Below are 57,323 nucleotides of genomic sequence, written 5' to 3'. Positions count from 1 at the left end.
ACGTCGACGGCCGCTCGGGTCGCGACGGTCGTGCCCGCGGCGTTCATCGTGGTCATGTTCGTATGGCCGCTGGTCACCCTGGCCCGGCGGGCGGTGGCCGATGACGACGGTGCGGGCTTCTGGCAGTTGATCGACCGTACGGCTGGCTGGCATCTGCTGGCGGTCACCCTCGCCCAGGCGGCGGCGTCGGCGGTCCTGACAGTGCTGATCGCGGCGCCGATCGTGTGGCTCGTGGCCACCGTGGACCTGCCGGGCACGGCGATCCTCCGGGTGATCGTGACGGTCCCGTTCGTCCTGCCGACGGTGGTGGTGGGGGTGGCCTTCCGGGCGCTGCTGACCGGGCCGCTCGGCTTCCTCGGCGTCACCGACGGGTGGGCGGCGATCCTGCCCGCCCACATCTTCCTCAACGTGGCGGTCGTCGTCCGTGTCGTCAGCGCCGCCTGGCAGCAGATCGACCCGAGGACCGTCGAGGCCGCGCGAACCCTGGGCGCGACCGCGCCGCGGGCCTTCTGGGACGTGGTGGTTCCGCGGATCGCGCCCGCGCTGGCCTCGGCCGCGGCGCTGGTCTTCCTGTTCTGCTCCACCAGCTTCGGCGTCGTGGTGGTCCTCGGCGGCGGCACCGCCCGGACACTGGAGACGGAGATCTACCAGCAGGCGATCGGGTACTTCCGCATCCCGGAGGCGGTGGCGCTCTCCCTCCTGCAGATCGTGGTGGTCGCCTGCGCGCTGCTGCTGACCCGAGCGGTCGGCGGATCGTCCACCGTCGGCGCCGGTACGGCTCCGGCCGCAGGCCACCGGCGACGGCCCCGCGGGATCCGCCTGCCGGCGGCCCTCCTCGCACTCGCGTGGACCGCCCTGTGGCTTCTGCTGCCCCTGGCGGCGCTGGTGCTCTCGTCGCTGCGCCCCGCGGGTGCCTGGACCCTCGACGGCTACCGCGGCCTAACCGATGGGTCCTACGGCGACTCGGCGTTGTCGGCGATGCGCTACTCCGTCACGAGCGCCGGGGGAGCGACCCTGTTGGCGGTGGTGGGCGGGCTGCTGATCGCGGTCCCGGTGACCCGCGGAGGGGGCCTGCCCGCCCGCTTCACGGCGCTGCTGGCCGTACTGCCGCTCGGTGTGAGCGCGGTGACCCTCGGATTCGGCTATCTGCTGGTGATCGGCACCCTGCCCGTTCAGGTGGTGCAGTCGCCGCTGGTGATCCCCGCCGTGCAGGCGCTGCTGGCGGTGCCGGTGGTGGCGGGGATCATGATTCCCGCGCTCTCCCAGGTGCCCGAACGGCTCCGCGACGCCGCGCGCACGCTCGGAGCACGGCCGTGGCGGGTGCTCCTGTCGGTGGATCTGCGTCTCACGGCGCGGTCGCTGTGCGCCGCGGCCGGTTTCGCCTTCGTGATGGCGATCGGCGAGTTCGGTGCCACCACCTTCCTCGCCCGCGCCGACACCACCACCCTGCCGGTGCTCATCGGATCGCTCATGAGCCGCCCCGGAACCGCGAACCTCGCCACGGCGATGGCCGCATCGGTGCTGCTGGTGGCGGTCAGTGCCGCGGTGATCGCGGCGATAGAGGCCATCGTCGGGACGCGCTCACGCACGGACGGAGAGGGATAGATGCTGACCGTGGAGGGAGCGACCGTCCGGTACGGGCGATTCGAGGCGCTGGCCGGTGTGCAGTGGTCCGTGGGCACCGGAGAGTCCACGGTGACCGCTCTCCTCGGTCGCTCGGGCTGCGGCAAGTCGACGTTGTTGCGCGCGGTGGCCGGCCTCGAACCGCTGGCAGCCGGATCGATCTGCTGGGACGGTGTCGATCTGGCGACGACGGCACCGCATCGCCGCGACTTCGGCGTCGTCTTTCAGGACGGTCAACTGTTCCCCGGCCGTACGGTGGCGCAGAACATCGCCTACGGTCTCGCTCGGCGCCGTGTCCGCGGCCGCGCCGCGGCCGATCGGGTCGCGGAGATGCTGAGGCTGGTGCAACTCGACGGATTCGGCGATCGGCCGGTGTCGGCGCTCTCCGGCGGTCAGGCGCAGCGGGTGGCGCTGGCGCGGGCGCTGGCCCCGCGACCGCGGCTGCTGCTGCTCGACGAGCCGCTGGCCGCGCTCGACTCGCAACTCCGCGAATCCCTCGCCGAAGCGATCGGCGACATCGTGCGCCGCGCGGGCACACCGACGGTCCTCGTGACACACGACCACCGCGAGGCGGCGCTGGTGGCCGACAGCGTGTCGGTGATGCGCGACGGCGACATCGTCCAGACCGACACGGCGTCGCGGCTGTGGCGCCGGCCGGTGGACGAAGAGACCGCACGGTTCCTCGGCGCCCGGGCCAGTGTCCCGGGCACCGTCCGGGACGGTGTTCTGACGACCGCGCTCGGCGACGCGAGGCTGACCGGCAGCGCGGACTTCGGCGAACTGCGAGACGGCCCCTGCACGGTGGCTCTGCGTCCGGAGGCCGTCAGCGTCCGACCGGATCCGGAGGGCGATGCGGTGGTGGAGCACGCGGCGGCGCTGGTCGCCGGATGGCGCGTCCGCATCCGGATGGGCGACGAGGTCTTCGAATGCGTCTGCGATCGGCCGGTGCGCCCGGGAGCGCGGGTACGGCCGACCCTGGAGCCCGGCGCGGTGGCGGTGATCGGACGATGACCGGCGATGTCCTGGTGGTCGCGGGCGCGGTCCTCCACCGATCGCGGGTGCTCCTGGCGCAGCGCGACTATCCGGCCGAGGTGGCCGGTCTCTGGGAGCTGCCGGGCGGCAAGGTGGAATCGGGCGAGACGCCCACGCAGGCGCTCATTCGTGAACTGTGTGAGGAACTCGACGTTCGGGTTTCTGTCGGGGCGCCGCTGGCCGACGTCGTGACACCGCGCGAGGGGCTGAAGTTGGTCGCGCACCGTGCCCGGATCGTCTCCGGGACACCGCGCGCGGTGGAGCATCGCGCCATCGCGTGGGTCGACGCGCACCGGCTGGCGGAGCTGGACCGCAGTGGTCAGATCGTGCCCAATGACATCGGCTGGATCCGGGAACTCACCGCAGAACTGCAGGTCAGGCCGCTCTAGCCTTCTTGAGTGCCTTGTTGGCCTGCTTCTTCGACAGGTGATCGCAGTCGATCTTCTTCATCCGATGGATGACGACCGGGCAACGGAGGCAGCGCGTCGATTTCTTGCAGCACTTCTTCTTCGGCTTGAGCTGCGCCACCTTCGCCGGCGAGGTCTTTCCCATAGCAAGACTTTAGCGCAGCCTAACCATATTCACGCAAGCTCTCGTCGCGACCTCGGCTGAGGTTGCCGTACCCTTAACGGGTTGATCTGGCGCGGCCGAACAGGAGTCGCTCCGCAGATCGAGTGACCGGCTCCGCCATCGGCCGCCGGATACCGCACCTGAACAGATACGAAAGAGACCTTAGTGAGCGCAGTCACCAACTTCCGCAACGTCGCGATCGTGGCGCACGTCGACCACGGCAAGACCACACTGGTCGACGCGATGCTGCGTCAGTCCGGAGTGTTCGGCGAACGTGCCGAACTGGTGGACCGCGTCATGGACTCCGGCGACCTGGAGCGCGAGAAGGGCATCACCATTCTCGCCAAGAACACCGCCGTGCACCGTCGTCAGCCCGACGGCAGCGAGTACGTCATCAACGTCATCGACACCCCCGGTCACGCCGACTTCGGCGGCGAGGTGGAACGCGCGCTCTCGATGGTCGACGGCGTGGTGCTGCTGGTGGACGCCTCCGAGGGGCCGCTGCCGCAGACGCGTTTCGTCCTGCGCAAGGCGCTCGCGGCGTCGCTGCCGGTGATCCTGGTGGTCAACAAGACCGACCGACCCGACGCCCGGATCGGTGAGATCGTCAGCGAATCGCAGGACCTGCTCCTCGACCTCGCCTCCGACCTCGACGACGAGGCCGCTGAGGCCGCGGAGCTGGCGCTGGACCTGCCGGTGCTGTTCGCATCGGGCCGCGCGGGTGTGGCGAGCACCGACATGCCGGAGAACGGCACCGTTCCGGCGGGAGACAACCTCGACCCGCTGTTCGACGTCCTGATCAACAACGTCCCGGCGCCGAAGGGCGACCAGGACGCTCCGCTGCAGGCGCATGTCACCAACCTCGACGCATCGCCGTTCCTCGGTCGTCTCGGCCTGGTCCGCATCCACAACGGCACCCTCCGCAAGGGTCAGCAGGTGGCCTGGATGCGTGAGGTCGACGGCGAGCAGGTCGTCGAGCGCGCCAAGATCACCGAGCTGCTGGTGACTCTCGGCGTCGACCGCGCACCGGCCGAGGAAGCCGTGGCCGGCGACATCGTCGCCGTCGCGGGCATGTCGGAGATCATGATCGGCGACACTCTCGCCGACCCCGAGAACCCGGTCGCACTGCCGCGCATCACCGTCGACGAGCCCGCCATCTCGGCGATCGTCGGCACCAACACCTCGCCGCTCGCCGGCCGTGTCAAGGGTCACAAGCTGACCGCCCGCATGGTCAAGGACCGCCTCGACTCGGAGCTGATCGGCAACGTCTCGCTGCGCGTGCAGGACATCGGCCGCCCCGACGCCTGGGAGGTTCAGGGCCGTGGTGAGCTGGCGCTCGCGATCCTCGTCGAGCAGATGCGCCGTGAGGGCTTCGAATTGACCGTCGGCAAGCCGCAGGTGGTCACCCGCAAGGTCGACGGCAAGACATACGAGCCCTTCGAGCACCTCACGATCGACGTCCCCGAGGAGTACCTCGGCGCGGTTACGCAGCTGCTCGCCGCACGCAAGGGCCGGATGGACCAGATGAACAACCACGGCAGCGGCTGGGTCCGCATGGAGTTCGTGGTCCCGTCTCGCGGTCTGATCGGGTTCCGCACCGACTTCCTGACCGAGACCCGCGGCACCGGCATCGCCAATGCCGTCTTCCACGAGTACGCGCCGTGGGCCGGCGAGATCCGCGCCCGCCACACGGGTTCGTTGGTCTCCGACCGTGCGGGCACCGTGACCCCGTTCGCGATGATTCAGCTCGCCGACCGCGGCACCTTCTTCGTCGATCCCGGCGACGACACCTACGAGGGCCACGTCGTGGGAATCAACCCGCGACTGGAGGATCTCGACATCAACGTCACCCGCGAGAAGAAGCTCACCAACATGCGGCAGTCGTCGGCCGATGTCATGGAGACCCTGGCCAAGCCGATGCAGCTCGACCTCGAAGGCGCCATGGAGTTCTGTGCGGCCGACGAGTGCGTCGAGGTGACGCCCGAGGTGTGCCGGGTGCGTAAGGTCAACCTCGATGCGTCGACCCGCGCGCGTGAGCGTTCGCGTGCCAAGGCGCGCGACGCGAACGCCTGAGGGGCCTGACGCCGGACCGTCGACTGGAGGAGCGAGAGGGAGTGCGGATGAGGACCGTGCGGACGCGCATCACCGCGATCGCAGTGACGGGGCTGATCGGCCTCTCAGCGACCGCGTGCATGGCGGATCCGCCGCCGCCGGTGCGGGAGACGCTGCCGACGCACACTCCGAACGAGTACCCCGACGAACGCACCGTCACGGTCGCGACCGACAGCATCGGTTCGGGTTTCAATCCGCATCTCGGAGCCGACCAGGGAACGGTCACCACGGCGATCGCCGCGATGACCCTCCCGAGTCCGTTCGTTCCGGTGAACACCCAGGACGGCGTCCAGTGGCGGATGAACGACGCACTGCTGACCTCCGCCGAGGTCACCTCGTACGACCCGTTCACCGTCGAGTACAAGATCGTCAACGACGCCCAGTGGTCCGACGGGCTGCCGGTGACGGGCGACGACTTCCACTATCTGTGGGAGCAGATGTCCCGGCAGCCCAACGTGATCGGCCCGGCGGGCTACCGCGCGATCTCGGATGTGCAGACCTCCGGCGGCGGCAAAGTCGTCACCGTGACCTTCAACAACGCCTACCCCGCGTGGCGCGAGCTCTTCGACAATCTGCTGCCGAGCCACACGCTGCGGTCGGACCCGACCGGCTTCCAGGTCGGCATGGACAAGGGAAAGCCGGTCACGGCGGGCCCGTTCCAGATCTATTCGATCGACCGGGCCCGCGACGAGGTCCGGCTGATCCGCAACGACCGCTACTGGCGCAAGCCGCCGGAGGTGGACCAGGTGGTCCTCCGCAAGGCGGGCACGCCGCAGCAGATGGCGCAGACCATCCGCAACGGCGACTCCACTCTCGCGGCGCTGCCGAGCGGAGCGGCGTCGGCGGCCGAGCTGGGCGCCATCCCCGGGGTGGTCAGCAGCCGGCTGCCGACCACGAGGGCGCTCGCGGTGAATGCGAATTCGCGGTCGGAGACCATGCGCTCGCAGCAGGTCCGCAAGGCGGTCCTCGGGATGCTCGACGGACGGCTGATCACCGCCGCGGCGGCAGGGGAGACGGTGGTGACACCGTTCGCGAACACCGTGTACGCGCCGTCCGATCCCGGGTACACCCCGGTGGAGAGGCCACGGCCGACGCAGGATGAGGTCCTCGCCCTGCTCGCATCGGCCGGCTACCGACCGGGCGTGCCCACGCCGCGTCCGGCACCCGCCGATCCGTCGGCGTCGAGCACCGCGTCGCCGACCACCCCGGCTGCTCCCGCACCCGCCGACGTCCCGGGACTGCCCTACGGTGTCTCGCCGATTCAATCGAACGGAACCGACCTCGTGGTGCGGATCGGCGCCACCAACACCGACCAGCGCACGATGTCGGCGGCGGAGACGATGGCCGATCAGCTTCGGTCCCGGGGAGTGCGGGCCAGCGTGATCGGGATGTCGAACACCGAGCTGTACGGGCAGGCGCTCACGTCCGGCCGCGTCGATCTCGTCGTCGGATGGACCGGTGTCGGCGGCAGTCCGGCCACCGAGCTCGCCTCGCAGGTGGCCTGCCAGGCTCCGCCCAAGGGCACCGAGGCCGGTGCGCACACGGTGGAGCCCGAGCACGATCAAGCGGCCGACGAGACGGTGCTGCCGACGGTGCCCTCCGGTGCGCCGAGCAGTACTGCGAAGCCGGAGGCCAACGTTTCCGCCGACGAGAGCTACACCGGGAACATCTCCGGGCTGTGCGATCCGACGTTGATCGCGCTGGCCGACGCCGCGATGAGCTCCGAGGACCCGGCACCTCAGCTTCAGGAGGCCGAGGGGCTGCTCGCCGATCAGGCGGTGTACCTGCCGATCTTCCAGGACACGATGTTCTCCGCCGTCACCGACCGCATCTCGGGCGTCTCGCTGGACGGCCCGATGCAACTCGGTGTCTTCGGCGGAGCCGACGGATGGGTGATTCAGTGACCGAACGGGCTCGTCTGCTGCTGCTGCACGCACATCCAGACGACGAGACCATCATGACCGGGGGAGTGATCGCGACGTATCTGGCGCGCGGCGTCGACGTCCGGGTGCTCACCTTCACCCTCGGCGAGGAGGGCGAGGTGATCGGGTCGCAGTGGGCCCAACTGGTCGCTGACGGCGGCGCCGATCAGCTCGGCGGCTACCGGATCGGCGAGTTGCGAGCAGCACTGGCCGAACTCACCCCGCCCGGCGTCGTGGCGCCCCCACCGCGGTTCCTCGGCGGCGCCGGGCGCTGGCGCGACTCCGGCATGGCCGGGACGCCCTCCGCGGAGCATCCGCGGGCGCTGTTCCAGGCCTCCCTCGACGAGCTCGCCGGCCAGCTGGCCGACGAACTGGTCGCGTTCGCACCGCAGGTGATCGTCACGTACGACGCCGCGGGGACCTACGGGCACCCCGACCACAAGCGGGTGCACGAGGTGTCCGCGGCCGCGATCCCCGTCGCGGAGTCGATGCTGGGACGGCCGTTCAAGGTCTACGAGTCAGTGACGCAGCGGTCGGAGCTGGAACGCGGTCTGGCCGCCGTCAGCGAGGTCCCGGCCGGCTGGCGGATGCCCGAGCCCGGCGAATTGCCGAGCTACCCGGACGATCAGGTGACCGCCGCCGTCGACGTCCGCGAGGTGCTCCCGCGCAAGGTGCGTGCCCTCGCGGCTCATGCGACGCAGGTGAGTGTGGCGCGCTCGCGCACCGAGTACGCGCTCAGCAACAACATCGTGTCGCCGGTGCTGCCGACGGAGCACTTCATCCGCGTCGACGCGGGCCGAGTGGCTGGACGGATCGAGACCGACCTCTTCGAGGGAGTGGCGCTGTGACCATCGGAGATCGCCTGGAACTGGCCGTGCTCACGGTCAGCGGCTTCCTGCTCGGCATCCTCACCGCGGCCTTTCTGCTGATCCGGATCGGCGCCTGGCCCTTCCCGGTCACCGCGCTGATCGCCGGCGTCGCGAATGTGCTGATCCTTCGCCTCGCCGAGTCGTACACCAAGTCGGCGTGGCAGTACGCACCGCTGATCGCGTGGACCTTCGTCACCGCGATGGCGATGCTCCCGGTGTTCGGCAACGGCTCGTTGATCGGCGACTGGCGCCTGCTGCTGCTCCTGGCGTGCGGGCTGGCGGTGCCTGCCTTCTACGCCTCGACGTCGCGGGTCCGGAATCTATCCCAGTCCTGATCCGGCCCAGTGCTGATCCGGCCCAGTCCTGATCCGCTCCGGAGCCGAGCCGGTGCCCCGTTGGACGGCGGCCGCCGGGGTCGTCGAATGCGACGTGGTTAACATCGGAGAAGTGACCATATCTTCCAGCGGATCCACGGGCGCCGGACAGACGCCCCCGGCGTCGGCCATGCGTCGTGCCCTGCGCCGCGCACGTGACGGCTCGGTGCTCAACGTCGATGAGGCCGCGGTCCTGCTGGCGGCCAGGGGCGCCGACCTCGACGCACTCTGCGAGGCGGCCGGCCGCGTGCGGGACGCGGGTCTGGACGCCGACGGCCGCAGCGGCCTGATCAGCTACTCGCGCAAGGTCTTCATCCCGGTGACGCACCTGTGCCGCGATCGCTGCCATTACTGCACCTTCGTCACCGTGCCGGGAAAGCTGGCCCGCGAGGGCCGCGGCGCCTACATGGAGATCGACGAGATCGTCGAGGTGGCGCGCCGCGGCGCCGAGCTCGGCTGCAAAGAGGCGCTGTTCACCCTCGGCGACCGGCCGGAGGATCGATGGCCGGAGGCCGCCGCCTGGCTGGACGAACGCGGTTACGACTCCACTCTCGACTACGTCCGCGCGGCGGCGATCCGGGTGCTCGAGGAGACCGGGCTGCTGCCTCATCTGAATCCCGGCGTGATGAGCTGGGAGGAGATCAACCGGCTCAAGCCGGTGGCGCCGTCGATGGGCATGATGCTCGAGACCACTGCGCGCCGACTGTTCACCGACAAGGGCGAATGCCACTACGGCAGCCCGGACAAGGATCCCGAGGTCCGGCTGCGGGTCCTGACCGACGCGGGCCGCCTCTCGGTCCCGTTCACCACCGGCATCCTGGTCGGGATCGGTGAGAACCTCACCGAGCGCGCCGAGTCGATCTTCGCGATCCGGAAGTCGCACAAGGCATTCGGACACATCCAGGAAGTGATCGTCCAGAACTTCCGCGCCAAGGCCGATACGGCGATGCGCGGGGTACCGGACGCGGAGATGTCGGAGTTCCTGGCCGCCGTGGCCGTCGCCCGTCTCGTTCTCGGGCCGGGAATGCGGATTCAGGCGCCGCCCAACCTGGTGTCGGCCGACGAGTGCCGGGCACTCGTGGCCGCCGGTGTGGACGATTGGGGCGGCGTCTCGCCGCTCACCCCCGATCACGTGAATCCGGAGCGACCGTGGCCGAACTTGGACACCCTCGCCGAGATCACGGCGTCCACCGGATACCGGTTGGTGGAGCGGATCGCCGCGCAACCGAAGTACGTCAAGGCCTCGAACCCCTGGATCGATCCCCGGATCGGACGGCATGTCGCCGCCCTCGCGGATCCGGTCACCGGTCTCGCGGCCGATGTGAAACCGGTCGGGCTGCCGTGGCAGGAGCCGGACGACGACTGGGACTCGTCGGGTCGCATCGACCTCAACTCGGCGATCGACGTCGACGGCCGCAACACCGACACCCGCAGCGACATCGACAACGCGTTCGGCGACTGGGACACCATTCGCGAGCAGGTGCTGGCGCTGGGCGGAGGGACCGGGGCGCCCGAGCGCTTGGCGTCCGACGTGGCGGCGGCGCTGCGCCGGGCCGAGAACGATCCTGCCGGACTGTCGGACGACGACTACCTCGCGCTCGCCGAAGCCGATGGTCCGGGACTCGACGCGCTGGCGGCTCTGGCCGACGCCATCCGCGCGGACGTGGTCGGAGACGACGTCACCTACGTCGTGAACCGGAACATCAACTTCACCAACATCTGCTACACCGGCTGCCGGTTCTGCGCCTTCGCCCAGCGTAAGGGCGACGCGGACGCCTTCACCCTCTCGACCGCAGAAGTGGCCGACCGCGCCTGGGAGGCGCACGTGGAGGGGGCCACCGAGATCTGCATGCAGGGCGGCATCGATCCGGAGCTGCCGGTCAGCGGGTATGCCGACCTGGTGCGCGCGATCAAGGACCGCGTGCCCGGGATGCACGTACACGCGTTCAGTCCCATGGAGATCGTCAACGGCGCCTCGCGCGGCGGCGAGTCGATCCGCGACTGGCTCTCGGCGCTCAAAGAGGCCGGTCTCGGCTCGATCCCCGGCACCGCGGCCGAGATCCTCGACGACGAGGTCCGCTGGGTGCTGACCAAGGGCAAGCTCCCGACCGCATCCTGGATCGAAGTGATCACCACCGCGCACGAACTCGGCATCCCGTCGAGTTCGACGATGATGTACGGCCACGTCGACTCTCCGCGCCACTGGGTCGGCCACCTCAACACCTTGCGCGGTATCCAGGACCGCACCGGCGGATTCACCGAGTTCGTCCCGCTGCCGTTCGTGCACCAGTCGTCGCCGCTGTATCTCGCGGGCGCGTCGCGTCCGGGGCCGACGCGGCGGGAGAACCGTGCGGTCCATGCCCTCGCGCGGCTGATGCTGCACGGCCGGATCGACCACGTGCAGACCAGTTGGGTCAAACTCGGTATCGAGGGGACCCGCGTGATGCTCCGCGGCGGTGCCGACGATCTCGGCGGCACGTTGATGGAGGAGACCATCTCGCGTATGGCGGGCAGCCAGCACGGTTCGGCGAAGACGGTCGCCGAACTCCACGAGATCGTCACCGGGATCGGTCGCCGCCCGCGGCAGCGGACGACGGAGTACGGACAGGTGTCCGCGCCGCTGCTGGGAGTCGGACTGGCCTGAGCCGTCCCCGGCTCGTCAGCGACGCCCGAACAGTCGTGCCAGCAGTCCCGGCTCGTCCGGGTGGCCCGGACAGCGCTGAGATGCGGGCACACCGCGCATGACGTGGTCGACATGGCGGCCGCAGCCCTTCCACGTCGTCTTTCCGCAGGTCTTGCAGGTAGCGCGCTGGCACATGGTGATACTCCTGGGTTCGGTTCGGTTCGGATGTGGTGGGTGTCTCGTGAGGCCGGTCAGGCGCTCTGGCTCGCCCGCAGGGTGAGCAGGCCGCCCGACAGGTTCGCGGACGGCAGGCCCGCGGCGCGCAGCACGCGGTACGCGAGATACGACCGCATGCCGCTGGCACAGAGCACCCTGATCGGCCGTCCGGCAGCGGTCGCACGGATCTCGTCGAGACGCTCTCGGACCTGCGTGTGCGGGATGCACAGTGCGCCCGGAACGGGATTCTCGGACTGCTCGTCGGCTCCGCGGACATCGAGCAGCAGGTGGCCCGGTTCGTCGATCTGGTCGGCGTACCACAGCTCCAGGGAGCCGTTCACGACGTTCTCGGCGATCATTCCCGCGAGGTTCACCGGATCCTTCGCCGAGCCGAAGGGCGGCGCGTACGCGAGGTCGAGGTCGATCAGGTCGGGACCGGTGAGCCGGGTGCGGATGGCGGTCGCGAGCACGTCGATGCGCTTGTCGACGCCGTCGGCACCCACCGCCTGAGCGCCCAGGATGAGGCCGTCGTCGGACCGGATGTGCATCAGCAGGTGAATCTGTTCGGCGCCGGGGAAGTAGCCGGCGTGGCTTCCCGGATGGAGGTGGACCGTGCGGTAGTCGATGCCCGACCGGTCGAGTGCCGCGCGATTGGCCCCTGTCATCGCGGCGGTGAGCCGGCCGACGCGGACGATCGCGGTGCCCACCGGCTGGGGAATCGCACGTGCTCGATCGGGGTCGAGGATGTGGTCGGCGACCAGGCGACCCGCACGGTTGGCGGGGCCGGCGAGGGCGACCGGCCGGCGCAGTCCGGTGACGGCGTCGGTGCTCACCGTCGCGTCGCCCACGGCCCAGATGCGGTCCAGATTGGTCCGGCCGTGCTCGTCGACGATGATCGCGCCGCGGTCGCAGGCCACTCCCGCGGTCTCGAAGACCTCGGTGTCGGGGCGGACGCCGACGGACAGCACCACGATGTCGGCGTCGAGCCGGGATCCGTCCGCGAGGACCACGGTGTCGGCCTCGTCGCCGTGTTCGATCGCGGTGGCGCCGATCCCCGCGTGCACGGTGACGCCCATCGCGCGGAGTTCGTCGTGCACCCCAGCGGCCAGTTCGCTCTCGAGCGGAGGAAGAACGTGTGATGCCAGTTCCACGACGTCCACGCGCAGCCCGCGCATCCGCAGGCCTTCGGCGGCTTCGAGTCCGATGAACCCGGCGCCGAGGACCACGGCGCGGGCGGCCCCGGACTCCACCTCGTCGCGCATCCGCGCGGCGTCGCCGACGGTACGCAGCGTTTGAACACGGGACGAGTCGAGACCCGGCAGCGGGGGCCGCAGGGCTTTCGCGCCGGGGGAGAGGATCAGCGCGTCGTAGTTCCAGACGGTGGTCGTGCCGTTGTGGCGAACCTGCACCGTCCGTTCCCGAGGGTCGAGGCCGATCACCTCGTGCCGGACGTGCACGTCGATGTCCAGGGCACTCTTCAGAGATTCGGGCGTCTGGACCAGGAGGGAGTCCTCGTCCTCGATCTCCCCGCTGACGTAGTACGGGAGGCCGCAGTTGGCGAACGACGGATGATCGCCGCGCTCGAAGACGACGATCTCGGCGTCCTCGTCGCGGCGCCGGGCCCGTGCCGCTGCGCTCATCCCTCCGGCGACGCCGCCGACGATCAGAATTCTCACCGTGCACTCCTTCGTGTCCCTGGTACCCCCTGGGGTATGCGGACGATCATACCCCAGGGGGTATGTAATCGGCGGTGGCGACGGTCACGATGGGGCGGTCCTGCGGCGCAAGGGCGGTGGGGTCGCGCTGCAGGTCGCCGGTTTTCATCAGCGTGCGCAAAATTCTGTGCAGGTGACGCGGATGCGGGTGCCGAGTGCCGGGGTCGACGATCGGAGGTGAAGTGCGACAGTGGATACTCTTAGAGTCGACACGATTCCTCTGCGCTCATCAGCCCTGAGTGCGGGGTGGGAAACGTGCAGTGAAGGAGAAGCGTAGTGACGTACATCATCGCTGAGCCCTGCGTCGATGTCCTCGACCGGGCCTGTGTTGAAGAGTGCCCGGTGGATTGCATCTACGAGGGCGGGCGCATGCTCTACATCCAGCCCGACGAGTGCGTCGACTGCGGTGCGTGTGAGCCCGTCTGCCCGGTGGAGGCCATCTTCTACGAAGACGACGTGCCCGACGAATGGGAGCCGTACGTGAGCGCCAACGTCGACTTCTTCGAAGAACTCGGATCGCCCGGCGGTGCCAGCAAGGTCGGCAAGACCGCGTTCGACCCGGCATTCGTCAAGGCACTGCCGCCGATGGGCGAAGAGGGCTGATCGACCGGTGAGTGCCGCGCCCGGTTCCAGCAGCCTGCCGACCAGTCGTCTGCGGCCGGTGAGTTCCGGTCTGCCCGACTTCCCGTGGGACACCATCGCGGATGCGAAGGCCGCGGCCGCGGCGCACCCGGACGGGATCGTCGATCTGTCCGTCGGCACCCCCGTCGACCCGGTGGATCCGGTGATCCGGGACGCGCTCGCCGCGTCGTCCGAGTTTCCGGGGTATCCCGCGACGGTCGGCACACGTGAGCTCCGCGACGCGGCGGTCGGCGCACTCAGCCGCCGCTTCGGCATCACCGGCCTCGACGAGTCGTCGATCCTGCCGGTGATCGGCACCAAAGAGGTGATCGCGGGGTTCCCGGCCCAGATCGGCGTGCCCGCGGGCGACCTCGTGGTGATTCCGGAGGTCGCGTACCCGACGTACGAGGTGGGTGCGCTCCTGGCCGGTGCGCAGGTGCTGCGCGCGGACACCGTCGACGCGATCGGCGACCGCGAGCCCGCGCTGATCTACCTGAACAGTCCGTCGAATCCCACCGGTCGCGTGCAGAGTGCGGCGGAGCTCAAGGTCATCATCGACTGGGCGCGCGAGCGCGGCGCCGTCGTCGTGTCGGACGAGTGCTACCTCGGTCTCACCTGGGAGGGGTCGGCCCACTCCGTTCTCCACCCCGAGGTCTGCGGCGGCGACCATCGCGGCCTGATCGCCGTGCACTCGCTGTCGAAGGTGTCGAACCTGGCGTCGTATCGGGCCGGTTTCCTGGCGGGCGATCGCGAGTTGATCGCCGAACTCCTCTCGGTGCGCAAGCACGCAGGCATGATCGTCCCGTTCCCGATCCAGGGAGCGACGGTGGCCGCGCTGAACGACGACGTGCACGTCGACGCTCAGCGCGAGCGCTACCGTGTCCGTCGCGACAAGCTGCGAACCGCTCTGCTCGGCGCGGGCTTCTCCATCGACCACTCCGAGGCGGGTCTGTATCTGTGGGCGACGCGCGGCGAGGACTCCCGCACCTCCCAGCGCTGGCTCGCCGAGCGCGGCATCCTCGTGGCACCCGGCGACTTCTACGGTCCCGCCGGAGCCCAGCACGTCCGCATGGCGCTGACCGGCACCGACGAGCGCATCGACGCCGCCGTGGAGCGCCTCTCGTAGGATTCGCCGCGGACTGCATGGATCAGCCGCCTTGCCAGGCCAGTCGGGCATGGGTCGGCAACTTCTCCCACGCTAGTCGAGTAGCCGCGGCGCCCAGCGCCGCGGCGTATCGAGACAACCACCCACGATCACCGCAGACCCTTCGAGAACGCGCTCTCGAATTCCCCGACCCGACATGAACAGCATTGCCGCAGGCGAGCCGACAGTCACTTCTCTCCCCGTCGGCCGCAGTCTCCAGGGACTGAGCTCGCATGCGAATCCCCGATACGCGCAGACTGCTTGCACAACTGTCTGGGCTGTATCGGGGATTCGCACGCGGTGGCCGGGTTCGGATCAGTTGTGCGCGTGCAGCGCCTCGTTGAGTGCGATGCCGTCGCCCTGCTTCGCGGTCACCTCGACCGCACCGGTGGTGCTGTTGCGGCGGAACAGCAGGTTCGACTGTCCGGCCAGATCGCGGGCCTTGACGACGGAACCGTCCGGGCCGGTGACCTTGGTGCCGGCGGTGATGTAGAGGCCCGCCTCGATGACGCAGTCGTCGCCGAGCGGGATCCCGCAGCCGGCATTGGCGCCGAGGAGACAGCGCTTGCCGATGGTGATGATCTCCTTGCCGCCGCCGGACAGCGTGCCCATCGTGGAGGCCCCGCCGCCGATGTCCGAGCCGTCGCCGATGACGACGCCTGCGGAGATGCGGCCCTCGACCATAGAGGTGCCGAGGGTTCCGGCGTTGAAGTTGACGAAGCCCTCGTGCATCACGGTGGTGCCGGGCGAGAGGTGGGCGCCGAGACGGACGCGGTCGGCGTCACCGATGCGCACACCCTTGGGCGTCACGTAATCGACCATGCGGGGGAACTTGTCGATCGAGTACACGGTCACCTGGCCGCGGGCGCGCAGCCGGGCGCGGGTGGCCTCGAAACCGTCGACGGCGCACGGGCCGAAGTTGGTCCACACCACGTTGCTCAGCAGACCGAACTGGCCGTCGAGGCTGGCCCCGTGCGGCTGGATCAAGCAGTGGGAGAGCAGATGCAGTCGCAGGTACACGTCGTGGGCGTCGACGGGAGCGACCGACAGGTCGGCGATGACCGTCCGGACCGCGACGGTGCGGACGCCGCGCGCCTCATCCGTTCCGACCAGCGGGCGCAGGTCGGCGGGCACGTCGTCGCCGGTCAACTCGGTGGATCCGGTGGTTCCGGGGTCCTGGGTCAGTTCGGGGGACGGGTACCACGTGTCGAGGACGACGGCCGATCCGTCGTTGTCCCACACGGTGGCGATTCCGATGGCAGCAGCACCTTGAGTAGTCACGGCCATGAGTCTATCGAGCGTGGCGTCGCCGCCATGCACGCGCAGTAGACGCGACGCCCGACGACGCAACCCCCGTCCCGGACCGGGGTTCTGTCGCCGAAGGTCGCGTCTGCGGTGCTCGGGCGGCGCCCGGCCTACGATGGACAACCGTGAGCACTTCGAGGCTGGACCTGACCGCCGATCCCATCGAACTGACCGCCGCGTTGGTCGACGTCCCCAGTGTGAGCCGCGACGAGTCGGAGATCGCCGACGCAGTGGAGGCCGCCCTCCGCGCACAGACCGACGGCTTCGAGGTGATCCGCCACGGCAACTGCGTCCTCGCGCGGACCGATCGCGGCAAGCCCACGCGGGTGATCCTCGCCGGTCATCTCGACACCGTGCCGATCGTCGACAACGTCCCCTCGCGCCGGACCGTCACCGACGAGGAGGGCGACGTGCTGCACGGCTGCGGCACGGTGGACATGAAGTCGGGCGACGCGGTCTTCCTCCACCTGGCCGCGACCCTCGACGATCCCGCGCACGATCTGACGCTCATCTTCTACGACTGCGAGGAGATCGCGGCGGAGTTCAACGGGCTCGGCGCCATCGAGCGCGAGCTGCCGGAGTGGCTGACGGGCGACGTCGCGATTCTCGGGGAGCCGACCGCCGGGCAGATCGAAGCCGGTTGTCAGGGCACCCTGCGGGTGCGGTTCACCGCCACCGGAATCCGCGCACACTCCGCGCGGGCGTGGATGGGCGACAACGCGATTCACAAACTCGGAGCGATGCTGACCACGCTCGGCGGGTATGAGCCGCGGCGTGTCGACATCGACGGCTGCGAGTATCGGGAAGGACTGTCCGCGGTCGGGATCCACGGGGGTGTCGCGGGCAATGTGATCCCCGACGAGGTGTACGTCGACGTGAACTTCCGCTTCGCGCCCGACCGCACACCGGAGCAGGCCTTCGACCACGTCCGAGAGGTCTTCGCCGCCGACCTCGCAGACGGGACGCTGACCGCGGAGGTCACCGATTCCGCGGCGGGAGCGCTTCCGGGGCTGGCTCATCCGGCGGCCGCCAAGCTGGTTGACGCCGCGGGCGGGCGGTTCCGGGCCAAGTACGGCTGGACCGACGTGTCACGGTTCGCGGCGCTGGGCATCCCCGCCGTGAATCTCGGTCCCGGCGATCCGAGCCTGGCGCACCGGGTGGACGAGCGCGTCCCGGTGGAGCAGATCACCGAGGTCACCGACATTCTGCGCACGTATCTGACGTCCGGCGCGGACTCACCCGAACAGTAGGGCCGCGCCCAGATCGACCACTCCCGCGAACCGCGCCTCTGGGTCGTTGGTGACCGGCCCGAGTTGCTCGAACAGCTCGCTCGAGATGGACCCGAGCAGCAGATTCCACACGGTCAGCGTCCGCGCGAGGACCGCCGGATCGGTGTTCGGCGGAACCGCGGGGTCGTCGGCGAGCCTGCGGAGAGCCCGCACCGACGCCGACTGGACGCGGTCGTCGGTGCCCGCCACCGCAGGGATCGAGCCGAGACCGGCGACGATGCCGGCGAGCGCCCGCAGAGGTCGTTCGCCGGCGGGATTGGTCCGGTGCGCCGGCGCCCGATAGCCCGGCACCGGGGAGCCGTAGAGGAGCGCGTACTCACTCCGATTGCGCAGGGCCCATCCGCGCAGCGCTGTGGCGAATGCTCCGAACCGACTTCGGGGGCTTCGCTTGTCGACGAGGGCGGCGTCGATCTCGTCGGCGAGGTCGGTGTAGGCGTCGACGATGAGCAGGGTCAGCAGGTCGTCGCGGTCCCTGACATACCGATAGAGCGCCGAAGGGGTGATCTCCAGGTCCCGCGCGACGGCGCGCAACGACAGGCCCGCCGCGCCGTGTTCGGCGAGATGGCGGCGGCCCACGATGCGGAGGCCGCTCTCGATCGCCGCGCGGCGACGTGCGCGCCGTCCGTTCTGCTCTTCGTCGTCACTCATGACGTGACATCGTCGCATGCCCACCTCGCCCGGATTAGAGAACAGTGTTCTTGATTCTAGGGCCGGACAGGGTTATCGTGACTGAACGGCCGAGAACAGTGTTCTCGAATTAACTCGATGACGGAGGTTCCGATGTCCCAGCGAGAAACTACTGACCCGGCGGCGTCGGGAGGCCGCCTGCGCTCGGCCTTCAACGCGGCCATCGGTGGTCTGGTGCGGCTCGGGGCGGCCCCGCGGGACTGCTGCGAACTGCTCGTGCCCGGGCGAGTATCGGGGCGGGTGACGGCCCGGCCGGTCAACGTGCTCGACGTCGGGGGTGAGCGCTACCTGGTCGCACCACGCGGTGTCACGCAGTGGGTTCGGAACGTGCGCGCAGGCGGCGCGGCGACACTCCGGCGCGGGCGTCGGCGGGAGGCGGTGCTCCTGTCCGAGGTCGACGACGCACTCAAGCCGCCCTTGCTTCGCGAATACCTGCGGCGGTGGGGATGGCAGGTGAAGGGATTCGTCGACGGGCTCTCGGCCAAGTCCTCCGACGCAGAACTCGCCGCCGCCGCTCCGCGGTTTCCGGTCTTCGAATGCCGACCGGCGCACACTCCGTGAGCGCCGCGTCCTGACCGGGTGACCGTCGGAGGTGGTTGCTAGGGTCGCGACATGACCGACCGACCCGCACCCGATGCGCAGGGCGCCGACGCGCCCGTTCCGACGTGGAGGTCCGACACTCCGGACCCGGCCGACGGGAGCCTCCGAAACGTCGGCGCCGCGCAGGTGCGCGTCGAAGAGGGCGTCGAGGTGGTCCCCTCCGACCGACTGCTGCTGGAATGGATCGATCCGCGCGACCCCCGCCGTGCCGAACAGCGGATGATCCGCGACTCCTGGCGGGTGCAGCGCATCCAATCGGAGTTCGTCGCAGGCTTCGACGCGCTCGAGAACGTGGCCGAGGCGGTCACCGTCTTCGGTTCGGCACGCGTCAAGGAGCGGACACCCGAATACGAGCTGGCGCGCGAGCTCGGCCGCCGGCTGGGGCACGAGGGCTTCGCGGTGATCACCGGAGGCGGTCCCGGCGCGATGGAGGCCACCAACCGCGGGGCGTACGAGGCGGGTGCGCAGTCGATCGGTCTCAACATCGAACTGCCCTTCGAGCAGCACACGAATCCGTGGCTGACGTTGACGATGAACTTCCGCTACTTCTTCGTCCGCAAGACGATGTTCGTCAAGTACGCCCAGGCCTTCGTCTGTCTGCCCGGCGGATTCGGCACGCTCGACGAGCTCTTCGAAGCCCTCACGCTGGTCCAGACCAAGAAGGTGCTGCGGTTCCCGATCGTCCTGATAGGCCGGGAGTTCTGGGGCCCACTGGTGGACTGGCTCCGCGGAACGCTCGAGGCGGGCGGCAAGATCTCGCCGGGTGACGTGGATCTGCTGCATGTGGTCGATACCGCGGCCGAGGCGGTCGAGATCGTCGTGCGGGCGGCGCGGTCATGAGCGCGATCTGCGTGTACTGCGCCTCCGGTCCGGTCGATTCCGCGTATCTGGCTCTCGCCGCCCGTACCGGTGAGGCCATCGCCGCCGCCGGGCACACCCTCGTCTCCGGCGGCGGCAACGTCTCGATGATGGGTGCGCTGGCACGCGGCGCGCGCGAGGCCGGCGGTCGCACCATCGGCATCATTCCGGAGCATCTGATGGCCAAGGAGGTGGCCGACCTCGACGCCGACGAGTTGATCGTCACCGACACCATGCGCGAACGCAAACGCCTGATGGATGAGCTCTCGGACGGATTCATCACCCTGCCGGGCGGAATCGGCACGTTCGAGGAACTCTTCGAGACATGGACGGGAGCCTATCTGGGCGTGCACGACAAACCGATCGTGCTGCTGAACCACGAGGGCTTCTACGACCCGCTCATCGGCTGGCTCGACGATCTGGCGGCTCGCGGTTTCGTCGCCGACCAGGCACTCGGCAAACTGAAAGTATGTGCAACCGTGGGTGACAGTATCGCGTATCTGACCACCCGGTAGGGTTGCGGCGTTCACCTGAAGGGCGAGGAGTGAGGCAGTCGATGAGCACGAGCGTTCCGAACAAGGTCGGTATCACCGATATCGTGCGGGGAGTCGCGAGAATGGTGCCCGACCTGCCGTCGATGGCCACCCACGTGCCGGGCATGGTGGTCCGGCCGCCGACCGCCAAGCGGACCATCGGACAGATCTTCGCCAAGCGCGCCGCGGCTCACCCCGATCGGCCGTTCATCCGCTGGCAGGGCGAGTCGATGACCTACGGCGAAGTGAACCGCCAGGTCAATCGGTACGCCGCCGTGCTGAGCGAGCGAGGCGTCCGAACCGGCGACGTGGTCGGGATCCTAGCGAAGAACAGCCCGACCGACCTGATGGTGATCCTCGCGGCGCTCAAACTCGGCGCCGTCGCCGGAATGCTCAACTACAACCAGCACGGCGAGGTGATCGATCACAGCATGAAGCTGCTCGACGCCGCCGCTCTGATCTACGACCCCGAGTGCGCTGATGCCTTCGCCTCGATCAGCCCCGAGCGGCTGCCCGAGCACGTTCTGGACTTCGCGGCGCTCGACGCGGCGGCCGCCGACAAGCCGGACACCGACCCGGCCGTCACCCGAGACCTGCCGGCGTCCACCACCGCCTTCTACATCTTCACCTCGGGTACCACGGGGTTGCCCAAGGCCAGCGTGATGAGTCACAACCGCTGGCTGGCGAACTACGACGGCATCGGCGGTCTGGCCGTTCGCCTGCGCCCGTCGGACACCATGTACGTCTCGCTGCCGCTCTATCACAACAATGCGCTGTCGGTGTCGCTCGGCGCGGTGCTCGCCGCCGGCGCGTGCATCGCGATCAGCAAGCAGTTCTCGGCGTCGCGGTTCTGGGACGACGTGGTCACGAACCGGGCGACGGCGTTCTGCTACATCGGCGAACTGTGCCGCTACCTGCTCGCGCAGCCGAGCAAACCCACCGACCGCCGGCACTCGGTGCGGGTGATTGTCGGCAACGGCCTGCGGCCGGAGATCTGGGATGAGTTCACCGAGCGCTTCGGAATCGACCGCGTCGTCGAGTTCTACGGAGCCAGCGAGCTCAACCTCGCGTTCGTGAACGCCTTCGACGTCAAGCGGACCGCCGGATTCTGCCCGCTGCCGTTCCGGGTCGTCGAATACAACGACGACGGCACCGCCAAGCGTGACGCGGACGGGCGCCTGCGCAAGGTCCCGAAGGGGGAGCCGGGACTGTTGATCGCCGAGATCAGCGACCGAGTGCCCGTCGACGGCTACACCGATTCCGGCGACACCGAGAAGAAGATCATCCGCGACGCCTTCAAGAAGGGCGATGCCTACTTCAATTCCGGCGATCTGGTGCGTGAACTGGGGTTCGCGCACATCGCGTTCGTCGACCGCCTGGGCGACACCTTCCGGTGGAAGGGCGAGAACGTCGCGACCACCGAGGTGGAGGGTGCCGCCGACGGAGTCGACGCGGTGGCGCAGTCGGTCGCCTACGGCGTGGAGGTGCCTGGATGCGACGGCCGCGCCGGGATGGTGGCGGTCCAATTGCGCGACGGTGCCGAATTGGATCCGAAAGCCTTCGCTGACGAACTCTACGAGGCGCTGCCGGGGTACGCGGTGCCGTTGTTCGTCCGCTTCGTCCCCGAGATCGAGACCACATCCACCTTCAAGAACCGCAAGGTGGAGTTGCGGAAAGAGGCGTACACCGACACCGGTGACGACGAGGTGTGGGTGCTCTGCGGCAAGGCCGACGGCTACGTTCCGTACTACGACGGTTACGCCGCCGACGTCGCGGCTGCGAAGGTCCCGCGCTGAGGCGCGAGCGTCGGGTCCGGCGCGCGAGGCGCGTGAGACGCACCGTAGGCTGACATCGTGAGCACTGCCCGTCCGGCCGCGACCCTCTGCGGCCGGCCCGTCGCCACCGACCGTGCGCTCGTGATGGCGATCGTCAACCGCACTCCCGACTCGTTCTACGACAGGGGCGCGACCTTCGCCGACGATGCCGCCAAAGCGCGGATCGACGAGGTCGTCGCGCAGGGCGCGGACGTGATCGACGTCGGGGGAGTGAAGGCCGGTCCCGGCGAAGAGGTCGACGCGGCCACCGAGGCCGAGCGCGTGGTACCGATGATCGCGTGGATCCGCCGCACCCATCCCGACATCCTCATCAGCGTCGACACCTGGCGTGCCGAGGTGGCCGAACGGGCCTGTGAGGCCGGTGCCGACCTGATCAACGACACGTGGGCGGGCGTCGATCCGGCGCTGGCCGCGGTGGCCGCCCGGGCCGGTGCGGGACTGGTGTGTTCGCACACCGGCGGTGCGCGCGTGCGCACCCGACCGCACCGAGTGGCCTACCGGGACGTGGTGGCCGACGTCGTCGCCGAGGTCACCTCGGCGGCCGAGCGCGCCCGGCGGGCCGGGGTGCGAGAAGACGGCATCGTGATCGACCCCACGCACGATTTCGGCAAGAACACTCACCACGGTCTCGCGCTGCTGCGGAACCTGGACCGACTCATCGACACCGGATGGCCGGTGCTGATGGCGTTGAGCAACAAGGACTTCATCGGCGAGACGCTCGACGCCGAACTCGGCGATCGAGTGGCGGGAACCCTGGCCGCCACCGCACTCGCGGCGGCCCAGGGCGCGCGGATGTTCCGAGTCCACGAAGTGGCCGACACTCGCCGCGTGGTCGACATGGTGGCCTCGATCGCCGGCACTCGGCCACCGGCCCGGACGGTGCGAGGACTGGCGTGAACCCGGGACACGAGAGTGCGCCGTGGGTCGACCGCGGCGAGGGCGAGGCGCGCTGGTCGCACACGCACACCTGGGACCATCCGGAGTGGGACGTCGACGAGTTGGTGGCCGCGAAGAACGGCCGGACGGTCTCGGTGGTGCTGCCGGCGCTGAACGAGGAGGAGACGGTCGGCGGAGTCATCGCCTCCATCGCGCCCCTGCTGGACTCGCTGGTGGATGAACTGATAGTGCTCGACTCCGGCAGCACCGATCGGACGGCCGAACTCGCCGGTGCGGCGGGCGCGCGAGTGGTGAGCCGCGAGGAGGCGATCCCGGGCGTGCCCCCGGTAGCCGGCAAGGGCGAGGCGCTCTGGCGCTCGATCGCCGTCGCCACCGGCGACATCATCGCCTTCGTCGACTCAGATCTCATCGATCCGGACCCGATGTTCGTGCCCAAGATGATCGGGCCGCTTCTGGCCGACCCGGAGATCCACCTCGTCAAGGGCTATTACCGGCGTCCGCTGCGCACCGGTGACACCCAGGAACCGGGGGGCGGCGGCCGGGTCACCGAACTGCTGGCCCGACCGCTGCTGACCGCGCTCAAACCCGAGCTCGGGGAGGTGTGCCAGCCGCTCGGCGGCGAGTACGCCGGCACCCGGGAGCTTCTGGCCTCGGTTCCGTTCGCCCCGGGCTACGGCGTGGAGATCGGGTTGCTGATCGACACATACGACCGGTACGGGCTGGCGGGCATCGGCCAGGTGAACCTCGGGGTCCGCAGTCACCGCAACCGGCCGCTCCACGAGTTGTCGGTGATGAGTCGACAGATCGTGGCCACACTCCTCGACCGCTGCGGCGTCGCCGACTCCGGAGTCGGTCTCACCCAGTTCGTCCCGGAGCCGGACGGCGGGTTCACCCCGCACACGACGCAGCTTCAACGCGGGGAGCGGCCACCGATCCGAGACCTCGATCTCTCGCTACCCTGAACATCGTGGTGACTATCGGGCTCTATGTGATGGGCGTGGCCGTACTGGTCGCGCTGATCTTCGCCGTGGTGTGGTTCGTCTTCGGCCGAGGCGAGGATCTGCCGCCGGTGGAGAAGGGGACGACGCTCACCCGCCTGCCCCGAGCGGGCATCACCGGCGACGACGTGCGTGCCGTGCTGTTCCAGCAGACCTTCCGTGGTTACAAGGTCTCCGAGGTCGACTGGGCGCTGGAGAAGCTGGCCCGCGAGATCGACGAGCTGCGAGCCGTGGTCCACGACCTGCAGGCCCGCGATGCGGTGGATTCGGCGGCGACCGACACCGGGCCGATACCGGTCGCCGATCCGCCGGACGGTCCGGGCCGCGGACGGTGACCGCACTGCCTCGCCGGACTGCCCGGAGTGCACAGGTGTGCGCCAAGTATCATGAGCGTGACATCGTGAAATCCACGTGAAGGGAGCACGACACATGGCGGCGATGAAGCCACGTATGGGGGACGGTCCGCTTGAGGCGGTCAAGGAAGGGCGTGGGATCGTCGTCCGGATCCCGATCGACGGAGGCGGCCGTCTCGTCGTCGAACTGAACGACGAAGAGGCTTCGGCGCTGGGCGAGGCGCTGCGCGAGGTCACCGCCTGATCGAGGCCCGAGGTCCGCGGTGGGAGACCGCGGCCGAACTCCTGGCCTGTCCGATCTGTTCGGACGGCCTGTTCCCGGCGGGCGCATCGTTGCGATGCGCCGCCGGGCATTCCTTCGACATCGCCCGGCAGGGCTATGTGTCTCTTCTGACCGGCAAGGGCAGTGCCCACCGCTCCGACACCGCCGACATGGTCGCGGCGCGCAGCCGGGTCTTCGAGGCGGGACTGTACGCGCCGATCGTCGCGGCCGTGGCCGAGCGCTGCGCGCACTCGCGAGTGATCGTCGACGCCGGCGGCGGACCGGGACAGTACCTCGAAGCGGGGCTGACCGCCGCCGGCGACCACGCCGTCGGCATCGGCGTCGATCTCTCGAAGTTCTGCGCGCGAAGCGCCGCGCGGCGTCATCCCGCCGCACTCTCGGTGGTGGCCGACCTGTGGGCCGGGCTGCCGCTGCGGGACGGCGTCGCCGACACGGTGCTCTCGGTGTTCGCGCCGCGCAACGCATCCGAGACCGCCCGTGTCCTCGGAAGCGGTGGTCGTTGGGTGGTCGTGACACCCGGCACGGGCCACCTGGCCGAGATCGTGCGGCCCATGCAGATGCTCTCGGTGGGTCAGGACAAGACTCGCCGGCTGGCCGAGGAATTCGGCGACCGCTTCGGTGAGGTCGTCGAGCAGCGGGTCCAGTCGCAGGTGCGCCTGAGCGAATCGGCCCTCACCGACATCGCGGCGATGGGCCCGGCGGCGTTCCACCGGACACCCGAACAACTCGCGGCCGCGGCCGCGGAACTGGCCTCGGGCGGTCCGGTGACCGCCACCCTGGACGTGACCGTCACCGTGGCCCGTCGCCGGTGATCCGGCCCGTGCGCGTCTGTGCCGAACAGCCGATCTGCGAGGCCGGGTGGTCGGGTGAGCGGCGGCCGGATATGTTTGATCGGTGAGATCACAACCGCATGTTCTCGGAATCGTCCTCGCCGGCGGTGAGGGAAAGCGGCTCTATCCGCTGACCGTGGACCGGGCCAAACCCGCCGTCCCGTTCGGCGGCTCCTACCGGCTGATCGACTTCGTGCTGTCGAATCTGGTCAACGGCGGGTACGAACGGATCTGCGTGCTGACGCAGTACAAGTCGCATTCCCTCGACCGGCACATCTCGCAGACCTGGTGGTCGTCGGGATTCCACGGAGAGTTCATCACACCGGTTCCGGCTCAGCAGCGGCTCGGACCCCGCTGGTACACCGGCAGCGCGGACGCGATCTACCAGTCGATGAACCTCATCTACGACGAGGAACCCGACTACATCGTCGTCTTCGGTGCCGACCACGTCTACCGCATGGATCCGGCGCAGATGGTCCAGTCGCACATCGAGACCGGCGCCTCGGTGACGGTCGCGGGCATCCGCGTTCCGCGCAGTGAGGCCCACGCCCTCGGCTGCATCGACGCCGACGGTGACGGCAAGATCACCGCGTTCGTGGAGAAGCCCGCCGATCCGCCGGGCACGGCGGACGACCCGGACGTCACCTTCGCCTCGATGGGCAACTACGTATTCACCGCCGAAGCGCTGGTGGAGATGCTGAAAACCGATGCCGCCGACGGAGATTCCGATCACGACATGGGCGGCGACATCATCCCCGCCTTCGTGGCGCGGGGCGAGGCGTACGTCTACGACTTCGACGACAACGTCGTGCCCGGCCAGACCGAGCGCGACCGCGGTTATTGGCGCGACGTCGGCACCCTCGACTCGTTCTACGACGCGCACATGGACCTGGTCTCGGAGAACCCGGTGTTCAACCTCTACAACAAGAGGTGGCCGATCCGGGGTGAGACGAGCCACCTGCCGCCCGCCAAGTTCGTCCGCGGCGGCACCGCCAACGATTCGGTGGTCGGCGCCGGGACCGTGATCGCCGGCGCGACCGTCCACGGCTCGGTTCTGTCGACCAACGTCTACGTCGGCGAGGGCGCGGTGGTCCAGGGCAGCGTCCTGATGCCGGGAGTCCGTATCGGCAAGAACGCCGTGGTGCGCAACGCCATTCTCGACAAGAACGTCAGGATCGTCGACGACGGTCAGCTCGGCGTCGACCTCGACCACGACCGGGAACGATTCGTCGTCTCGCCCGGCGGCGTGGTCACAGTCGGCAAGAACACCGTCGTCGACTAGGCCGCGGCGGCCCGATCAGGCGGTGGTCGCCAGCGCTGCGGCGCCGAGTTCCACCAGCCCGGGCACCGACTCGGCGTCCACCTCGGAGGGCAGGTCGCCCACCGGCCACCACGCGAGGTCGACCGACTCGTCACTGCGCACGATCGGCGGGAGCGAACCGTCCGCCTCACGGTCCGCGACGGCGGCGAACCGGACGTCGAGATGTCTGGTGGGTACGCCCAGCGAGCACGTGATCGGATGGGCGTGCAACTGCACCGGCCGGTCGGACAACGTCAGCGAGGACAGTCCCGACTCCTCGAGCCCTTCGCGCAGAGCCGCCTCGGCGAGCGTCGCGTCCTGCGGCTCGCAGTGTCCGCCGAGCTGAATCCATTTGCCGACCCGCGGGTGCAGGGTCAGCAGGACGTGCGTCAGATCGGCGTCGAAGACGATCACCGAAGCGGTGAGATGTCCTGCGGCGCAAGCTCTTCGGCAGGCATCGTCGGTGGCGGCCAGAAACGCGAGGTACGCGTGCCGGATAGAGTCCTGATGGGGATCGGGCGCGGTCCACGCGGTCAGCGACTCGACCGCGGACGCGTGCAGCGCGCTCACAGCTCGACGACCATCGAGTCGACGTCGGCGGGCTCGCGCAGACCGGCCTCCTCGGCGGGGTGGCCGATGGCGACGGCCCCGAGGGGCTGCCAGTGGGACGGCAGGTCGAGCTCGCGTCGCACCACCTCTGCGGCGAAGATCGTCGACCCCACCCAACAGCTGCCGATGTCGCGGACCGACAGAGCCACCAGCAGTCCCGCCACGGCGGCCCCGCCGGCGACGGTGAACATGGTCTTCTCGCACGCATTGCGCCGTGCGTCCGGGTACTCGTGCATACCGTCGCCGGTGACCACGGGAATCACGAGTTCGGGCGCGTCGTACAGGATCTGGCCGCGCCGAATGCGCTTGGCCGTCGATTCCGGCGTCTTTCGGTCCGCGGTCAGATCGGCGCGCCAGGCTTCGGCCATCGCATCGAGCAGGCGACGCCGGCGATCGTCGTCGCGGATCCACAGGAAGCGGATCGGATGCGTGTGATGAGGGGCGGGCGCCGTCAGCGCCTCGGCGAACGCGGCCCGCATCGACTCCTCGGCGACTTCCCGTTCGGCGAACCGCCGGATCGACCGGCGGGTCAGCAGAGCCTGCCGACGTCCGAGGGCGACTGCCTCTTCGACACCGAGCCGGAACATGTCGTCGTCGAGATCCCGGACCAGGTCGCGCGCGCCGGTGCCGTCGTCGACCGGCGTCATGCCGCGCACCACCGCCACCGGCACTCCGTCGAGTTTGCCCTTGACCAGGTCGGCGGCCGCCGCGAGTTCGTCGGCGACGGCGATGTCGGTCACCTGGAGGGTGTTGCCGTAGGGGTCGACGACCCCGTCGTAGCCGTGGCTGACGGCGATGCCCGAGGCACCGATCGCGACGTCGGTCTGACCGGTCCGCCAGGCACGGCCCATCGTGTCGGTGACGATGACGGCGACCCGGAGCCCGAATTCGTCGGCCAGACGCGCCCGCAGCCGGGCGGCACTGGCGTCCGGATCCAGGGGCAGCAGCGCGATCTGATCGGTGCGGACATTGGACCCGTCGACGCCGGCGGCCGCCTGCACGAGACCGTTGCGGTTCGCGGTGATGAGCGTGCGGTTGCGTCGAGCCACGACGCGCACCGTCTCGTCGTCGATCAGCCTGCGGCGGAAGGCGTCGCGTTCCTCGGGGTCGGTGGGCGCGGCGACCATCCGCCCCTCGGTCTTGGAGAACACCTTGCTGGTGACGACCAGCACGTCGTCGTCGACGATCCACGGTGCGGCGGCGATGATCTCGGCTGCGAGATCGCTTCCGGGCCCGAACTCGCCCAGACCGGTGACGGGAAGGATCTGCAGTCCGGCGGCCGCGCGGTGGTCGGGCGTGCGCGAAGGCTCCGCGCCGCCGGTCACGGCGTCTGCACTCCGACGAGGGCGCACGCGGCGCGGATCATCTCGGCGGTGGCCGCCGGATCGGTCATCAGCAACGGCGCCGACCCGACGGCGATGCCGTCGACGTGCGCCTCGTCGCCCTCGGCGATGAGCCAGCCGTCCAGGATGCCGTTGCCCGCGCGGGCGCCGAAGTGCTCGGCGATGCCTTGGGCCGAGGTCTCCACGCCGATCACCGACAGACAGCGGTCGGCCATCCCGCGCAGCGGCTTGTCGTCGATCACCGGGCTGATGCCGACCACCGGGGCCGACGTGGTGCGCAATGCGCCGCGGATGCCGGTGACCGAGGTGATGGCGCCGATGCTGACCACCGGGTTGCTCGGCGCCAGCAGGACGACGTCGGCCTCGGCGATCGCCTCCAGCACACCCGGCCCGGGCTTCACCTCGTCGAGGCCCACCTGGGCGAATCCGTGCGTGGGAACCTGGGCGCGGTGGCGCACCCACCACTCCTGGAAGTGGATCGCGACCCGCTCGCCGTCCTGTCCGCCGGGCTTGTCGATCACGACGTGCGTCTCGTGGCGTTGGTCGGTGGCGGGGAGCAGTTCCACGCCGGGCTGCCACCGACGGCACAGGGCGGCGGTGACGTCGGAGAGATGGAATCCGGCTTCGAGCATCTGGGTCCGGATCAGGTGGGTCGCCAGATCACGGTCGCCCAGACCGAACCAGTCGGGGTCGGCGCCGTAGGCGGCCAGTTCCTCTTTGGCGTTCCACGTCTCGTTCCTGTGCCCCCAGCCGCGCTCGGGGTCGATGCCCCCGCCGAGGGTGTACATGCACGTATCGAGGTCCGGGCAGATCCGGACGCCGTGCATCCAGGCGTCATCGCCCACGTTCACCACGGCCGTCACCGTGTGCGGCGTGGCCGGATCATCGGGGAGCCGGGGGAACGGGGTGCGTCCGAACAGTTCGCGTGCGCCCTGGAGAAAACGGGCGCCGCCGACGCCGCCTACGAGTACCGTCACCTTCACAGACGTCCACTGTAATGACCGCACGCGCGTTTCCGCGCGGCGGCGACACCCTGACGGCGCGACACGCCGTAGGACTATGTCATTCACCTGGTAGGCGCGGTTTTGTCCGACCTCGGTGATAGAAATGAATCTTCGCCTTCCGCTTGACCGCGGCGGTAGTCAGCGTGTCTAATCACAACAGTGTCATTTGAATCGTCGGGGGACATTCTTCAGGCACATCGACCGGATCGCCGATCCGGTCGCGGGGTGGAATCAAGTCTGCGAGCTGGGAGGTGCCGGATGACTTTGGATACGGGCGATGGTGCTGACCCGATCAGTGAGATCAGCGCGATTGAGATCAGTGAAGTCCACGCGAACCGCCATCTGTCGGTGGTAGCGAACGAATTCGAGGAACTGTTCGACGCCGTCGAGGAGCAGTGGCAGGACCGTGCGCTCTGCGCACAGACCGATCCTGAGGCGTTCTTTCCGGAGAAGGGCGGTTCGACGCGCGAGGCCAAGCGCATCTGCCAGGGCTGTGAGGTCAAGGCGGAGTGCCTGGAGTACGCGCTGCACAACGATGAGCGTTTCGGCATCTGGGGCGGTCTCTCCGAGCGCGAGCGACGCCGTCTGAAGCGCGGAATCATCTGACGTCGTGATCGTCTGACGTCGTACGCCCCTGGCCGACCCCTCTCGTATCGGATCCTCCCGCCGATCGCGACGAGGGGTCGGGGCGTCTCCGGCGGCGTGCTCGCCGGCGTCAGCCCCCGTTCAGTCCTCGTCGGGGCCGTCCTCGACGGTCTCCTCGTCCACTCCCAGATAGGTCGCGACCTGCTCGATGAGCACCTCGCGCAGGATCTCGGGCAGTTCCTCGGCGTCATGCGCACGGAGTTCGAGCGGGCGCCGGAACAGGATGATCTGCGCCCGGGTGGGACGGCCGGCCACGTCGATGCCGGCCGGGATCAGCCGGGCCAGCGGCACCTGGCCGTCGGCGGTCACCTCGTCCGGCCATTCCACGGGGCCGTCTCCGCGCGGGAGCATCCGCGGGATGTCGTCCACAGCGACGTCCAGCCCGGTCAGGTGGGTATGCCACCGGCTGTCGATCTCGGCGAAGGCCTCCACCGCCGCGGCGTCGAACAGGTCGGCGCGCGTGCGGTGTCCCGGCATCGAACTCGGCATGAGCGGGCCGCGCAGACCGCGGCCGCGGCGGTCGCGCAAACGGCGGGGAGGAGGCGCGAGCAGGTCGCGACCGGACCGCAGCGGAACGAGTCGATAGCCCATACCGCACACCTTAGTGTCCCGGCTCCGCACGGCCGGCGCGTCGCTCGTGGGCACGTCGACCGGGTCCGCATCGGATGTGCGTGTCGATTGTCCGCGTCCGGCGTCGAGGCGATAGGCTGAGCGGCGTGAGTGTCCCTCGTCAGTGCTGCAGGCCCGGCTGTTCGCGTATCGCCGTGGCGACCCTGACGTTCGTCTACGCCGAGTCGACCGCTGTCATCGGCCCGCTGTCGGCGTCCGACGAACCCCACTCGTGGGACCTGTGCTCCCAGCACGCCGATCGGATCACCGTGCCGGTCGGGTGGGAGATGATGCGGAGCGAGCGCGGGTTCGCGCAGCCCGCCGAGGACCAGGAGCTCACGGCACTGGCCGAAGCGGTACGTGAGGCCACCGCCACCTCGCCCCGCGTGGGTTTTCTCGCCCATGCCGAGTTCGACGACACACCCCGCGGCAGGCACCGCGCGCAGCAGCGGTCGGCAGCCACCCCCGCGGCGACGCCGCGGCCGGGCCGTCGCGGTCATCTGCGGGTACTGCCCGACCCGGTCGACTGAGCTTCGCGCGACCACGATCACGCTCGCGACCGCTTTCCGGCCGGGCGAATACTAGGCTGTGATTCATGTCTGCGTTGACTACTGACCTCGACGACGTCGACGGTCTGCTCGCCGCCGACCGCGATGGTCTGCTGCGGGCCGCCGCCATGGCGGGTGCGCAGGTGCGAGCGGTGTCCCAGGCGCAGTCGGAGGGCGCGCTGGCACGGCTCGCCGACCTGCGACCGCGCGCTGTCGTCGTGGTCACGGGAGCGTCGGCCACCGCTCGGCGCGCCACCGATCTGGTGGTGGCGACCGTCGCGGCCCGTTTCGACGTGCCCCTGGTCAGCGTGCCGACTCTGCCCGGCTGGATCGGTCCGCTCGACGTGGTCGTGATCGCCGGGCACGACGCGGGCGATCCCGCACTCGCCGACGCCGCGGTGCGTGCGCTGCGCCGACGCGCCGAACTCGTCACCGTCGTACCGGTGGAAGGGCCGCTCCGCGAGGCGATCGGTGCCCAGCCGATCGTCGACCTGTCGCCTCGGCTCGTCGTCGATCCGCGCTTCGGCTTCTGCCATTTCGTCGCGGCGCTGACCGCGGTGTGCGTCGCCTTGTCCGCCGTCCGGTTCGCGCCTGCTCCCCCCGATCTCGCCGATCTCGCCGACCGGTTGGACGGGGAGGCCGCAGCTGACCATCCGGGCCAGGAGAGCTTTCACAATCAGGCCAAGCTCCTGGCCATGCGTGTCGCGGACCGGTCGGTGGTCTGGGCCGGTGACACGCCCGGGGCGAACGCCGTCGCCGCTCATGCGTCGGCGGTCGCCTTCAGCGTCGCGGGCACGGTGTCGAGCGCCGCGTCGGAGACCGTTCTGGCAACCGGGCTGCTCGACGGCTCGAACCGTCCGGCACCGGTCGACGACATCTTCTACGACCCGGAGATCGACCCGCCGCGGTCGGCCGCGATCCGCGGGATACTGTTCACCACTGCTTCGCGGCGCTGGTACGCGCAGCAGCGCAATGCCGGGCGCGCCGAGATCGACGTGCTGGCGGAGCATCCTGCGGGGTCCGACTCGGGCGCCGGGGAACCGGATCAGGGATCGGTGGCCGCGACGAGCGATCTGTTCGCCGACGCGCCCGCGGATCTGGGGGAGTACCTGGTGCTGGCGCTGCGCGTGGAACTCGCGGCGGTGTTCGTTCGATTGATGGGAGAAGCGGCCTGATGAAGCTGCTGGCTGGAGTGGTGCGGCCGTATGCGTGGGGATCGCGTACCGCACTCGCCGAGTTGCGCGGCACGCCGAGTCCTTCGCCGCACCCCGAGGCCGAACTCTGGTTCGGTGCGCATCCGGCTTCGCCCGCGCGGATCTGCGGCGAGGTGGAGGGTCCGCAGGACCTGCTCGGCGTGATCGAGGCCGATCCGGTGCGCGAGCTCGGCGCCGAGACCGCCGACCAGTTCGGTTCCCGCCTGCCGTACCTGCTGAAGATCCTCGCGGCCCAGGAGCCGCTGTCGCTGCAGGCGCACCCGAGTCTCGAACAGGCAGTCGCCGGCTTCGAACGCGAGAACGCCGCGGGCCTGGCGCTGGACGCGCCCGACCGCAACTACCGCGATCCGTCGCACAAACCCGAACTGGTGGTGGCGCTGACGGAGTTCGACGCGCTCGCGGGGTTCCGCGATCCGCACGTCACGGTTGAGATCCTGAAGGCTCTCGCCGTACCCGCCCTGGATCCCTATCTGGGCATGCTGGTGGAGCAGCCGGACGAGACCGGTCTGCGAGCGGTCTTCACCACGTGGCTGACCCTGCCCGAGGCGGTCATCGGTGCGCTGGTCCCCGAGGTGCTCAACGGCGCGGTGCGCGTCCTGGGCGGGGACGACGACCGCTTCACCCTCGAACTGCGGTCCCTGCTCGAGCTGGGAGAGGCGTACCCCGGCGATCCGGGCGTGCTCGCGTCGCTGCTGTTGAACCGGATCCGGTTGCAGCCCGGTGAGGGAATCTATCTGTCCGCGGGCAATCTCCACGCCTACCTGCACGGGATGGCGGTGGAGCTGATGGCGAACTCCGACAACGTGCTGCGCGGCGGGCTCACCCCCAAGCACATCGACGTCCCGGAACTGCTGCGCGTCCTCGACTTCCATCCGGTGTCGATCGACGCCCTGATGCCTCAGGTGCGGAGCCTCGGGACCGAGCGCGTCTATCTGACCCCGGCGCCCGAGTTCCGGCTGTCGCGGGTGGAATTGGACGGCACCGGGCTGCACGCCGCGCAGTCGATCAGCTTCGAGATGGCGGGTCCGCAGATCCTGGCGGTGATCTCCGGCCGGGTGGCCGTGGAGGGGAGCGGCGGCGAACTGTTGAAAGCCGGTCCGGGCGATGCGGTCTGGCTGTCGGCGGCCGATCCGGACGTGGTGGTGCGCGCGATCTCGTCCGGTGCCGTCTTCTTCCGTGCGATGGTTCCGGCCCTGCAGCACTGACCGTCCGCGGCTCGACCGCAACGGAGTCGGTCGAGTTCGGTGAGGCTTCGTTCGGCGGCGGTGGAGACCGGGCGCACCGGGACGGTGCAGCCGAGTCCGGATGCGAGGAGGAGTCCGCTGCCGGGATCGTGACGCAGGGTGGGCTCGCGTCCGCCGCGACCGTCGTCCAGGCAGTCGTGCCTGCGCAGCAGGGTCGCGCCGGGCGGAACCTCGTGCCCGCCGGCGCGGGTGTCGTCGAACAGCACGTGCGGAGCGGTGGGTCCGCGGTCGTTGACGGTGATCCACCGCTCGCCGACTGCATCCGCCAATCGCCGCCAGCGCTGGGGAGTGTCGGATACGACGGCCACCGACATCCCGATCGCAGCCAGTCGCGCCGCCACTTGTCGTGCGAGCCGGTGGTCGCCGCAGATCGTGCTCGCGGCGACGCCGGGACCGGCCAGGCGAAGCGCCACGGGCGCGCCGGATGCCGCGGCGCCGACGAGCTGACCGTCACCGGCGCAGGGAACGGCCACCGAGCGGCAGATCTGTTCGGTGGCGGCCGGCGGCACCGGCGCGGCCCCGCTGCCACGAGAACCGCTGCCACGAGAACGGTCGTCTCGACGATCCTCCGGTGGCGCAGCGATCGGCAGACCCGCGGCGAGCGCGCCGCGGTCGGAGGCGTCGACCGGGACCAGATCGTGACAGCCGTCGCGATCGGAGGCGTGTGCGCCGTTGTCGCGCACCGTCGCGGTCAGCCGCGGACCGGACCGGTCGGCCGTGAGGCTCAGCGTGACGGTCGTCGACACCGCCTCGCTCGAACCCGGAGCGGCCAGCAGCGCGGACAGCGACTCCGGAGAGGTCCCGGCCCATCGGTGGACGGCGAATCGGAATCCGTCGACGTGTGCGCCGAGCGCATCGGACGTCGCGCGCTCGACGGGAGCCCCCTCGGTCAGTCGCATCGTCAGGTCGGTGATCTCGGCAGCGGTCAGCGGACGAGTGGGGATGCCGGAGTCGGCGAGGCGAGCGCGCAGCCGGCGCAGGCACCACAGCGCCGTACGCAGCATCCCGGCGGGCCCGTCACCGCGCATTAGGACCGCCTGCGGACAGTCAGCGGGCCGGATTCGGACCACCAGGTGCACGCTGCGGTGGGTGGGAATTCGCAGTCCGCCGAGCAGCGTCCGATACGCGCCGGCCGCGATGCCGTCGTCCCAGCTGCGCATGGTGTGACTGACGACGTCGATGGCCCAGGGCGCGGCGTCGTGGGCCGACATCGCTGAGAGCACTGCGGGCAACAGACGCGGTGGTGTGGCCCGGGGTGTTCCGACCACCACCGGCGCCGGTTCGTCGGGGGCGATCGCAAGCACCCCGATCAGACTGTCGCCGCAGCGGCGCAGTGCGATGAAACCGTCGTCGGCGGGCACGTCGAACGGTGCCCGGACCTCCCATGGCGCGGTGCGACGCACCAGCATCCTCGCTTGCACTGAGTGCTCCCCCCGAACACGGACTTCGCGAAATCGCCGTGGGACGAGGCTAACCCGCGTCTAACCTCCTTGCGGGGGAATCGATCGGGGGGATTGATGTCACGTCACATCACGACGCGCGCGCAGATCAGCGGGTACCGCTTCGGGGTGGCTCGGGCCGAACACGCGCTCGTGCGCCGCGACGTACGGATGACGCACGATCCGATGCGCGCGCAGTCGCGGGCGCTCGTCGCCGGGACGGTGCTAGCGGTCCTGGTGCTCGCCGGCGCGGCGATCTACGGATTCGTCCGACCGCAACCCGACGTGCGCGATGCGCAGATCGTGGCCGTCGACGGCGGTGGGATGTACGTGCTGATCGACGGCGTGATGCATCCGGTGCCGAACGTCGCGTCGGCCCGGCTGATCCTCGGTCGGCCGCTGCCGGTGCGGCGGGTGAGCGAGCGGTCGTTGAGTCGCTTCCCGCGCGGTGCGGCCGTCGGCATTCCGGACGCACCGGGTGCGCTCGATCGACCGGCGGTGGCCGGACGGTCGACATGGACCGTCTGCGAGGACGCCGAGGGCAGCGCAGTCGTGGTCGGCGACCTCGCGTCTGCCGCCGAGACGATCGACGCCGATCTCGTGCAGCACGCGGGAGTCGAATGGCTGCTGTACCGGGACCCGACCGGCAGCGGGACCTCCGTTCCGGTCCGGGCCCGCGTCGACCGGTCGCGGGTGGAGTTGGTCCGTGCGCTGGGACTGGAGGGGCGTGAGCCCAGGACGGTGGGGGCGGGACTGTTGAACACCTTCACCGCGCGGCCCGATCTGCGCGTGCCGGAGATCCCGGATCGCGGGTCACCGGGCGTTCTCGGTCTGCCGGTCGGTTCGGTGGTCGCGACCGCCGGCGTCGACGGAACCCTGCGCTATCAGCTCGTTCTCGCCGACGGAGTGCAGCCGCTGTCCGAGCCTGCGGCCGAGATGATGCGACTGACCGACCCGTCGGCCGCGGACGGAGTACGGCGAGTGGCGCCGGCCGCGGTGGCGGCGCTCACGGTCCGCGAAGTGGTGCCCGTCGCGCATTTCCCGCACGCGGCGCCTCGGTTCGGCGACCCTCCGTCGGTGCTGTGCCATCGCTGGAGCCGCGACACCGAGGGGGCCGCGACGGCGGCGCTTCTCGGAGCGCGCCGACTGCCGGTGCCCGACGGCGCCAGACCGGTGCTTCTGGCTTCGTCGGACGGTCGGGGACCGGCGCTCGACCGGGTCTATCTGCGGCCGGGGACGGGTGAGCACGTGGTGTTGACCGGCGTGGACCCGCGGTCGCCGCGCGCGTCGACGCCGTTCTATGTGAGCGATGCGGGCGTGCGCTATCGGTTGGCGGGCGCGGGGATCGGCGAGATCCTCGGGTTGCCGGAACCGGTGCGGGCGCCGTGGCCGATGATCGCGCTGCTGCCGTCGGGTCCGGAGCTGAGCCGGGAGGCCGCGGCGGTCACCTCCGACGGCGTCAGCTCCCGTTGACGAAGCGGCGCACCATCGCCTCCCAGTCGTCGGCGATCTCCTCGCATGTCATGCCGACGACGTCGAGAAGATGGCGCACGGTCAAGGCCATGAGCGGTGCCTGGACGGCGTGGGCGGTGACCTCCAGCCTGCCGTCGATGCCCATTTCGGCCAGGAGCATCCGCACGTGGAGCGTCGACATCGCCCAGACCGGATGCGATAGATGGTCGGGCTGGTCGGCACCCGCCTCCAGCAGGATGTCGAGGTGGTCGACGGTCATCTTGAGTCGCGCGCGGCCGTAGGCGATCAGCCGGTCGAGCGGGGGAGCGCCGGGCCCGAGAGGTTCCGGTCCGGAGAGGAAGGCCTGCTGGAGGTCCGACTCCGAGTGGTCGAGGAGGGCGAGCATCAGTCCCGTCCGGTTGCCGAAACGGCGGAATACCGTGCCCTTGCCGACGCCGGCGGCACGGGCCACCGCTTCCATCGTCACCGCGGACGCGCCCTGACTGTCGATCAGCGATTTGGCGGCCGCCAGCAGCAGCCGACGATTCCGTGCGGCGTCGGCCCGCTCCGGCGACGCAGCGGGCGCGTTCGCCACGTGCAGTTCAAGGGGGCCGGGGCCGTCGGGGAGCATGAGTCGACTGTAAAGCATGTCGGCGTTGTCGTGATTGCGGACACCGGAGGCCGATCCGCGCGCGACCAGCACTTCCATGCTGTGTCCGTCATCACGGCCGGCACCGGGAATCACGGCGGACCGTGGTCCGTTTCACTGGAGGTATCCGTACGTACGTCAGGAAGAGTGTCGCTCCATGTCTGAAGGCAACATCACCATCGCAGTTCTCGTCGGCAGCCTCCGCTCCGGCTCGCACAACCGTGCGCTCGCCGAACTGACCGCGGCCAATGCTCCCGAGGGGATCTCGTTGAAGATCGTCGAAGGTCTGGGCGAGGTGCCGTTCTACAACGAGGACATCGACACCCCGGATGCGATCCCGGCCGCCGCGGCCTCGCTGCGCGATCAGGTGGCGTCGGCCGACGCCTTCCTCTTCGTCACCCCCGAGTACAACGGCACGATGTCGGCCGTCCTGAAGAACGCCATCGACTGGCTGTCGCGTCCCTACGGCGCCGGCGCGCTCGCCGGGCGTCCGGCCGGCGTCATCGGCGCCGCACTCGGCCGGTACGCGGGCACCTGGTCCCGTCAGGACACGCGCAAGTCGATCGGCGTCGCGGGAGCGAATGTGGTCGAGGCCGTCGAGATCGGTATCGGCACCGGCGCGCTGGGCGACGAGGGCGTGGCGACCGCTGAGACCGCCGAGCAGTTGGCCGAGGTGATCCGGGTACTGGCCGACGCGGTCGCCGTCGCCGCCTGATCGACGCTCCTCCGGCGGGGCCGGCCGCGGATGTCCGCGGCCGGCCCCGCCGTCTGTGTCGAGCCGTCTGCGGCCGGGCTGCCGGCGATGTCGGACCCCGGTGGTGAACTGTGTGTGCAAGGGGCCGCACGGTCCCGGCCGAAGGCGCCGAATCGGCGTCCGCCGGCCCGTCTCGGGCACGCGGATTCGAGACACGCCGGACGCGCCGAGACACGCCGGTCCGCCTGTGGACAACTGTCACGCGACCTGGGAGTTTCAAGAATGTTATTCACAAGTTCTTGTGGTCTAGGAAAACATCAGACACTAGGTGTAGTGTTTGGGGTGTCCGGGGGGCGGACGGCAATCGACCGAATTACGGCGGTGTCGTTCACTGCGAAAGCAGGAGATCCGGTCAGAGAAGTCAAGCAAGTCGCTCGCAGCAGATCATTCATCTCAAGGGAGTTCATCGATGGCCATCACCGTCTACACCAAGCCCGCCTGCGTCCAGTGCAACGCGACCTACAAGGCTCTCGACAAGATGGGCCTGGAGTACGACGTCGTGGACATCAGCCAGGACGACGAGGCTCGCGATTACGTGATGGCGCTCGGCTACCTTCAGGCGCCGGTCGTCGTGGTCGGCGACGAGCACTGGTCGGGTTTCCGTCCCGACCGCATCAAGTCGCTCGCCACCAACGCGGCCTGACGGAGGCGAGCCACATGGCCGCCGACACTGAAACCCGAAATCCGCTCATCGTCTACTTCTCGTCGGTGTCGGAGTACACCCATCGCTTCGTTCAGAAGCTGGGGCTCCGCGCGGTCCGGATCCCCCTCATCGACCGCACGTCGTCGTTCCGAGTGGACGAGCCCTACATCTTGATCACGCCCACATACGGGGGCGGGAAGATCAGCGATGCGGGCAGCGTCACCGCTCACGCGGGCGGAGGCTACGTGCCCAAGCAGGTCATCAAGTTCCTGAACATCGAACAGAATCGGTCATTGATCCGCGGCGTCATCGCCGGGGGCAACACCAACTTCGGCGAGGAGTTCGCTCTGGCGGGCGACATCGTCTCGCACAAGTGCCAGGTGCCGTTCCTCTATCGCTTCGAGTTGATGGGAACCACCGACGACGTCGAACGGGTGCGCGCGGGCCTGGCTCAGTTCGCCGCGAGTTCCGCGTTCACCGGCCGGGCCGCCTGACGGCCCGCGCTCACCAGTTTCCGGACCACCAGTTTCCGTCAAGTACGCAAACTTCAGTTTCACCAGGGAGAAGCAGTGTCGCCCACCGCAGTTTCTGTCAGCGAATCCACCGTCTCGGCGAGCAAGTCGGGGGTGCACACGGGTCCGGCCGGCCACGAGCCGGGCGACCTCGACTACCACGCGCTCAACGCGATGCTCAACCTGTACGACGCGGACGGTCGGATCCAGTTCGACAAGGATCGTGAGGCCGCCCGCCAGTACTTCTTGCAGCACGTCAACCAGAACACGGTGTTCTTCCACGATCTCGACGAGAAGCTCGACTATCTCCTCAAGGAGAACTACTACGAGCCCGAGGTCCTCGCGAAGTACGACCGCGAGTTCGTGAAGTTGCTGTTCGGGCACGCCTTCGCCAAGAAGTTCCGGTTCCCGACCTTCCTGGGCGCGTTCAAGTACTACACCAGCTACACGCTCAAGACGTTCGACGGAAAGCGCTACCTGGAGCGTTTCGAGGACCGCGTCTGCATGGTGGCGCTGACGCTGGCCGACGGCGACACCGCGCTCGCGCGCAATCTGGTCGACGAGATCATGGACGGCCGGTTCCAGCCGGCCACGCCGACCTTCCTGAACTCGGGCAAGAAGCAGCGCGGCGAGCCGGTCTCGTGCTTCCTGCTGCGCATCGAGGACAACATGGAGTCGATCGGCCGATCGATCAACTCCGCGCTGCAGTTGAGCAAGCGCGGCGGGGGCGTGGCGCTGCTCCTCAGCAACGTCCGCGAGCACGGCGCGCCGATCAAGCGCATCGAGAACCAGAGTTCCGGTGTCATCCCGATCATGAAGCTGCTGGAGGACTCGTTCAGCTATGCCAACCAGCTCGGCGCGCGTCAGGGCGCCGGTGCCGTGTACCTGCACGCGCACCACCCCGACATCTACCGCTTCTTGGACACCAAGCGTGAGAACGCCGATGAGAAGATCCGGATCAAGACGCTGTCGCTGGGCGTGGTGATCCCGGACATCACCTTCGAGCTCGCCAAGAACAACGACGACATGTACCTGTTCAGCCCGTACGACGTGGAGCGCGTCTACGGCAAGCCGTTCGCGGACGTGAACGTCACCGACGAGTACCACGCCATGGTCGAGGACCGGCGGATCCGCAAGTCGAAGATCAGGGCGCGGGAGTTCTTCCAGACGCTCGCTGAGCTGCAGTTCGAGTCCGGCTACCCGTACATCATGTTCGAGGACACGGTGAACAGGTCGAACCCGATCGAGGGCAAGGTGACGCACTCCAACCTCTGCTCGGAGATCCTGCAGGTCTCGACCCCGTCGGAGTTCAACGAGGACCTCACGTACTCGCATGTCGGCAAGGACATCTCGTGCAACCTCGGATCGATGAACATCGCCAAGACGATGGACTCGCCGGACTTCGGCCAGAGCATCGAGACCGCGATCCGCGGACTCACCGCCGTCGCCGATCAGACGTCGATCGAGTCGGTGCCGTCGATCAAGCGGGCGAACGACGAGGGTCACGCCATCGGCCTCGGCCAGATGAACCTGCACGGTTACCTGGCTCGTGAGCGGATCTTCTACGGCAGCGAAGAGGGCATCGACTTCACGAACATGTACTTCTACACGGTCCTGTTCCACGCCATCCGCGCGTCGAACAAGATCGCCAAGGAGCGCGGGACGGCGTTCGCCGGCTTCGAGAAGAGCACGTATGCGACCGGTGAGTTCTTCGACAAATACATCGACCAGGTGTGGGAACCGAAGACTCAGAAGGTGCGCGACCTGTTCGCACGCGCGGGCCGTGACGGCGAGAGCGCGCAGCTGTTCGAGTCGGGCATCCACATTCCGACCCAGGACGACTGGCGTGAGCTCAAGGCGTCGGTGCAGCAGTACGGCATCTACAACCAGAATCTGCAGGCGGTGCCGCCGACCGGTTCGATCAGCTACATCAATCATTCGACCAGCTCGATTCACCCGGTCGCGTCGAAGATCGAGATCCGCAAGGAAGGCAAGATCGGCCGCGTCTACTACCCGGCTCCGTACCTGACGAACGACAATCTGGAGTACTACCAGGACGCGTACGAGATCGGTTACGAGAAGATCATCGACACGTATGCGGCCGCGACCCAGCACGTCGATCAGGGTTTGAGCCTGACGCTGTTCTTCAAGGACACCGCGACCACGCGGGACGTCAACAAGGCGCAGATCTACGCGTGGCGCAAGGGCATCAAGACGCTGTACTACATCAGGCTCCGTCAGATGGCGCTCGAGGGGACCGAAGTGGATGGCTGCGTCAGCTGCATGTTGTGAGCTGTTGTCGCACAACGAGATCCAGTCGCCGACTACACCGAATGAGGAATGACGATGACATCGACTAGTCCTGCCGAGGGCGCACCGGTCAAGCTGGTGAACCGGGTCTCGGCCATCAACTGGAACCGAGTCCAGGACGACAAGGACGCCGAGGTCTGGGACCGACTGACCGGCAACTTCTGGCTGCCGGAGAAGGTGCCGGTGTCCAACGACATCCAGTCGTGGGGAACGCTGACCGACTACGAGAAGACGCTCACCATGCGCGTCTTCACCGGGCTCACCCTGCTCGACACCATCCAGGGAACCGTCGGCGCCATCGCGCTCATCCCCGATGCGCTGACCCCGCATGAGGAAGCGGTGATGACCAACATCGCCTTCATGGAGTCGGTGCACGCCAAGAGCTACAGCGCGATCTTCTCGACGCTGTGCTCCACCAAGGAGATCGACGAGGCCTTCCGCTGGTCGGAGGAGAACGAGTATCTCCAGCGCAAGGCGCAGATCGTCATGGATTACTACCGTGGCGACGATCCCCTCAAGCGAAAGGTGGCCTCGACTCTGCTCGAGTCGTTCCTGTTCTACTCCGGCTTCTACCTGCCGATGTACTGGTCTTCGCGCGCCAAGCTCACGAACACCGCCGACATGATCCGGCTGATCATCCGCGACGAGGCCGTCCATGGCTACTACATCGGCTACAAGTACCAGCGCTCACTGGAAGTGGAGACGCCGGAGCGTCGTCAGGAGCTCAAGGACTACACCTTCGAGCTGCTGTTCGAGCTCTACGACAACGAGACCGACTACACCGAGGCGCTCTACGACGAGGTCGGGCTGAGTGAGGACGTCAAGAAGTTCCTTCGGTACAACGCCAACAAGGCCCTCATGAATCTCGGCTACGAGGCGATGTTCCCGAAGGACGAGACGGACGTGAACCCGGCGATTCTGTCGGCGCTGTCGCCGAACGCCGACGAGAACCACGACTTCTTCTCGGGATCGGGCAGCTCGTACGTGATCGGCAAGGCTGTCAACACCGAAGACGAGGATTGGGACTTCTGACCTCTTGCGGCCGGTCCGGCGCCCGTCAGCGCCGGCCGGTCAGCACGTCGTAGTACGTCGTGAGGTCGTCGAGGGCCTCGCCGACCTCGGTCAGCGGCACCCCGGTGGCGCGCAGCGCCTGCCGCAGGGCCGTCGGGTCGAGGTCGGAGAGCGGGTCGACGGCGGGAAACGACGGGGGAGCGGGCGGCAGACGGTGGTCCCCGTAGGGGTCGTCGGCGACGAGCGGATCGTCGTCGCCCACCGCCGCGTGTCGGTCGCGGTCGCCGTCCTGCACCACCGCCAGCAGTTCGGGCAGGTCGGTGCCCATCACTGTCAGCAGCGTGGTGGGACGCCGGTCGATCTCCGCCGCCACCTCGAACGACACCGCCAGGACATGGGTGCATCGGGGAGCGTCGTCGGGACAACTGCAGTCGGACGTCACGTCGGCCGGCTCGGTGGGTGCGATCAATTCGCCGAGTCCGGTCGGTTGCTCACCGCGGGCGAGGTCGAGCAGGTCGTCGGTGCTGCCCGTTCGGCGCAGCAGTTCCACGACGGTGTCCGGGTCGACGGTGCGCATCTCGAGCCGGACGTCGAAGGGGTCGAGTTGGCTGCCGCGCACCGAAGCCGTCACCACACCGTGCCCGATCCGAAGACCTTCGACGTGCCGCTCTCGGAAGTATCGACGGGCGCCGGTGATGCGGCGGTGATCGGCACCCGACTCCACCACGCCGACGAAGGCGCGCGACCAGCCGGTGATGCCGTAGCCGCGGACTGCGGCCTTCGTCCGCCGTCTGCCGGGACTCATGGACGCTCCGATCTCATTCGGCGACAGCCTCCTCGCGCAGAGCCAGCAGATCCATCAGGGTGTCGTCGTCGAGCTCGGTGAGCCACGACTCGCCGGTGCTGACCGTCAGGCGCGACAGTTCCCGCTTCGCCGCGACCATCTCATCGATCCGTTCCTCCAGCGTTCCGACGCACACGAACTTGCGGACCTGCACATTGCGCGTCTGCCCGATCCGGTAGGCACGGTCGGTGGCTTGATCCTCCACCGCCGGATTCCACCATCGATCGGCGTGGATGACATGATTCGCCGCCACCATGTTCAGGCCCGTTCCGCCGGCCTTCAGTGTGGCGAGAAGCACCGGCGGACCGTCCTCGGCGGCGAACCGCTCGACCATCTCGTCACGCCCGTTGCGGGTGACACCACCGTGCAGGACCGGCACTGCGGCGCCGAGGACCGGTTCGAGCCAGGTCGAGAGCAAGTCGGCGAACGCAGCGAACTGGGTGAAGACCAGCGCGCGGTCGCCCTCGGCGATCAGCGTGGTCAGGACGTCGACGAGGAGTTCGACCTTGCCGGATCGATGGCGGCCCCGCCGCAGCATGGCCGAGCCGTCGTCGAGGTAGTGCGCCGGGTGATTGCAGATCTGCTTGAGCCGGGTCAGGGCAGCGAGGACCGTCCGACGGCGCGGGCCGCTCTGCTGGGTATCGGCGAGTGCCTCATGCAATTCGTTCAGAACGGCTTGATACAGGCCTGCCTGCTCACTGGACAGGTTGGTGCGGACCATCAGTTCGGTCTTCTCCGGGAGATCGGGAGCGATGGTCGGATCGGTCTTCTCCCTGCGCAGAATGAACGGCTTGGTCACGGCCGACAGCCGGGCGACGGCTCGCGCGTCCCGGTCGCGCTCGATGGGTTCGGCGAACCGGGCCCGGAACTTCGAGGCGGTGCCGAGCATGCCGGGATTCACCAGATCGATCACGGCCCGCAGGTCCTCCAGCCGATTCTCGACCGGGGTCCCGGTCAACGCGACTCGCTGGGCGGCCGAGACGGCGCGCAGCGCCTTCGCTGCCGCAGTGTGCACGTTCTTGACGTGCTGAGCCTCGTCGACGACGAGTTCCTTCCATGTCAACGCCGCCAGTGAATCACGGTCGCGCGCGAGAGTCGCGAACGTGGTGAGCACCACGTCGGCGCGGTTCTCGGCGATCCGCTCCGTCGATCGGCCGGTGCCGTGATGGACCACCACCCGCAGATGCGGCGCGAACGACGACAACTCCCGTTGCCAATTGCCGATGACCGACATCGGGCACACCACCAGAGCCGGATCCGATTCCGGGTCGCGCTCGCGGCCGGCGGTGAGCAGCGCGATCACCTGCACGGTCTTGCCCAGACCCATGTCGTCAGCGAGGACGCCGCCTGCCCCGATGGCGCCCAACGCGGTCAGCCACTCCAGTCCGCGCTGCTGGTAGGGACGAAGCTCGGCGCGTAGGCGCGACGGCGGGGGCATCGACGGCGGCACGATGGTCCCGCCCGCGGCGATGTCGTCGAGCCAACCGAGGCCGGAGACCGTCCTGACCGGAACCGGAAGGGTGTCGTCGCGCTCGGTCACCAGAGCCAGGAGATCGGCTATCGTGGGCGCCTGGTCGCCGGGCGCCAGCGCACGTTGGGCCGCGACGAAGGCCGCGGCGCGGCCCAGTGCGGCGCCTTCGGCGCGGAGCCACGTGCCGCGGAGCCGGACGAGATCGCCGCTCTGCTGAGCGAGTTCCTCGATGTCGGACGATGACAGCTCTCGGGAGCCCGGGGCGTCGCCGAGAGCGAGCCGCCACTCGAAATCCGAGATCTCGTCGAGGCCGACGAATCCGGGCCGGGCTCCGCCGCCGGGAGTCTGTTGTGAACGGATCGACAGCGAGGGGGTGACGGCCGCGATCGACGACGGCAGAAGGACGTTCACGCCCGCCGCCTGGAGGTCCGCGGCACCGCGGGCGAGGAGTTCGTCGACCACCGCGGTCGTGAGCAGATAGTCGAGGCTGTGCGGATCGGCTTCGGCGCGGCTCAGCTCGCCGAACGCGCCGACCGCTGTCGCGAGCTCGGTGGTGACGGCATCGAGTTCGTGCGCATCGAGGCGGTGCGGGACCACCGGGACGAGTTCACCGCTCGGACTGCGGACGCAGACCTCGAGGCGCCAGCGCACCTGCTCCGGCGCCATCGGCGGCTCGTCGGGCTCGTCCGGAGGCACGTGAAGGCGCATCACCAGTGCGGGGCGTCCCGGACCGGCGGTGCCGACCCAGTCGTGCCAGGCCTGTGCGCTGCGCGGTCCGATCTCGGCACCGAGATCGGTGGGCGCTCGTTGCGCCAGACCGGCGATGAGCGGTATCGGCGACGTCACCTCCGCTGCCGCGAGGAGCCGGCGGCACTCGTGGTCGACGGCCTCGGCGACGAAGTCGGTGACAGCTCCCCGGGTGGCCAGCGCGGGCGGCGCCGAGTCCTGTGCGATCGACAGCCAGCTGTGCCACGCGGCCCCGGGTACCGGGATCCAGCGCACCTCGTACACCCCGCCGACCAGACAGGTGCTCGGCGCGACGGCGCCTGACGCGATGTAGCGGCGTACGCAGGCGAGGAGGTGACGGTAGTACGCGATGTCGCCGCCGACGCGGAGATGTGCGCAGCGATCGAGGAACTCGACAGCCGACGCCATGCCGAGTCCGCATGCCGGAAGGAACCGGCGCGTGCCGTCGGGGCCGGCGATCTCCACTGTGTGCCGCAGCCGCTTGCGTGACACGAGATCGGTGAGCGCCGCGGGGACCTCGACCGCGTCGCCGAAGACGGTGCCCGGCTCGGTCGGCGCATCGGGCCACACGGCCATCCCGAGCCCGGGAACCCAGCGGATGCGCAGCGGTGCCCGGCTGTGCTGCTCGGCCACGGCGATCGCTGTCATGGCACCAGTTGTAGCTCAGCGGTACGACATCGGCGATGTCGGGAGCGCCGCGAGGCCCGGACCGGCGGAATCAGCCCGCGGAACTGCTGTTGAGGGAGACCTTCACGTCGTTGAGCACCAGCCACGCCGCTGCCAGTCCGGACGTGCCGTACCAGACGGTGTCGTCGACGGAGAGGACTCGGTTCCAGGTGGGCGCGCCCATGTCGAGCCAACGATCGCTGAGGAGGACGCGCTTGCCGCGCTCCAGACCCTCGGGCCCCTCGTAGCTCACATAGATGAGGTCGGCGTCGGCGTCGGTGAAGTCGGCGTCGGTGGCGGGCACCGCCTCGGGCGTGCGCTGGGCGGCGGGCCGGGCGACCCCGATGGTCGCCATGATCTGCGCACCGAAGGAACCGGTGCCCTCGATCATCTCCGCGTCGGGAGTGAAACGGACCAGCGAGACCTCGCTGTGGGGTGCGTCCATCACGCGTCCCACGCGGTGCGCCTCGGTGGTGAATTCGTCGAGACGAGCATTCGCCGCCCCGGTCCGGTTGACGCCCGCCGCGACCGCGCGGAAGGCCGCCTGCCAGTCGGAGGCGGGATCGACGGTGACGATTCGGGCCGTGCCGAGCGCGCCGGTACCGCGCAACGCGTCGAGGCGCTGCCGCGTCTCCGGCGAGGTCAGGACCACCTGGGGGGCGGCGGTGCGCACGGCCGCACTCGCCGGTGCGTCGCCGAGCGCCGGAACCGACGCCAGCTGCGGGCCCAGATAGGCCGGGACCGACCCGGCCGGCGCGGTCACACCCGTGACTTGAGCGCCCATGCCGAGCGCGCACAGTGCGTCGAGGAGAGCGGGATCGGTGACGACGATCCTGGCCACGTCTGCGCGGCCCGGGTCGGGTGCGGTGGGAGCCAGACAGGTCTTGGCGTAGTCGCGGCCCGGATTCACGATGTTCACCTCGGCGATCCGGGTCACCGTCGTGGAGATGACCGAGCCGTCGGGCGTGCGCAGGACGTCGTCGTCGGCGGCACAGGCGCCGAGGCCGACGGTCAGCGCGACCGCCGTCGCCAGGGCACCGGCGCAGCGCCGCTGGGAGCGGGCAAGCATGGAGAACACCCGCCTACGCTAGCATCGGCGGCTCGCCGTGAAATGGGGCTACCTGCGGCGACGAACGCGGTCTATCTTGGTAATACGACAGATCGTAGGACCCGGTCGGAACGGTGCGCCGGTCTGGTTTACGATCAGTACGTAGCGCTAGCGCCAGAGTTGGCACGACAGCAGAGTTTTGGGCCGTCAGGCCCGGTGCCCGCAATCGGCGCCGAGGAGGAGGAATCTGTGACCGCGGTAGACCAACCGACGACCCGGGTGGAGGCGGAGCGGCCGTATCCGGCCCGCGTCCAGCCCAAGGGCTCGTTCTTCTACAAGCTCATCACGACGACCGACCACAAGCTGATCGGTCAGATGTACATCGCCACCTGCATCGGGTTCTTCCTGGTCGGCGGTCTCATGGCGTTGTTGATGCGTGCCGAGTTGGCGCATCCGGGGCTGCAGTTCCTGTCGAACGAGCAGTTCAACCAGCTGTTCACCATGCATGGCACGGTGATGCTTCTGATGTACGCGACCCCGATCGTGATCGGTTTCGCGAACTTCGTCCTGCCTCTGCAGATCGGCTCGCCGGACGTCGCCTTCCCCCGCCTGAACGCGCTCGGCTACTGGCTGTTCCTGTTCGGCAACCTGGTCGCGCTGGGCGGCTTCCTCACTCCGGGCGGCGCCGCCGACTTCGGCTGGACCGCTTACACCCCGCTGACTGACGCCGTTCACGCTCCGGGCGTCGGTGCCGACCTGTGGATCATGGGCCTGGGTGTCGCCGGTCTGGGCACCATCCTGGGTGCGGTCAACATGATCACCACCGTCGTGTGTCTGCGCGCACCCGGCATGACCATGTTCCGCATGCCGATCTTCACCTGGAACATCCTGGTGACGAGCGTTCTGATCCTGCTGATCTTCCCGCTGCTCACCGCGGCGCTGATGGGTCTGGAGGTGGACCGGCAGTTCGGTGCGCATCTGTACGACCCGGCCAACGGCGGCGTGATCCTGTGGCAGCACCTGTTCTGGTTCTTCGGTCACCCCGAGGTCTACGTCATCGCCCTGCCGTTCTTCGGCATCGTGTCCGAGGTGTTCCCGGTGTTCTCCCGTAAGCCGCTGTTCGGCTACTCGGGCCTGGTGTACGCGACGCTGGCCATCGCGGCGCTGTCCGTCGCCGTCTGGGCGCACCACATGTACGTGACCGGATCGGTCCTGCTGCCGTTCTTCTCGTTCATGACGTTCCTGATCGCGGTTCCGACCGGTGTGAAGTTCTTCAACTGGATCGGCACCATGTGGAAGGGCCGAATCACCTTCGAGACACCGATGCTGTTCGCCATCGGCTTCATCGTCACCTTCCTCTTCGGTGGTCTGACCGGTGTTCTGCTCGCCAGCCCGCCGCTGGACTTCCACATCTCCGACACCTACTTCGTGGTGGCGCACTTCCACTACGTGCTCTTCGGCACGATCGTGTTCGCGACCTTCTCGGGAATCTACTTCTGGTTCCCGAAGATGACCGGTCGCATGCTCGACGAGACTCTGGGCAAGTGGCACTTCTGGCTGACCTTCATCGGCTTCCACGTCACCTTCCTGGTCCAGCACTGGCTGGGCAACGAGGGCATGCCGCGTCGTTACGCCGACTACCTGCCGTCGGACGGTTTCACCACGCTGAACATCGTCTCGACCGTCGGCGCGTTCATCCTCGGCCTGTCGACCCTGCCGTTCGTGTGGAACGTCTTCAAGAGCTACCGCTACGGCGAGGTCGTGACCGTCGACGACCCGTGGGGCTTCGGCAACAGCCTCGAGTGGGCCACCAGCTGCCCGCCGCCGCGGCACAACTTCACCGAGCTGCCGCGCATCCGTTCGGAGCGCCCGGCGTTCGAGCTGCACTACCCGCACATGGTCGAGCGCATGCGCGCCGAAGCCCATGTCGGCTGGGGCAGCAGCAACCAGCACTGACGTCGCGACAGCGACCAGATCAGGCCCGTCCGAGTTCGCTCGGACGGGCCTGATCGTCGTTGGTGGACCTGCCTGGGAGCGAGTCGTCGGTGGCGGCCATAATTGCGGTGTGGAAACGAGCGATGCGAAGCGCACCATTCTGATCACCGTCAGCGGACCCGACCATCCCGGCGTCACCTCCTCCCTGATGGGGGCGTTGTCGTCGGTGGGCGTCGATCTGCTCGACGTGGAGCAGGTCGTGATTCACAACCATCTGACCCTCGGTGTACTGGTGACCGCCGACGGCGATGTGGAGGACCTGCAGGACGCGGTGTCCGCGCAGATGGCCGACCGCGGCATGCACGTCGATGTCGACCTCGATCCGCACGGCAGAGAACAGGCCGCCTCCACTCACGCCGTCGTGGTCCTCGGCCGCCCGATCTCCGCGGAGGCCTTCCAGGCCGTGGCCGCCGAACTGCATCGTCAGGGCGCGAACATCGACTCCATCCGCGGAGTGGCCGACTACCCGCTCACCGGCCTGGAGCTGATGATCAAGGCCGTCGACACCGAGGACTCCGACGCGGCCATCCGCGAGGGGCTGGGCGCGGTGTCGGCGAAGTACCCGATCGACGTCGCGGTCGAACGCGGCGGGCTGGCGCGGCGTGCCAAGCGCGTCATCGTCTTCGACGTCGACTCGACGCTGATACAGGGCGAGGTCATCGAGATGCTCGCGGCCAAGGCCGGCCGCGAAGCCGAGGTCGCGGCGGTCACCGAGGCCGCCATGCGCGGGGAACTGGACTTCGCCGAGTCGCTGCACGAGCGGGTCAAGGCACTCGAGGGCCTCGACGCGGAGGTCATCGACCGGGTCGCGTCGTCCCTGGAACTGACTCCGGGCGCGCGCACCACCATTCGCACCCTGAACCGCCTCGGGTACCACTGCGGTGTGGTCTCCGGTGGCTTCCGCCAGGTGATCGAGCCGTTGGCCGGAGAGCTGGAACTCGACTTCGTGCGCGCGAACACTCTGGAGATCGTCGACGGCAAGCTGACCGGTCGGGTGATCGGAGAGGTGGTCGACCGAGAGGGCAAGGCTCGCGCGCTGGCCGCCTTCGCCGAACAGATGGGCGTCCCGATGGAGCAGACCGTCGCGGTCGGCGACGGTGCCAACGACATCGACATGCTGACCGCCGCCGGCCTGGGCATCGCATTCAACGCCAAACCCGCGCTCCGCGAGGTCGCCGACACCACCCTCGACCATCCGTACCTCGACGCCGTGCTGTTCATGCTCGGCGTCACCCGCGACGAGGTGGAGGCGGCTGACAGTCGCGACGGCGTGGTGCGACGCGTGCCGATCGACTGATCGGATGAGCGTCTCCGTCACCGATCAGTACCGGCGCCTGGTGTCGTACCAGGGTGCCTACGACGATCCCGAGGACCCGCAGAACGTACAGGCCATGCAGATGGTCCTGCACATCGAGAAGAAGGACCCACCCGAGCGCCATTCGCTGCTGGTGTCGGCGGCTCGAGCCGTCGTCCTGCTCTGTCTGGACCCTCGTGTCGCGGCGGGCGGGGAGTGGGCCGCACCGATGGACGCCTGGTGCGATGCCCGGATCCGCAAGATCGCCCGACGCGCACGGGGTGCCCAATGGGAGGCGGCTCAAGGCGTACCGGGAGTCACCGCGACCGTGAGCGGCGTGCAGGCTCGGGCGTATGTGCCGAGCCGCATCGGCGACGTCGACAAGCGGATCGCGAAATTGCAGATCGGCGGCACCGAAGTCGACGGCCCGCTACCGGGCGACGACGCGCCGGTGGACGGTTCCGCCGGCTTGCTCCTCTGGGTCAATCCGGGCCTCGAGATGACGGTGGGGAAGACGGCGGCACAGGTCGGTCACGCGTCGATGCTGGGAGTCCGCCTGATGTCGGAGACGCAGACCGCGGACTGGTATGCGGAGGGCTGTCCTCTGGACGTCCGCCTGCCGGGACCGCAGCACTGGGCCCGTCTCGTCGACGCCGCCGCGGCCGGCGACGCCGTCCCTGTGCAGGATGCCGGTTTCACCGAGATCGCGCCGGGGTCGATGACCGTGATCGCCGAACTCGCTCGGCCGTGAGCTGTTCGGCTCCGCCGCACGGCGGTCGGAGCCGAACAGCTCAGACGCTCGGGGCCAACTTCTCCACCGTGCCGAACCACACGTCGCGGTCGCCCGCGAGCGGGGCGAGGATCAATTCGTCGGCGCCGATACGCTCGGCGAACCGATCGAGTCGGCCCAGGACGTCGTCGGGTGTGCCGACCGCGGCGAGCCGAAGCATCTCGTCGACCTGAGCGCCCTGCGGTCCGTCGAGCAGAGCGGCGGCGTCCGCGTCACTCAGGTGACGTCCGCGGTTGAAGAGGAACTTGATCCGCTGCAGTTTCGCCGATCGGAGCTGCTCGTAGGCGCGGTCGGCGTCGTCGTCGGCGATGACGGTCGCGGCCGCCATCACGTACGGCTCGGTCTGTCCGCCGTCGGGCAGCGGTGCGGGCCGGAAGTCGCGCACGTAGAGTTCCACCGCCCGTTCCAGGGCCTGCGGCGCGAAATGCGAGGCGAAGGCGTAGGGGAGACCGAGGGCCGCGGCGAGCTGAGCGCCGAACAGTGATGATCCGAGGATGTAGAGCGGGACACCGGTGCCCGCGCCCGGGGTCGCGACCACACCGTGGACCGAGGAACCCGCGAAGTAGCGCTGGAGCTCCACGACGTCGCCCGGGAAGTTCTCTGCGGCCGCGGGAGTGCGTCGGAGCGCGGTGAACGTGGCCTGATCGCCGCCCGGCGCGCGCCCGAGGCCGAGATCGATGCGGCCGGGGTGGAGCTCGGCGAGGGTGCCGAACTGCTCGGCGATCGCCAGCGGCGAGTGGTTGGGCAGCATCACGCCGCCGGCGCCGAGACGGATACGGGAGGTGTGGGCCGCCATGTGCGCGACGAGGACCGCGGGCGCTGCGGACGCGATGGCCGGCATGTTGTGGTGCTCGGCGTACCAGATCCGCCGGTAACCGGTCCGGTCCGCGAACTGCGCCATCCGGAGCGAGTGCGCGAGGGACTGGGCGACGGTCTCGCCGGGGCCCACCTGAGCGAGGTCGAGGAGGGAGAACGGGACGCGGGACCGCGCGGCGCGGGAATCGGCCGGCGAGTCTGAGGGATCGGAAACAGCGTCTGAGGGATCGGAAACGACGGAATCGGTCACTGATGGTTCAGCGGTGCGGGGCGTCTTTGTATTCCGCCGCACCGGCGATGTGAGGCATCCGGCACCATGGAGACGTGACCGAACTGATTGCTGACCCCGACCTGCTCATCGATTTTCGCGACGTCTCCCTGGTGCGTGACGGCAAGACGCTCGTCGGCCCGGTGAACTGGCAGGTGGAGCTCGACGAGCGATGGGTGATCATCGGGCCCAACGGCGCTGGGAAGACGTCGCTGCTCCGGATGGCCGCGGCCATGGACTTCCCCACCCGCGGTGAGGCGTTCGTGGTGGGCGAGCGGCTGGGCCGCACCGACGTGCGTGAGCTGTCGACCCGGATCGGCATGGTGAGTTCGGCGATGGCGGCCCGGGTGCCGGGCGACGAACTCGTCTCCGACCTGGTGATCTCGGCAGGCTATTCGGTGCTGGGCCGCTGGCGCGAACAGTACGACGAGATGGACCGGGCGCAGGCGGCGGACATCCTGGAGTCGATGGGCGCCGAACACCTCGCCGATCGCACGTTCGGCACGTTGTCGGAGGGCGAACGCAAGCGAGTGCTGATCGCCCGAGGTCTGATGACCGACCCGGAACTGCTGCTTCTGGACGAGCCGGCCGCTGGACTCGATCTCGGCGGGCGCGAGGAACTCGTCGACCGGCTGAGTGTGCTCGCATCCGATCCGGATTCCCCGGCGCTGGTGCTGATCACGCATCACGTCGAAGAGATTCCGCCGGGCTTCACGAACATCATGATGCTGTCCGAGGGCGCCGTGACCGCACAGGGTCCGCTCGACGAGGCGCTCACGGCCGAGAACCTCACGGCGACCTTCCGCCAGAACATCGCGCTCACCCGGGACGACGGCCGTTACTTCGCTCGTCGCGCACGCCGAGCGGGCGGTCACCGTCGCGGGGAATGACCCGACCGGGCCGCCGAATATCGATGCGGCGTTTCTTGGGTATGCGAGTATTGAATCCGGCCGACCGAGCGTAAGTTCGGTCGCAGATGATCGCTCAGTCGAAGGAACGTGCATGTTTGCTGAAGAAGGTTCGGCCCCGGTGCCGCTGCGGGACGCCTCCACGGTCGTCCTCGTCCGAGACTCCGCCGACGGCATCGAGATCTTCCTCCAGCGCAGGGTCAAGCAGATGGCGTTCGCCGGCGGGATGACGGTGTTCCCCGGCGGCGGTGTCGACGATCGCGACCGCGATGCGGAGATCGCGTGGGCGGGCCCGGACGTGGACTGGTGGGGCGAGAAGTTCGGCACCGACGTCGAGACCGTGCGGGCGCTGGTGTGCGCCGCGGTCCGCGAGACCTTCGAGGAATGCGGGGTGCTCCTTGCCGGGTCGGCCGACGCCGTCCATCCGGACCCGGCGAGCCTGGCGGGTGAACGCGCCCGCCTGGTGAACAAGGAGATCTCGTTCGCGCAGTTCTTGAACGAGCACGCACTGGTGCTGCGCACCGATCTGCTCGCGCCGCTGTCGCACTGGATCACCCCCAAGAACGAGGTTCGCCGCTACGACACCCGCTTCTTCCTCGCGGAACTCCCCGCCGGGCAGAACGCCGACGGCGAGACCTCGGAGGCGGCCGCTACCGAGTGGCAGACCGCGGAGCGAGCGCTGGCCGACTGGGAGGCGGGGCGGCACTTTCTGCTCCCGCCCACGTGGTCGCAGCTCCGAGAGGTCGCCCGGTACGCGACGGTCGCCGAACTGATGGCCGCCGAGCACGTCATCGCGCCGGTGGAACCGGCCATCGCCGACCCGGCAGGACTCCAGGGGCTCCGCTTCGCCGACTCCGACGAGTACCTCGCCTCGCTCGCCGACGGCCGGATGGAACGGCTCGGGGACACCGCGTCGTAGCCGGAGAGGGGCGCGGCATCCGGCGCGGGTGCTACTCGCCGGCGAGTCCGTCTCGGTCGGCCCACTCCAGCAGGGGGTCGAGCCGGAATGCGCGGTCGTCGATCGCGCGGTGAAGGTCGCCGAGTTCGGCGTAGCGGGCGGGCATCGTCGCGACGGTGAAGTCGTCCGGCTCGGCGTCGTCGATCTCGTCCCAGCGCAGCGGCGCCGAGACCGTGGCGCGGGCGTTCGCGCGGATCGAGTACGCGGCGGCCATCGTGTGATCCCTGGCGTTCTGGTTGAAGTCGATGAAGACGGCGTCGGGATCGCGGTCCTTGCGCCACCACGTCACCGTGGCGTCGCCGGGCAGCCGTCGCACCACTTCGGCACCGAAGGCGTGTGCGGCGCGGCGCACGTCGCCGAATCCCCACTCGGGTTCGATGCGAACGTAGACGTGCAGTCCGTGCCCGCCGGACGTCTTCGGGAATCCGCGGATGCCGAGTTCGTCGAGTATCTCGTGGACCACGTGCGCCACCCGGCGGACGCGGGCGAAGTCCGCGCCGGGCATCGGATCGAGGTCGATCCGCCACTCGTCGGGCTGTTCGACGTGCGAGCGCCGCGAGTTCCAGGGGTGGAACTCGACAGTCGCCATCTGTACGGCCCAGAGCACCGCCGCGGGCTCGGTCACGCACAGTTCGTGGACGGTGCGCGAGTACCGGGGGAAGAAGATGTCGACGGTCTGCACCCAGTCGGGCGCACCGGCTGGGAGCTTCTTCTGGTGGACCTTCTTCTCCGCCGTCCCGCGAGGGAAGCGGTGAAGCATGCACGGCCGTTCGTACAGAGCGCGGGTGATGCCGTCCGCGACGGCCAGGTAGTACCTCGCGAGGTCGAGCTTCGTGAGTCCGGCATCGGCGAAATAGACACGGTCGGGGCTGCTCACCCGCACGTCGCGAACCGACCCGTCGGGCCCGGGAACCTGCAGTACGACGGCTTCGTCACCCATGCGGCAACACTAATCCCTCTCGGGAGGGTTCAGGTGTCACATGCTTACCGCCCGGTTGGGTCGACGACCTGACTTACCGGTAGCCTGCCCTCATGGCTGAGTTTGTGACGCTGGAGACGTCCGAGGAACATCCGGGCGTCGGGACGATCCTGCTGAACCGTCCGCCGATGAACGCGCTGAACCGTCAGGTCCAGAATGAGCTCGCGGCGGCCGCCGACGAGGCGAGCGTGCGCGACGACGTCAAGGCCGTCGTCATCTACGGCGGGCCCAAGGTGCTGGCGGCGGGCGCCGACATCAAAGAGATGAACGATATGTCGTTCTCGGACATGCAGAAGGTCGCCGGACGTCTGCAGCGGGCGCTGGGGGCGATCGCCGAGATCCCGAAGCCGACGGTCGCGGCGATCACCGGTTACGCGCTGGGCGGCGGACTCGAGGTGGCGCTGGGCGCCGATCGGCGCATCGTCGGCGACAACGCCAAGCTCGGCGTGCCCGAGGTGCTGCTCGGAGTGATCCCCGGAGGCGGCGGCACGCAGCGGCTCGCGCGGCTGATCGGTCCCTCGCGGGCCAAGGACATGATCTTCACCGGTCGGTTCGTCGGTGCCGAGGAAGCTCTGCGGATCGGTCTCGTCGACCAGGTGGTGGCACCCGACGACGTGTACGACGAAGCGCTGAAGTGGGCGGGCCAGTTCTCCGGAGCGGCTTCGGCCGCCCTCGCCGCCGCGAAGACCGCCGTCGACTCGGGTCTCGAAGTGGACCTGGCCACCGGACTCAAGATCGAAGAACAGGCTTTCGCGGCCCTGTTCGCGACGCAGGACCGCACCATCGGCATGGAGTCGTTCGTAGCCAACGGCCCGGGCAAAGCCGAATTCACCGGAAAGTAGGGAAAGACCCGACAATGACCGCCATCGACGACCAGAACCCCGCCGATCCGTCCCCCACGGGCGTCGACGCCGCCGATCAAGTGGACCCGGCACCCAATCCGCATGCCACCGCCGAGCAGGTGGAGGCCGCGCTGAAGGACACCAAGCTCGCGCAGGTCCTCTACCACGACTGGGAAGCCGAGACGTACGACGAGAAGTGGTCGATCTCCTTCGACGAGCGCTGCATCGACTACGCCCGCGGTCGTCTCGACAAGATCCTTCCCGATGCGCCGCTGCCGTACGGCCGGGCCATGGAACTCGGTTGCGGCACCGGCTTCTTCCTGCTGAACCTGATGCAGTCGGGTGTGGCGGAGAAGGGCTCGGTCACCGATCTGTCGCCGGGCATGGTGAAGGTGGCGCTGCGCAACGCGGAGAACCTCGGCCTGGACGTCGACGGCCGGGTCGCCGACGCCGAGAGCATCCCGTACGAGGACGACACCTTCGATCTGGTCGTGGGCCACGCGGTGCTGCATCACATCCCCGACGTCGAGAAGTCGTTGCGGGAGGTGCTGCGCGTGCTCAAGCCCGGCGGCCGCTTCGTCTTCGCCGGCGAGCCCTCGACGTACGGTGACTTCTACGCCCGGTGGATGAGCCGCGCCACCTGGTGGGCCACCACCAATATCACGAAGTTCGGGCCGCTCAAGTCGTGGCGCCGGCCGCAGGAGGAACTCGACGAGAGCTCGCGCGCGGCGGCACTGGAGGCCGTCGTCGACATCCACACCTTCTCGCCCGAGGATCTGGAGCGACTGGCGACCAGCGCGGGTGCGGTCCAGGTCGAGTCGGCCGCGGAGGAACTCGCCGCTGCCATGCTCGGCTGGCCGGTCCGGACTTTCGAGGCCGCGGTGCCGCCCGAGAAGCTCGGCTGGGGCTGGGCGGGCTTCGCGTTCGGCGGCTGGAAGCGCATGACCTGGCTCGATGAGAACGTCCTCCGCAAGTTGGTTCCGCCGAAGTTCTTCTACAACGTTCTGATCACCGGAGTGAAGCCGGAGAAGTAGGGCACCCTCCGCAAACGATCGACGCACCGCTCGGCATCGGCGACCTCCTCCGCGAGGGGCCGGAGCCGGGCGGTGATCGCTATGGCGG

At 69.0% G+C, this 57,323-nt stretch carries 54 protein-coding genes and 1 pseudogene (2 of these 55 cut by a window edge); 38 read left to right on the top strand and 17 right to left on the bottom strand.

Annotated elements, in window-relative coordinates:
• The 3 genes in view from Y710_RS07620 to Y710_RS07610 are tightly spaced (each overlapping or abutting the next) and all read left to right on the top strand, a layout consistent with a single transcriptional unit that may run on beyond the window.
• On the top strand, positions 1 to 1,605 hold the 3' portion of the coding sequence (locus Y710_RS07620) for an ABC transporter permease (protein ID WP_231650333.1). Its footprint begins 9 nt before the window's first position; only the last 1,605 of its 1,614 coding nucleotides appear in the window; its start codon lies off the left edge, out of view; its stop codon occupies positions 1,603 to 1,605.
• A complete protein-coding gene (locus Y710_RS07615; RefSeq protein ID WP_062367008.1) occupies positions 1,606 to 2,634 on the top strand; it encodes an ABC transporter ATP-binding protein in 1,029 nt (342 codons plus the stop codon).
• A complete protein-coding gene (locus Y710_RS07610) occupies positions 2,631 to 3,044 on the top strand; it encodes a (deoxy)nucleoside triphosphate pyrophosphohydrolase (protein ID WP_045538233.1) in 414 nt (137 codons plus the stop codon). Before Y710_RS07615 ends, Y710_RS07610 begins: the two co-directional genes overlap by 4 nt.
• Here Y710_RS07610 and Y710_RS18920 read toward each other — a convergent pair.
• Positions 3,031 to 3,207 carry a hypothetical protein gene (locus Y710_RS18920; RefSeq protein ID WP_006895834.1) on the bottom strand — a complete coding sequence of 59 codons (177 nt, stop codon included), beginning with the start codon at positions 3,205 to 3,207 and terminating at the stop codon, positions 3,031 to 3,033. The two genes, Y710_RS07610 and Y710_RS18920, sit on opposite strands and share 14 nt — an antisense overlap.
• Positions 3,208 to 3,390: 183 nt before the next feature.
• Between Y710_RS18920 and typA the strand changes: the two genes are divergently transcribed.
• The 5 genes from typA (at position 3,391) to Y710_RS07585 (ending at position 11,146) form a co-directional block, all read left to right on the top strand.
• Entirely contained in the window at positions 3,391 to 5,298 is a 1,908-nt protein-coding gene (typA, locus tag Y710_RS07605) for a translational GTPase TypA (RefSeq protein WP_006895835.1), read from the top strand.
• Positions 5,299 to 5,345: 47 nt separating this feature from the next.
• On the top strand, positions 5,346 to 7,241 hold the full coding sequence (locus Y710_RS07600) for an ABC transporter family substrate-binding protein (RefSeq protein WP_052692402.1): 1,896 nt from the start codon (positions 5,346 to 5,348) through the stop codon (positions 7,239 to 7,241).
• Positions 7,226 to 8,107 carry an N-acetyl-1-D-myo-inositol-2-amino-2-deoxy-alpha-D-glucopyranoside deacetylase gene (gene mshB / locus Y710_RS07595; protein ID WP_045538232.1) on the top strand — a complete coding sequence of 294 codons (882 nt, stop codon included), beginning with the start codon at positions 7,226 to 7,228 and terminating at the stop codon, positions 8,105 to 8,107. Before Y710_RS07600 ends, mshB begins: the two co-directional genes overlap by 16 nt.
• A complete protein-coding gene (locus tag Y710_RS07590; protein WP_045538231.1) occupies positions 8,104 to 8,463 on the top strand; it encodes a hypothetical protein in 360 nt (119 codons plus the stop codon). Before mshB ends, Y710_RS07590 begins: the two co-directional genes overlap by 4 nt.
• Before the next feature lie 112 nt (positions 8,464 to 8,575).
• Positions 8,576 to 11,146 carry a bifunctional FO biosynthesis protein CofGH gene (locus tag Y710_RS07585; protein WP_156479422.1) on the top strand — a complete coding sequence of 857 codons (2,571 nt, stop codon included), beginning with the start codon at positions 8,576 to 8,578 and terminating at the stop codon, positions 11,144 to 11,146.
• A 15-nt stretch (positions 11,147 to 11,161) separates the two neighbouring features.
• On the opposite strand, the gene Y710_RS18915 is transcribed toward Y710_RS07585, so the two are convergent.
• Positions 11,162 to 11,320: a hypothetical protein gene (locus tag Y710_RS18915; RefSeq protein WP_197462920.1), complete on the bottom strand. Its 159-nt coding sequence runs from the start codon at positions 11,318 to 11,320 to the stop codon at positions 11,162 to 11,164.
• A 56-nt stretch (positions 11,321 to 11,376) separates the two neighbouring features.
• Positions 11,377 to 13,017 carry an FAD-dependent oxidoreductase gene (locus tag Y710_RS07580; RefSeq protein ID WP_062367006.1) on the bottom strand — a complete coding sequence of 547 codons (1,641 nt, stop codon included), beginning with the start codon at positions 13,015 to 13,017 and terminating at the stop codon, positions 11,377 to 11,379.
• Positions 13,018 to 13,332: 315 nt separating this feature from the next.
• Between Y710_RS07580 and fdxA the strand changes: the two genes are divergently transcribed.
• Positions 13,333 to 13,659 (top strand): ferredoxin, encoded by a 327-nt coding sequence (gene fdxA, locus Y710_RS07575; RefSeq protein WP_006895842.1) that lies wholly within the window; start codon positions 13,333 to 13,335, stop codon positions 13,657 to 13,659.
• Between the two features lie 7 nt (positions 13,660 to 13,666).
• Positions 13,667 to 14,803, top strand: coding sequence for a succinyldiaminopimelate transaminase (gene dapC / locus Y710_RS07570; RefSeq protein ID WP_269449338.1), 1,137 nt, complete (start codon positions 13,667 to 13,669; stop codon positions 14,801 to 14,803).
• 333 nt (positions 14,804 to 15,136) lie between these two features.
• On the opposite strand, the gene dapD is transcribed toward dapC, so the two are convergent.
• Positions 15,137 to 16,102 (bottom strand): 2,3,4,5-tetrahydropyridine-2,6-dicarboxylate N-succinyltransferase, encoded by a 966-nt coding sequence (dapD, locus tag Y710_RS07565; protein ID WP_197462919.1) that lies wholly within the window; start codon positions 16,100 to 16,102, stop codon positions 15,137 to 15,139.
• Positions 16,103 to 16,251: 149 nt separating this feature from the next.
• Here dapD and dapE point away from each other — a divergent pair, with 149 nt between their 5' ends.
• Positions 16,252 to 17,376 carry a succinyl-diaminopimelate desuccinylase gene (dapE, locus tag Y710_RS07560; protein WP_062367004.1) on the top strand — a complete coding sequence of 375 codons (1,125 nt, stop codon included), beginning with the start codon at positions 16,252 to 16,254 and terminating at the stop codon, positions 17,374 to 17,376.
• On the opposite strand, the gene Y710_RS07555 is transcribed toward dapE, so the two are convergent.
• Positions 17,362 to 18,063 carry a TetR/AcrR family transcriptional regulator gene (locus tag Y710_RS07555; RefSeq protein WP_062367003.1) on the bottom strand — a complete coding sequence of 234 codons (702 nt, stop codon included), beginning with the start codon at positions 18,061 to 18,063 and terminating at the stop codon, positions 17,362 to 17,364. The genes dapE and Y710_RS07555 overlap by 15 nt on opposite strands.
• A 132-nt stretch (positions 18,064 to 18,195) precedes the next feature.
• Between Y710_RS07555 and Y710_RS07550 the strand changes: the two genes are divergently transcribed.
• From Y710_RS07550 to glgC, 10 genes are all read left to right on the top strand, one after another.
• Entirely contained in the window at positions 18,196 to 18,663 is a 468-nt protein-coding gene (locus Y710_RS07550) for a PNPOx family protein (RefSeq protein WP_062367038.1), read from the top strand.
• A 51-nt stretch (positions 18,664 to 18,714) separates the two neighbouring features.
• A complete protein-coding gene (locus Y710_RS07545) occupies positions 18,715 to 19,542 on the top strand; it encodes an LOG family protein (protein ID WP_006895847.1) in 828 nt (275 codons plus the stop codon).
• Complete coding sequence (locus Y710_RS07540) at positions 19,539 to 20,075, top strand: LOG family protein (protein WP_006895848.1); 537 nt, start codon at positions 19,539 to 19,541, stop codon at positions 20,073 to 20,075. Before Y710_RS07545 ends, Y710_RS07540 begins: the two co-directional genes overlap by 4 nt.
• 41 nt (positions 20,076 to 20,116) lie before the next feature.
• The gene (locus tag Y710_RS07535; protein ID WP_062367000.1) at positions 20,117 to 21,889 is read left to right on the top strand and encodes a long-chain-acyl-CoA synthetase; all 1,773 of its coding nucleotides are present in this window, start codon (positions 20,117 to 20,119) and stop codon (positions 21,887 to 21,889) included.
• 123 nt (positions 21,890 to 22,012) lie between these two features.
• On the top strand, positions 22,013 to 22,825 hold the full coding sequence (gene folP / locus Y710_RS07530) for a dihydropteroate synthase (RefSeq protein ID WP_231650164.1): 813 nt from the start codon (positions 22,013 to 22,015) through the stop codon (positions 22,823 to 22,825).
• Positions 22,822 to 23,787, top strand: coding sequence for a glucosyl-3-phosphoglycerate synthase (locus Y710_RS07525; protein WP_006895851.1), 966 nt, complete (start codon positions 22,822 to 22,824; stop codon positions 23,785 to 23,787). Before folP ends, Y710_RS07525 begins: the two co-directional genes overlap by 4 nt.
• A gap of 5 nt (positions 23,788 to 23,792) precedes the next feature.
• Positions 23,793 to 24,158, top strand: coding sequence for a DivIVA domain-containing protein (locus Y710_RS07520; RefSeq protein ID WP_045538226.1), 366 nt, complete (start codon positions 23,793 to 23,795; stop codon positions 24,156 to 24,158).
• Positions 24,159 to 24,252: 94 nt separating this feature from the next.
• Positions 24,253 to 24,420, top strand: a complete 168-nt coding sequence (locus Y710_RS18455; protein ID WP_006895853.1) for a DUF3117 domain-containing protein — start codon at positions 24,253 to 24,255, stop codon at positions 24,418 to 24,420.
• Positions 24,417 to 25,271: a putative RNA methyltransferase gene (locus Y710_RS07515; protein WP_331709892.1), complete on the top strand. Its 855-nt coding sequence runs from the start codon at positions 24,417 to 24,419 to the stop codon at positions 25,269 to 25,271. Before Y710_RS18455 ends, Y710_RS07515 begins: the two co-directional genes overlap by 4 nt.
• Positions 25,272 to 25,353: 82 nt before the next feature.
• Complete coding sequence (gene glgC / locus Y710_RS07510) at positions 25,354 to 26,571, top strand: glucose-1-phosphate adenylyltransferase (protein WP_006895855.1); 1,218 nt, start codon at positions 25,354 to 25,356, stop codon at positions 26,569 to 26,571.
• A 15-nt stretch (positions 26,572 to 26,586) separates the two neighbouring features.
• On the opposite strand, the gene Y710_RS07505 is transcribed toward glgC, so the two are convergent.
• Genes Y710_RS07505 through cofD form a run of 3 tightly spaced genes read right to left on the bottom strand, consistent with a single transcriptional unit; the run spans position 26,587 to position 29,524 of the window.
• Complete coding sequence (locus tag Y710_RS07505) at positions 26,587 to 27,159, bottom strand: NUDIX hydrolase (RefSeq protein WP_006895856.1); 573 nt, start codon at positions 27,157 to 27,159, stop codon at positions 26,587 to 26,589.
• Positions 27,156 to 28,523, bottom strand: a complete 1,368-nt coding sequence (locus Y710_RS07500; protein ID WP_062366999.1) for a coenzyme F420-0:L-glutamate ligase — start codon at positions 28,521 to 28,523, stop codon at positions 27,156 to 27,158. Before Y710_RS07500 ends, Y710_RS07505 begins: the two co-directional genes overlap by 4 nt.
• Positions 28,520 to 29,524 (bottom strand): 2-phospho-L-lactate transferase, encoded by a 1,005-nt coding sequence (cofD, locus tag Y710_RS07495; RefSeq protein WP_062366997.1) that lies wholly within the window; start codon positions 29,522 to 29,524, stop codon positions 28,520 to 28,522. Before cofD ends, Y710_RS07500 begins: the two co-directional genes overlap by 4 nt.
• A 363-nt stretch (positions 29,525 to 29,887) precedes the next feature.
• Between cofD and Y710_RS07490 the strand changes: the two genes are divergently transcribed.
• The gene (locus Y710_RS07490) at positions 29,888 to 30,151 is read left to right on the top strand and encodes a WhiB family transcriptional regulator (protein WP_045538235.1); all 264 of its coding nucleotides are present in this window, start codon (positions 29,888 to 29,890) and stop codon (positions 30,149 to 30,151) included.
• Between the two features lie 120 nt (positions 30,152 to 30,271).
• Here the strand turns inward: Y710_RS07490 and Y710_RS07485 are convergent, their stop codons facing one another.
• The gene (locus Y710_RS07485) at positions 30,272 to 30,781 is read right to left on the bottom strand and encodes a metallopeptidase family protein (protein WP_045538221.1); all 510 of its coding nucleotides are present in this window, start codon (positions 30,779 to 30,781) and stop codon (positions 30,272 to 30,274) included.
• Positions 30,782 to 30,906: 125 nt separating this feature from the next.
• Between Y710_RS07485 and Y710_RS07480 the strand changes: the two genes are divergently transcribed.
• From Y710_RS07480 to manA, 3 genes are all read left to right on the top strand, one after another.
• Entirely contained in the window at positions 30,907 to 31,329 is a 423-nt protein-coding gene (locus Y710_RS07480; protein WP_085950745.1) for a DUF3499 domain-containing protein, read from the top strand.
• Positions 31,330 to 31,394: 65 nt separating this feature from the next.
• Positions 31,395 to 32,522, top strand: coding sequence for a hypothetical protein (locus Y710_RS07475; RefSeq protein WP_006895862.1), 1,128 nt, complete (start codon positions 31,395 to 31,397; stop codon positions 32,520 to 32,522).
• Positions 32,522 to 33,766 (top strand): mannose-6-phosphate isomerase, class I, encoded by a 1,245-nt coding sequence (gene manA / locus Y710_RS07470; RefSeq protein WP_006895863.1) that lies wholly within the window; start codon positions 32,522 to 32,524, stop codon positions 33,764 to 33,766. The genes Y710_RS07475 and manA overlap by 1 nt, the downstream gene beginning before the upstream one ends.
• An 887-nt stretch (positions 33,767 to 34,653) precedes the next feature.
• Here manA and Y710_RS19080 read toward each other — a convergent pair.
• Positions 34,654 to 34,965 (bottom strand): annotated as a pseudogene (locus Y710_RS19080) (type VII secretion protein EccE); the annotation flags it as partial.
• A gap of 357 nt (positions 34,966 to 35,322) precedes the next feature.
• Here Y710_RS19080 and eccB point away from each other — a divergent pair.
• Entirely contained in the window at positions 35,323 to 36,717 is a 1,395-nt protein-coding gene (gene eccB / locus Y710_RS07465; RefSeq protein ID WP_045537020.1) for a type VII secretion protein EccB, read from the top strand.
• Here eccB and Y710_RS07460 read toward each other — a convergent pair.
• Positions 36,704 to 37,327: a TetR/AcrR family transcriptional regulator gene (locus Y710_RS07460; protein WP_045537065.1), complete on the bottom strand. Its 624-nt coding sequence runs from the start codon at positions 37,325 to 37,327 to the stop codon at positions 36,704 to 36,706. The two genes, eccB and Y710_RS07460, sit on opposite strands and share 14 nt — an antisense overlap.
• Positions 37,328 to 37,502: 175 nt before the next feature.
• Between Y710_RS07460 and Y710_RS07455 the strand changes: the two genes are divergently transcribed.
• The 5 genes from Y710_RS07455 (at position 37,503) to nrdF (ending at position 42,596) form a co-directional block, all read left to right on the top strand.
• Positions 37,503 to 38,060 carry an NAD(P)H-dependent oxidoreductase gene (locus Y710_RS07455; RefSeq protein WP_062366996.1) on the top strand — a complete coding sequence of 186 codons (558 nt, stop codon included), beginning with the start codon at positions 37,503 to 37,505 and terminating at the stop codon, positions 38,058 to 38,060.
• A 448-nt stretch (positions 38,061 to 38,508) separates the two neighbouring features.
• Entirely contained in the window at positions 38,509 to 38,742 is a 234-nt protein-coding gene (nrdH, locus tag Y710_RS07450; RefSeq protein ID WP_006895868.1) for a glutaredoxin-like protein NrdH, read from the top strand.
• A gap of 14 nt (positions 38,743 to 38,756) precedes the next feature.
• Positions 38,757 to 39,236, top strand: coding sequence for a class Ib ribonucleoside-diphosphate reductase assembly flavoprotein NrdI (gene nrdI, locus Y710_RS07445; protein ID WP_045537024.1), 480 nt, complete (start codon positions 38,757 to 38,759; stop codon positions 39,234 to 39,236).
• A 75-nt stretch (positions 39,237 to 39,311) separates the two neighbouring features.
• Entirely contained in the window at positions 39,312 to 41,546 is a 2,235-nt protein-coding gene (gene nrdE, locus Y710_RS07440; protein WP_006895870.1) for a class 1b ribonucleoside-diphosphate reductase subunit alpha, read from the top strand.
• Positions 41,547 to 41,600: 54 nt separating this feature from the next.
• Positions 41,601 to 42,596, top strand: a complete 996-nt coding sequence (nrdF, locus tag Y710_RS07435) for a class 1b ribonucleoside-diphosphate reductase subunit beta (RefSeq protein WP_039867217.1) — start codon at positions 41,601 to 41,603, stop codon at positions 42,594 to 42,596.
• Between the two features lie 25 nt (positions 42,597 to 42,621).
• Here nrdF and Y710_RS07430 read toward each other — a convergent pair whose 3' ends face one another.
• From Y710_RS07430 to Y710_RS07420, 3 genes are all read right to left on the bottom strand, one after another.
• Entirely contained in the window at positions 42,622 to 43,380 is a 759-nt protein-coding gene (locus tag Y710_RS07430) for an SWIM zinc finger family protein (RefSeq protein WP_006895872.1), read from the bottom strand.
• A 13-nt stretch (positions 43,381 to 43,393) separates the two neighbouring features.
• A complete protein-coding gene (locus tag Y710_RS07425; protein WP_062366995.1) occupies positions 43,394 to 46,285 on the bottom strand; it encodes a DEAD/DEAH box helicase in 2,892 nt (963 codons plus the stop codon).
• A gap of 70 nt (positions 46,286 to 46,355) precedes the next feature.
• Positions 46,356 to 47,372 (bottom strand): ABC transporter substrate-binding protein, encoded by a 1,017-nt coding sequence (locus tag Y710_RS07420; protein ID WP_006895874.1) that lies wholly within the window; start codon positions 47,370 to 47,372, stop codon positions 46,356 to 46,358.
• Between the two features lie 228 nt (positions 47,373 to 47,600).
• On the opposite strand from Y710_RS07420, the gene ctaD reads away from it, so the two are divergent.
• The 3 genes from ctaD (at position 47,601) to Y710_RS07405 (ending at position 51,391) form a co-directional block, all read left to right on the top strand.
• Positions 47,601 to 49,307, top strand: a complete 1,707-nt coding sequence (ctaD, locus tag Y710_RS07415) for an aa3-type cytochrome oxidase subunit I (protein ID WP_006895875.1) — start codon at positions 47,601 to 47,603, stop codon at positions 49,305 to 49,307.
• Positions 49,308 to 49,416: 109 nt separating this feature from the next.
• A complete protein-coding gene (serB, locus tag Y710_RS07410; protein WP_045537029.1) occupies positions 49,417 to 50,643 on the top strand; it encodes a phosphoserine phosphatase SerB in 1,227 nt (408 codons plus the stop codon).
• Positions 50,644 to 50,647: 4 nt separating this feature from the next.
• Positions 50,648 to 51,391 (top strand): peptidyl-tRNA hydrolase, encoded by a 744-nt coding sequence (locus tag Y710_RS07405; RefSeq protein WP_045537031.1) that lies wholly within the window; start codon positions 50,648 to 50,650, stop codon positions 51,389 to 51,391.
• A 40-nt stretch (positions 51,392 to 51,431) separates the two neighbouring features.
• On the opposite strand, the gene Y710_RS07400 is transcribed toward Y710_RS07405, so the two are convergent.
• Entirely contained in the window at positions 51,432 to 52,496 is a 1,065-nt protein-coding gene (locus Y710_RS07400) for an LLM class flavin-dependent oxidoreductase (protein WP_062366994.1), read from the bottom strand.
• Positions 52,497 to 52,570: 74 nt separating this feature from the next.
• On the opposite strand from Y710_RS07400, the gene Y710_RS07395 reads away from it, so the two are divergent.
• On the top strand, positions 52,571 to 53,404 hold the full coding sequence (locus Y710_RS07395; RefSeq protein ID WP_006895879.1) for an ABC transporter ATP-binding protein: 834 nt from the start codon (positions 52,571 to 52,573) through the stop codon (positions 53,402 to 53,404).
• A gap of 112 nt (positions 53,405 to 53,516) precedes the next feature.
• The gene (locus Y710_RS07390; protein ID WP_062366993.1) at positions 53,517 to 54,341 is read left to right on the top strand and encodes an NUDIX hydrolase; all 825 of its coding nucleotides are present in this window, start codon (positions 53,517 to 53,519) and stop codon (positions 54,339 to 54,341) included.
• 31 nt (positions 54,342 to 54,372) lie between these two features.
• On the opposite strand, the gene ligD is transcribed toward Y710_RS07390, so the two are convergent.
• A complete protein-coding gene (gene ligD / locus Y710_RS07385; RefSeq protein ID WP_006895881.1) occupies positions 54,373 to 55,320 on the bottom strand; it encodes a non-homologous end-joining DNA ligase in 948 nt (315 codons plus the stop codon).
• A 92-nt stretch (positions 55,321 to 55,412) separates the two neighbouring features.
• Here ligD and Y710_RS07380 point away from each other — a divergent pair, with 92 nt between their 5' ends.
• Positions 55,413 to 56,201 carry an enoyl-CoA hydratase/isomerase family protein gene (locus Y710_RS07380; RefSeq protein ID WP_006895882.1) on the top strand — a complete coding sequence of 263 codons (789 nt, stop codon included), beginning with the start codon at positions 55,413 to 55,415 and terminating at the stop codon, positions 56,199 to 56,201.
• Positions 56,202 to 56,215: 14 nt separating this feature from the next.
• Positions 56,216 to 57,235, top strand: coding sequence for a class I SAM-dependent methyltransferase (locus Y710_RS07375; protein WP_006895883.1), 1,020 nt, complete (start codon positions 56,216 to 56,218; stop codon positions 57,233 to 57,235).
• A gap of 79 nt (positions 57,236 to 57,314) precedes the next feature.
• On the opposite strand, the gene Y710_RS07370 is transcribed toward Y710_RS07375, so the two are convergent.
• Positions 57,315 to 57,323 carry the 3' end of a ferritin-like domain-containing protein gene (locus tag Y710_RS07370; RefSeq protein WP_052692370.1) on the bottom strand. It continues 666 nt past the right edge of the window, so the window shows 9 of its 675 coding nt (coding positions 667–675); its start codon lies off the right edge, out of view; its stop codon occupies positions 57,315 to 57,317.

It is taken from the genome of Gordonia sp. QH-12 (genome assembly GCF_001578675.1).
Lineage (GTDB): Bacteria > Actinomycetota > Actinomycetes > Mycobacteriales > Mycobacteriaceae > Gordonia > Gordonia sihwensis.
Note: the sequence above shows the minus strand (reverse complement) of the source record. Positions and strands in the feature narration are given on the sequence as shown.

Bases quoted from the DNA above. Each gene is read 5' to 3' on its own strand.
- Y710_RS07615 (WP_062367008.1), top strand. From the start codon at position 1,606: ATGCTGACCGTGGAGGGAGCGACCGTCCGGTACGGGCGATTCGAGGCG.
- Y710_RS07610 (WP_045538233.1), top strand. From the start codon at position 2,631: ATGACCGGCGATGTCCTGGTGGTCGCGGGCGCGGTCCTCCACCGATCG.
- Y710_RS18920 (WP_006895834.1), bottom strand. From the start codon at position 3,207: ATGGGAAAGACCTCGCCGGCGAAGGTGGCGCAGCTCAAGCCGAAGAAG.
- Y710_RS07600 (WP_052692402.1), top strand. From the start codon at position 5,346: ATGAGGACCGTGCGGACGCGCATCACCGCGATCGCAGTGACGGGGCTG.
- mshB (WP_045538232.1), top strand. From the start codon at position 7,226: ATGGGTGATTCAGTGACCGAACGGGCTCGTCTGCTGCTGCTGCACGCA.
- Y710_RS18915 (WP_197462920.1), bottom strand. From the start codon at position 11,320: ATGTGCCAGCGCGCTACCTGCAAGACCTGCGGAAAGACGACGTGGAAG.
- Y710_RS07555 (WP_062367003.1), bottom strand. From the start codon at position 18,063: ATGAGTGACGACGAAGAGCAGAACGGACGGCGCGCACGTCGCCGCGCG.
- Y710_RS07550 (WP_062367038.1), top strand. From the start codon at position 18,196: ATGTCCCAGCGAGAAACTACTGACCCGGCGGCGTCGGGAGGCCGCCTG.
- Y710_RS07545 (WP_006895847.1), top strand. From the start codon at position 18,715: ATGACCGACCGACCCGCACCCGATGCGCAGGGCGCCGACGCGCCCGTT.
- Y710_RS07540 (WP_006895848.1), top strand. From the start codon at position 19,539: ATGAGCGCGATCTGCGTGTACTGCGCCTCCGGTCCGGTCGATTCCGCG.
- Y710_RS07535 (WP_062367000.1), top strand. From the start codon at position 20,117: ATGAGCACGAGCGTTCCGAACAAGGTCGGTATCACCGATATCGTGCGG.
- folP (WP_231650164.1), top strand. From the start codon at position 22,013: ATGGCGATCGTCAACCGCACTCCCGACTCGTTCTACGACAGGGGCGCG.
- Y710_RS18455 (WP_006895853.1), top strand. From the start codon at position 24,253: ATGGCGGCGATGAAGCCACGTATGGGGGACGGTCCGCTTGAGGCGGTC.
- Y710_RS07485 (WP_045538221.1), bottom strand. From the start codon at position 30,781: ATGGGCTATCGACTCGTTCCGCTGCGGTCCGGTCGCGACCTGCTCGCG.
- Y710_RS07475 (WP_006895862.1), top strand. From the start codon at position 31,395: ATGTCTGCGTTGACTACTGACCTCGACGACGTCGACGGTCTGCTCGCC.
- manA (WP_006895863.1), top strand. From the start codon at position 32,522: ATGAAGCTGCTGGCTGGAGTGGTGCGGCCGTATGCGTGGGGATCGCGT.
- eccB (WP_045537020.1), top strand. From the start codon at position 35,323: ATGTCACGTCACATCACGACGCGCGCGCAGATCAGCGGGTACCGCTTC.
- Y710_RS07460 (WP_045537065.1), bottom strand. From the start codon at position 37,327: ATGCTCCCCGACGGCCCCGGCCCCCTTGAACTGCACGTGGCGAACGCG.
- Y710_RS07455 (WP_062366996.1), top strand. From the start codon at position 37,503: ATGTCTGAAGGCAACATCACCATCGCAGTTCTCGTCGGCAGCCTCCGC.
- nrdH (WP_006895868.1), top strand. From the start codon at position 38,509: ATGGCCATCACCGTCTACACCAAGCCCGCCTGCGTCCAGTGCAACGCG.
- nrdI (WP_045537024.1), top strand. From the start codon at position 38,757: ATGGCCGCCGACACTGAAACCCGAAATCCGCTCATCGTCTACTTCTCG.
- nrdF (WP_039867217.1), top strand. From the start codon at position 41,601: ATGACATCGACTAGTCCTGCCGAGGGCGCACCGGTCAAGCTGGTGAAC.
- Y710_RS07430 (WP_006895872.1), bottom strand. From the start codon at position 43,380: ATGAGTCCCGGCAGACGGCGGACGAAGGCCGCAGTCCGCGGCTACGGC.
- Y710_RS07425 (WP_062366995.1), bottom strand. From the start codon at position 46,285: ATGACAGCGATCGCCGTGGCCGAGCAGCACAGCCGGGCACCGCTGCGC.
- Y710_RS07420 (WP_006895874.1), bottom strand. From the start codon at position 47,372: ATGCTTGCCCGCTCCCAGCGGCGCTGCGCCGGTGCCCTGGCGACGGCG.
- Y710_RS07405 (WP_045537031.1), top strand. From the start codon at position 50,648: ATGAGCGTCTCCGTCACCGATCAGTACCGGCGCCTGGTGTCGTACCAG.
- Y710_RS07390 (WP_062366993.1), top strand. From the start codon at position 53,517: ATGTTTGCTGAAGAAGGTTCGGCCCCGGTGCCGCTGCGGGACGCCTCC.
- ligD (WP_006895881.1), bottom strand. From the start codon at position 55,320: ATGGGTGACGAAGCCGTCGTACTGCAGGTTCCCGGGCCCGACGGGTCG.
- Y710_RS07380 (WP_006895882.1), top strand. From the start codon at position 55,413: ATGGCTGAGTTTGTGACGCTGGAGACGTCCGAGGAACATCCGGGCGTC.
- Y710_RS07375 (WP_006895883.1), top strand. From the start codon at position 56,216: ATGACCGCCATCGACGACCAGAACCCCGCCGATCCGTCCCCCACGGGC.